Raw genomic sequence first — 57,671 nt, 5'->3', positions numbered from 1 at the left:
TTGACCTGTTAAAGATAATATTCCCCCATTGCCTGCCTGGAATTAAGAGCGATAAGATAACGGTACGTTCATGTTGAAGTCGCATACATACTCGGTAAAGGGTGATGAGAGAACATGTATCGGGTGCTGATTGTAGATGATGAGAAGGAAATCAGAGAGGGACTTCGGCTTCGTTTTCCTTGGATGGATTTTGGCATCGAAATGGATGAAATATATACAGCTGACGACGGTGAAACGGCACTTGAACTGACAGAGCAGTTAAACCCGGACGTTATCGTGACGGATATCAAAATGAGCCGCATGTCGGGTCTCGAATTTATTCAGTCCCTGCATCAGCGGGGCAATTTCTCGGGCAAGTCGATCGTGATCAGCGGCTATGATGATTTTGATCTGGTGAAGCATGCGATGCAGCTTGGCGCCATTGATTATGTACTTAAGCCGATTAATATCGAGGAGCTGTCGCAGGTTGTACATAAGGCTCTTAGTCAAATCCGCGAGGAACGACTCGACAAACAAAATAAGCTGCTGCTCGAGAATCAGGTGCATTTTGCATTGCCGAAGATGCAAGAGGAAGTCGTTCGCGAAGCGGCGGAGAACGAGTACAACCCGTACTGGGAATCGCGCATGATGCACAGACTCGGCAATTTGCAGCTGGAGTGGCTGACGCAGCATAAGCTCGCGCTCATGCTCATTGAAGTGGATGATCTGAAAGCGATCGATCAAGGGAAGCTGTATCGCAAGGAGAAGGAGCTTGTCCTCTTCGGCATCAGCAATGTCGTGAAGCAGACACTACAGGAGGAATACGGGCATCCGGCCTGCATGTACAGCGATGCGAAGTCGCGATTCGTGATCGTTCTCAGCTGCAATCATCAAGAACAGCTATGCGTGATCAAAGATATTGCCGTTACGTGCATCGACCGGATTAACGGCTATGTCAAAGTGAAGGTCAGCATCGGGCTCGCCTCGACGGTCGGCGGCATCAAGCAGCTGCACGATATGCGGCAGGAAGCGGCAGATATTCTGGAGCAGAAGGCGGTCTATGGCGGCAATCGGCTGCTGCTTCGCCAGGATCTCGGCGTCGATGCGGAGTTCTCGGAGCTGTCAATTGGCAACGTTAATGAAATGTTCGATCTCATTCGTTATGGCTCCGATCGGGAGATCCGTTCGGTCATGCAGTCCTTCCCCGAATTTGTTCGGACATGGGGCGCGACCAATATTAAAGATATTCAGCAGAAAATATTCGAGTGGCTGCTCGAACTATTCAAGAAAGCAGCCTCAGGCGGATGGAAAGAACGAGGATGGGAACGCAATCCGATCGCGATTTGGGACCGATTGGAGCAGTACGATACGCTCGATTCGCTGCGAATCCAGGTGGAGAGCTATTTGGTTTCCATTGCCGCAGATTTCAGGAGGAACTTGGTGCCGCAAAGCCAAATTATTTCGGAGGCGGAGAAGGTCATTCAGCGGAATTATGGGGATAATTTGACGCTGCACACCGTTTCGCTGGAGGTTCATGTTACGCCGGTTTGGCTGAGCAAGCTGTTCAAGAAGGAGAAGCAGCAGACCTTCTTGGAATATTTGACTGAGGTGCGGATTGAGAAGGCGAAGGAAATGTTAGGGGATGTCGCCAACAAAATTTATCAGGTCTCTCAGGAGGTAGGCTACCGGGACCCGGTACATTTTACGAAGCTGTTCAAGAAGAACGTTGGCCATACGCCTAAAGAATATCGGAAGCTGAGAGGAATCATCGATGAGTAGCTATACGCTTCAGCAAGCGGCCTCCTTGCGCAATAAAGTGATTGGCATTTTCTTTATCATTATCATCGTGCCGTTTCTGCTCTTTGCTTACTATGCGCACATTAAGTCGGTAGAAGGCATCTCGAATGCCAATGCATCCTTCTCGATGGACTATATGCTCCAATCCAAGCGGAACTTGGATCGCTATCTCAACCAGCTGAACGAGCAGATTAACGGCATTATCGGCAATACGAAGTTTCAGCAGCTGATGGAGAATTCGATGACTCCGACTAAGGATGAGAGTTCTTTTATTTCCGGCATGATGCTGCTGCTCGATCAATCGAAGTCTCAGGTGGATGCTTTTCGAGTGCGCGTATTTCCGATTGATCCGAACGAACACCCCATGTATATCAACACGCTGGATGAACAGAAGGGGTTTCAGACGAGCAACTGGTTCAAGGCGGCTCAGAAGACAATCACGCCGACGTGGCATCTGTTCATGCCTGCGGAAAGCACGTATTTCAGGCCGATGCTCTCCAAAATCAAACGCTTTACAGGACTGCATGATCAAATTCCGCGCGGGATCGTCATTACGGATTTGACCGAGGATCAGCTGAAACGGTATCTCTCTCCTTCGCAGCGGATGAAGGGGCAGCGGATGTTCCTGATGACGCGCAGCGGTTACGTGCTCTATGATACGGCGGACAATGCGCTGGCCGGCAAGCTCATCCCGTCCAAGCCGCTCATCGATTCGATTGCGGCCTCGACGCAGAAAGCGGAGACTTTGACGATCGACGGCGAAAAGCAGCTGGTCACGTATGTGAAGCTGGATACGGAGCAATGGATGCTCGTCAGTACAACGCCGCTGGAGCAGCTGACGCATCCGATTCAGGAAATGGATAAGCTGCTTGTGTTCTTCCTCATTATTTATCTGATCTGCTGCATCGGGGTCATCATCTATATGACGCTGTATTTCACCCATCCGCTGCATAGGCTGGTTCGTTCCATGCGTAAGCTGGAGTCCGGCGAATTCCAATTCATGCTGCCGCCATCGGACCGTAGAGACGAGATCGGCTGGCTGTATCGGGGCTTCAACAACATGACCGGCAAAATCCAGCAGCTGCTCGACCAAACGACACAAGCCGAGCGGACGAAGAAAGAGCTGGAGTTCCAGGTGCTGAGCCATCAGATCAATCCGCATTTTCTGTACAATACGCTGGAGTCGATCCGGTGGAAGGCGGAGTACCATAACATGCCGGATATAAGCGAGATGGTGTCCTCTCTAGGTAATCTGCTGCGCCTGAGTCTCAATCAGGGCAAAGAGATTACGACGGTGTCGAGGGAAATCGAGCAGGTGAAGGCGTATGTCCGCATCGAGCAAGCGCGCCTCGGCAACCAGGTTCGGTTCTTGATCTCGATCGATGAGGAGGTACTGCATGCGCCGTTTCTTCGGTTGCTGCTGCAGCCGCTTGTCGAGAACGCCATTCATCACGGCATTCGGAGCAATCCCGAGAAGGGGAAGATCATGCTGACCGGACGCCGCGAAGGGACGGATATCGTCATTGAGCTGAGCGACAATGGACAAGGCATTCCGGAAGCGGTGCTGCAGGAGCTGACCCATCCGGAGGAGAAGGCAGCCCCAGTCGCCAAGCGCCGCGGCGTCGGCCTGCGCAACGTGAACGACCGGCTGAAGCTTTATTTTGGCGAGGCCTATACGCTGCAGATCGAGGCGAGAGCGGGAAGCGGGACGCGCATCGTGCTGCGCCACCCGATCATGGAGCCGGAGGAGGAGCAGGCCTAGCGCGGCTAAGGGGAAGAGAGGAGGGGCACTATTCCGGGATCGGAATAGGTGCCCCTTGCTGTTGGAGGTTCGATTGGAGATGAGCGTTAACAGTTACCGCACATGTGCGGGAAATGGTTGAAGTAGCGGCGAGAGAGGTACGTGTTACCGCACATGTGCGGGAATTTGGCAAAGTAGCTGTAAGAGTGGTATGTGTTACCGCACATTTGCGGGAAATCGAGACAGAGTAGCTCTCAGAGCAACACATCAGCAATTAGTTGGCGAAATCAGCCCAAGAGTAGCTCTCAGAGCCACACATCAGCAGTTAGTTGGTGAAATCAGCTCAAGAGTAGCTCTCAGAGCCACACATCAGCAATTAGTCAGCGAATTCAGCGCAAGAGTAGCTCCCAGAGCCACACTTGCTACCTAAGCTCACCGCGCGCTCCCCCGCGCTACGTAAGCCAGCCGCGAAGCTGGTCGCACCACGCTGTCCCAACTCGCAGAGGCCAAGTTTACACCACAAAGTTTAATTTTGGCTCATAGTAGGGTTGCGGTCCATCCATTATGATGATTATAGCAACGATAAGCAGCTAACAAACACGAACAAGAAAGGTAAGGACGCCCATGAAACCAAGCAGCGAAGTTGGGAATAAACCGATATCTGCAGCTGTCTATCGCAAGAGGTCGAGCTTCGTCTCCGATCTGATGCGGAACCACTCGCTCTACGTGATGTTCCTCCCCGTGGGCATCCTGCTCCTTGTCTTTAACTATTTGCCGCTCGCGGGTCTCATCATCGCATTCAAGAATTACGACTTCGCCAGAGGAATCTTCGGCAGTCCATGGGCCCAGCCCATTCTCAACAACTTCGATTACCTGCTCTCGTCGGATGCCGCTTCGCGTGCAGTCCGGAACACGATCCTGCTCAATGGGTTGTTCATCGCAGTGGGGCTGATTTTCGAGGTGGGACTCGCGCTGATGCTGAACGAGGTGCGCAACAAATATTTCAAACGAATCACGCAGTCGATCACGTTTCTTCCGTTCTTTATCTCCTGGATCGTCGTCGGTGTCTTTACATACAACCTGCTCAACTACGAGAATGGCGCGATTAATCGAATCGTGGAATGGTTAGGCTTCCAGCCCATCGATTTCTACAGCGAAGCAGGGCTTTGGCCTCTGATCCTGACCATCGCCATCCGCTGGAAAGTAACCGGATATGGCACGATTATCTATTTGGCCGCGCTAACGAGCATTGACAACTCGTATTATGAAGCCGCTTCCATAGACGGCGCATCCCGCTGGCAGCAGATTCGGTACATCAGCATTCCGATGCTGAAGCCGACGATCATCATCCTCACCCTGCTCGCCGTCGGACGAATCATGAATGCGGATTTCGGCATGTTCTACGCCATGGTCGGCGATGCTTCGCTCCTCTATCCGACCACAGATGTTATTGATACGCTGGTTTATCGCAGCTTACGGAAGTCCGGCGATATCGGAATGGCCTCCGCAGCCGGCTTCATCCAATCGGTTGTTGCCTTCGTCCTCGTGCTTGGCAGCAACTATGCGGCAAGAAGGGTCGACAAGGACTCGGCGATTTTCTAACTTTACTGCGTGACGAACATAAGGAGGGGCACCATGCCGGTAAAACGTATATCCATCTCGCAAACGATCATTATCGTCATCATTTCCTTGTTCAGCCTTGCTTGTCTGCTGCCGTTTCTCATGGTCATTACCGGCTCGCTTGCAACGGAGAACGATATTATCAACAACGGCTACTCGCTATTCCCGAGGCATATCACGTTCATGTCGTATGAGATTCTGCTGCTCGGCTCCAATCGAATCGTGGATGCGTACGGCATCAGCTTACTCGTCACGGTTGCAGGTACAGTGTTCTCCGTTTTCCTGACCAGCTTAGGCGGGTACGTGATGGCGAGGCGCTCTTTTAAATACCGCAACATTCTCTCGATCTACGTCATCATCACGATGCTGTTCAGCGGCGGACTAGTACCTTGGTACATCGTATGCGTCAACTACCTGCACCTGAAGGATACGATCTTCGCGATGATTCTGCCACCGCTGGCGAACGCGTTCAATATGTTTCTGATTCGCAATTTCCTGTTCTCCATCCCGGAGGACATTTATGAATCCGCCAAAATGGACGGAGCCAGCGAGTACCGCATCTACTGGCAGCTGATCATGCCTTTATCCAAACCGGTTCTCGCCACGGTCGGCTTGTTCGTCGCACTGGGGTACTGGAACGATTGGTTCCTCGGCCTGATGTTCGTCGATAAGCAAGAGCTGCAGCCGCTGCAGCTGCTCCTTCGCACACTCGTTTCAAACGTGGAGTTCCTCCGAAGCTCCAGCAATGCCGCCGATATGCAGCGTATTTCCGCGCAGCTGCCGTCCGAGTCCATCAAGATGGCGCTCACGGTAGTGACGATCGGGCCGATCATCTTCTTGTATCCGTTCTTGCAGCGGTATTTTGTCCAAGGGTTGATGGTCGGTGCGGTGAAAGGGTAACAGACAGAGGGCTATAACGGCGCTACCGGGGCGCCGGATAGTATAAAAAACAAGCTCAAGGGGAGAGGTACACGATGAAGAAGATGCATGCCAAGCTTCCGCTGCTGCTCACGATTGTGTTTATGCTTAGCCTATTACTCTCAGCATGTAGTTCAAACAACAACAGCAACTCGAAGGATAATTCTTCCGGCACGACGAATACGGCGACCGACAACACCACGAATGCATCTGCAGATGATACGAACAATACAGCAGCAACGACTGACAATACGGCTAAGGAGCAAGAGGAAGTAACGCTGAAGTTTTATTTTGGCGGAGATAAGAAAGCAGCTACGGACGAAGTATGGTCTGCAGTCAGCGATTATGTAAAAACCAAAGGGCTAAACGTGAAATTCGACATCAACTTTATCCCGTTTGGCGACTTTAAGGACAAAATGCTCGTTATGGCTGCTTCCGGCGATAAATGGGATATGAACTTTGACGGCGACTGGCTCTCCTATAAGCAGATGGCTGCCAAAGGCTCCTATATGGCGCTCAATGATCTCCTTCCGAAATTCGCACCAACCTTGTTTGCCAAGTATCAAGAACAAGGTACGCTAACGGCTGCAACCGTCGATGGCAAGATCGTCGGCCTTCCTTGGACAATGAGCATGAACCAACGTAAATATGCGGTTTGGCGGGTGGACCTGACAGATAAAGCAGGCATCACGCCGGCCGTGGATTCCATCAAAACCATCGAAGACCTCGATGCGTTCCTTCATAAGCTGAAAGAAGCGTTCCCGAAAGATAAACTGTCCCGTTCCACGCCGCTTGGCATCTACATGGAGCGCGACGAGTGGGTTGACCTCGGCTTCCACGGCATGGGCTTCTACCTGAACGATCCGGCGGTGAAGATCCAACCGGTTGAACAACAACCGTTCTACAAAGAAGCAGCGCTTATGGCGAAGAAGTGGTACGACGACGGAATCATCAACAGAGATGCGATGATTGACAAAGAAGACGGCGCGGCGCAATGGAGAAACGGCAAAATGTTCTACACCGACTCCTCGCATGAATGGGTGAACGCAAACCCGGGCTTCGCGGATCCTTCCTACAAGCTGTCCAGCTCGCTGCTCTACCCAGACAAGAAATACGTCAACCGTACAGCACTGGCTAACGTTGTAGCCATTAACCGTAACTCCGAGCATGCGGATCGCGTGCTGCAATTCCTGGATATGCTCGAAACCGACAAAACGCTCTATGATCTCGTGCAATACGGTATCGAAGGCAAAACCTATGTGATCGACGGCGAAACAGCGAACTATCCGGAAGGCATGCAAACGACGACGTCCAACTACATGGAGTGGGGCGGCCAATGGGCACTGTGGAAGCCGCAGTTCATGCGTCCAAACCCAGCTTACGGCAAAGACTTCTGGGTGCATGAAGCCGAATTCGCAGCATTGCCGGTTAACGTAAACTCGCCGGTAGACGGTCTGTTCATCTCCGAAGATAACATCAAGAACGAAGTGGCCAAACGCGACCAAGCCGTCGAGGAATTCCACAAGCCGATCGAGTTCGGAAATGCCAAAGACGTCGACAAAGCAGTAGCGGATTACATCGAGAAGCAGAAAGCAAACGGCCTTGATAAAATCATCGCGGAAGCGCAAAAACAAATCGATGCTTACTTGGCTTCGAAGAAATAAGCGAGAAATCCGCGCCTCTCACCGGGCGCGGATTTTTTATCGGGCAAACGGCTAAGGTTGCCCCAGATAACGATTGGATTGACTCATTACAAGGTGCGGCGAGACTCCCTTATACTCTATTTGTAAACGATTACAAATATGGAAGGGTGTAGATCATGAAGAAGAGGTTTTCTCCGCTCATCATGGCTTTCTTACTCGCTGTATCCTGTTTTCCGTTCTTACTACTTGTGGCATCGGCGGATACCGTCCTGTTCACGACAGGCTTGGAATCCGGACAAACCGCACCGAATTTCGTGGATACCATTGATTTTTCATCGAATGTGACCGGTATTACGTCAGGTGTTTCACCGGAGGCTTCGCCGCGTACCGGTGAGCAGGCGCATTCAGGCACCTCGGCGCTTATGTATTCAGGCAACGCGAACGGCGGCTCGACCACGTATGCGTATTTCAAAGTGTTCACGGTGAGTATCCCCGTTACATCGGCTTCCAAGCTGCAATATTTCATCTATCCGCAGCAGGATAACGGCAGGTACATGGCCGTTGATTTCCATTTCACGGATGGATCGACGCTGCGCGACAGCGGTTCGGTGGATCAGAACGGGAATAGCGTTCATCCGGCCGGCGGACATGGCGGCACCATCCCGCTTAACGCTTGGTCGCAGATCGATTCGAACTTCGGCGTGCAGAATGCCGGGAAGACGATCGACCGCATCTGGGTCGCCTACGACCGTGCAGGCAGTACGGGCAACTACCGCGGTTACATCGACGATATTACGATTTCCAATACTACGACGACGAGCTCCTTGCGCAACAGTGTCATCGTCAGCACGGCCTATCCGACGAGCGACATTGTGATCTCGGATTACAATGCAGTCACGGGGTTTGGCGCGGACAACACAGGCGTGAACGATGCGACCACAGCTATTCAGAATGCGATTGACGCCTGCTATAGCGACGGTGGCGGAACGGTGTGGCTGCCTGCTGGGACCTACAAAGTATCCGGTACGATTCAGGTACGAGCCTTCTGCTCCGTTCGCGGCGATTACCGGGATGCGGATAATGGGAGCGGAAGCTACGGTACTGTGATTTCGGCGAATTTGACTTCTGGCGACTCGGGACCGGTGCTGTTCCGCATCGGGGGCAGCGCATCGGTACAGGGCTTAACGGTGTATTATCCGAACCAGAACGCGACAAGTCCGGTTCACTATAACTACACCTTCGAAATTCCGGGCAATGCCTGGATCGGCAGCGAGAATTATATGACAGCGTCCGTCATGAACGTGACCATGCTGAATTCGTACCGCGGAATCGGCATCAGCACAATGGCTTCGGATCACACCGGCGGCTCGCAGGTGCATGAGCAAGCGACGGTGAAGAACGTGAAGGGCACGATTCTTTACCGAGGTGCGGAAGCTTACAATGGCGCAGATGTCGGCACGTGGGAGCATGTGAATTTCAACAGCTCGTATTGGGCCAATGCGGGAGCTGCCTACAATGCGCCGAGTGCGACTACGATCAAGAACTGGACGCGCACGAACGCTACTGCGTTTACGCTTGGCGACTTGGAGTGGGATCAGTTCTATGCGATGGAGGCATCCGACTTCAATATTGGCATCAACATTGTTACGGGCCAGCGGATTCAGTTCTCGGGCGCTTTTATCTGGGCGAATATTCAGAACACGAATATCGCCGTGAAGGTCGACAATATCGATACACGCTGGGGCGTATCGTTCCTGCGCAGTGTGCTTAAGGGCAGCACCGCTTCCGTTCAGAACAACACGGCCGGTTATGTGAAAGTAACGGACTCCGATATGGCCGGCGCCACATCAGGCACGGTAACGATTTCCGGACCCGGAACTTCACCGGTCGTGTCCCCTTCTGCAACGACGCCGAAGGTCAGCCGGGCTGTGCTGTACGATGTTACCAAAGCGCCGTATAATGCGCCGTTTACATCCTCGCGCGGCCCTTCGCTGCCAACGGTGGATGCGACTTCCGCGATTCAATCCGCGCTTAATGCTGCCGGATCAGCGGGCGGCGGTGTCGTCTATGTGCCTGCAGGCTGGTTTAAAGTCAGCACGCACTTGACCGTTCCGGCCAATGTAGAGCTGCGCGGCTCGGCTTCGTCACCGACGAGGGATCAAGGCGGATCGAGTGCTGGCACAGTGCTATTCGCTTATGAAGGCAAAGACACGACAACACCGGATTCCAGCACGGCGTTTATTACGCTGAACGGGAATACAGCCGGATTGCGCGGTTTACGTGTGTTTTATCCGGAGAACAACCCTGCGGCAGGCATTAAAGCATTCCCTTATACGATTAGAGGCAACGGCAGCAGCGTATACATCATCAATGTGGGACTGCCTAACGCGTATAACGCCATCGATTTGATGACAAATCGTAATGATAACCACTATGTCGAGAAGGTACAAGGGACCTTCTTCAAGAATGGTATTACGGTAGGGCTCAGTACATCCGGCTATATAACCGGCATCCTCACAAACGGTAACGCCGTATGCCGAACCGGCTACAACATTCCCGGCTGGGTCGTGGAGAGCAACGTCTTCTCGCAGGTCATCGATGCGTTTACGAGACCGAATGAGACGCTTGTTACCGTGAACGGAGCTTCCGATGAGAAGCTGGTTAATGTGTTTGCCTACGGCTCCAAGAACGGGTTAGTTGTGCAGTCGGGAACGGTAAACGCATTCAACTTAGGAACAGATAATCTCGGCTCAGGCGGATATACCGTGAAGGCGGACAGCGGTACGGTCAAAGTGATGAATCTGATGCGCTATAACGGAACGACATCCTTGGGAACGGTCACAATCTATAACGAAATGCACCTATGAGCAGCTAATTTCCATTCATAGGTCCAAGAATCGGAGGAGCAAACAGTGGCGAAGATCACAGGTGTGAAATGTATCCGAACACGGCATGACGGCAGCTGGACGATTGTAAAAGTAACGACAGATCAAGACGGATTGTATGGCATCGGCTCGGCAACGGATATGTTTAATCCGGAAGCCGTCGTGCAGGTCGTGGAGCAGTTGTTTGCCCCGCTGCTGATCGGCAGAGAGGCTGGCCAGATCGAGGACATTTGGCAAATGATGCATACGAGCGGCTATTGGCGGCACGGATCCATTACCCAAACCGCGATCGGCGGCATCGATATGGCCCTCTGGGACATTAAAGGCAAAGAGGCCAATTTGCCGGTGTATCAGCTGCTCGGCGGCGCCTGCAGATCGGCCGTTCCATGCTACGGCCATGCGGATGGACGCGATCAAGAGGAGCTGACCGAAGCGGTTCACCGCTATAAGGAGGAAGGCTACACGGTCATCCGTTGTCAGCTCGGCTCCTATGGCGGCGGCGGTTTCTTACCGGCAGACCAAGCGAATGTTCCTGTTCCGAGCTGGTCCGCCAGTGTGTTCAACGAAGCCATCTATATGAACGCGATTCCGGCGATGTTCGAGAAGCTGCGCGTTACTTTTGGCAACGATATTCAGTTTACGCATGACGTTCATTCGCATCTGCAGCCGATAGCCGCTGTACAGCTGGCCAAACGCTTGGACCCTTACCAATTGTTCTTCCTAGAGGATATACTGCCGCCGGAGCAGATCGGCTGGTTCCGCCAATTGCGTCAGCAATCTTCAACGCCGCAAGCGGTTGGAGAGCTGTTCACCAGTCCTCATGAATGGACCGACCTTATCACGGAGAGGCTCATCGACTTCATTCGCGTGCGCGTATCTAAGGGCGGGGGCATCAGCGCCTGCCGCAAGCTGGCCGCACTTGGCGAAACCTTCGGCGTTCGGACGGCCTGGCAGGAAGGCGGGGAGAACGACCCTGTCAACCAAGCGGCAGCCGTTCATCTGGATCGTGCGGTATGGAATTTCGGCATTCAAGAAATCAATCATTTCAAAGAGGCGGAGTGCGAAGCATTCCCGGGTCACGTCGAGCGCCGAGGGGGCTATCTCTATCTATCCGAGAAGCCGGGCTTAGGCATCGATATTGATGAGGAGAAAGCTGCACTGCTCGTGGATGATGGCTGGAGCCGATCGGCTTATCATATTCCTTACAAACTGGACCGCAGGCCGGATGGAACGCTTGTCAGGCCATAGGAGGGCGATGAGATGAAAACGATAGCAGTAACCGGAGCAAGCGGCAAGCTTGGCGGATGGGTCGCCGCGGAATTGCTGAATCAAGGCTATACCGTCATTGCGCTGGATAACCGTCGTTCCGACAAGCTGCGCTGCCGGCAGATCACGGTGGATCTGGGTAACCTCGGGCAAGTCATCGGCGGCGTGAACGGTGCCGATGCGATCATCCATCTGGCGGCCATTCCTGCGCCGGGTTCTTTCTCGAATGAGTTTATATTTGCCAACAATGTGCAGTCGACTTATAACGTGCTGGAAGCGGCTTCTGTGCTCGGCATCCGGAAAGTTGTGCATGGCTCAAGTGAATCCTCATACGGCTTCGCCTGGGCGCCGAGGAAATTCGATCCCGATTATTTTCCGGTCGATGAAGTCCATCCGCAGCAGCCGCAGGAATGCTACGGACTATCCAAGATCGTCAATGAACAGACAGGCGAGATGTTCAATCGCCGGACCGGTATGCAAGTTGCTGCCATGCGCTATTCGCTGATCGCTACCCCTGATGAGTTGAAGTCGTTCGGGGAGCGAATCAAGCAGCCGGCGAACTTCCGTAATATTTTGTGGAGCTATGTCGATATAAGGGATGCGGTTTCCGCCACGATCGCGGCCATGACGACGGACGGTTACGGCGCGGTCTCCCTCAATATTACGAGCAGCGATACGCTGAGCGATTGGAATACGGAACGTTTGCTGGATGAATTTTATCCAGAGGTGCGTGACCGTAGAAGAAGCTATGAAGGACGAGAGGCGCTGGTCAGCAATGAGGCGGCCTGCCGGGTATTGAACTGGAAGCCTGTCTATTCGTGGAAGGATCAGGCGGAATGAACAGAAGGAGCTCCTCTGACCAGGGGGGCTCTTTGTTGTATTCGACGAAAACTAGGACATCTGTACATAGACAGCTTACACGGGATGGAACTATACTACTAAGAGAGTTCTAAATTGTCCCAGAGAGAAAGTGTGAGTTTCATGCGGATTAATTCCAGAATCATCTATATTATTTTTGGCATTGCGGTGTTATTGGTCGCAATTAACAATGCATCCTATTATTGGTATACGAAGACTTTATTAAAGGATGACTTGTCCGCGCGTATGGCCTCGACAGCCATTCAAATCCGAACCTCCATTGAGCAATCGAAGGAAGGTTCTTTCTACACGGAGGATCTGATCGGCGAGAAATTGCGCACGGCCGCGATGTTCATCCAAGGACAAATTAACCCAGATGTGGACTTGATTACGAACGAACAGCTTCGTGTACTGGCGAAGCAGGCAGGTGTTGCCGGCATTTCGCTCATGCAGCGTGTTGCAGGCAGTGACGACATCGGAGTTACCAAATCCTCGGAGCCCAAAGAGCTTAAGATTACGAGCACGAAGCCGTTCGGCTATTGGTTCACGGCTTATGATCAGCTGTTAACGAAGCACAATGTAACGATAGCAGAAGGTCAGAGCTTAGCTAACTTCTGGTCCGGCATCGCTGAGGTTCCGGCCTCCGGCGCAAGCGAGGTTAGTAAATTCGGTTTCTATAATGATGGATCGAGGGATTATATTACTGCAGTCTTCGTGAACGCCGATCAGGTTCTGAAATATCAGCAAATGGTCGGCAGTGATACCATTGTGAAGAAGACGGTTGCGGCGAATCACGATATTATCGAAATTTCAGGATTAAACGGCACTACTTTCGGAAAACCTCCTAAAATATATCAAGATAACAACGGGGAATCTTTTATCTCCATCTATGATCGACAGGTTCTATTCGGCAGCTATGCAATCAAACATGCCGATGACATAGACCGGTTTACGGAGGCTGTTCAAACGAACAAGCCGGTGAGCGTTCTTAAGAAATGGAAAGGAAAGACCGTTCTCAAAACATTCGTCTACATACCGGCCAAGACGCGAGTTTCGGACGTGCAAAGGGACGTCCCTTACGTCATTGCAATCGTTTCCGATTACACTTCGATCGAGAATACGCTGGATAGGCAGTTGATTCGGTTAGCCCTGCTCGTTGTATTGTTTACGATATTCAGCCTATTGTGCATGTATCTCGTATTTCGATATATGGGCAAAAGCAAGGAAATCGCCGTTCGATCGACGCAAGAGCTGTACATTCAGAATATGGACGTCATGTTTACGGAGATTCGCAGTCAGCGGCATGATTTCCTGAATCATGTGCAAACGATGTATGCCCTTCTATCCAGAGGGAAGAAGGAAGAACAGCTGCGATATATGGAAGAATTAATTGAAGAAATCAATGAAGTTAATGATATTATTCGCATTGGGCATCCTGCCGTTGCGGCGTTGATTCAGGCGAAGCTGGCGCAGGCGATGCGAACGAAGATTTTGTTTGACCATCATTTTACGGGACTCGAAGGGTTATCGCTTGGCGTGAAATCGGTGGATATTGTGAAAATCATCGGTAATCTCATCGACAATGCATTCGACGAAGTAAGCGGCTTGGTTCCGGAGCTGCGTCATGTCATCGTGAAAGGCTGGTCGGAATCGGGCATGCTGTTTTTCTCCGTTGCTAATCTGGTGCATGAGGATTTCGATCCCGCGCGCGTCAATCAGATGTTCGGGACGGGCTTCAGCACCAAAGTCGGCGGGGACCACAGCGGTCTAGGTTTGGCTGTAGTGAAAGAACGTGTCGAGTATTACAAAGGCACAATCGATGTGAAACTGGTAGAAGGATACATCCACTTCGAGCTGGCTATTCCCGTGCTGTAAGGTTTGACCCTTCAACTGAAGAACCTCTTGCGCTTCATCGAGCGCAGGAGGTTTTTTTTTTGTATTCCGAAACTCGCATCCCACTTCTCACTCCTGCGCATTCCGAAACTCGCATCCAGCTCCCGCCTCCTCGAATCCTCATCTCGCATGACGCAGAAAGCTCTAACGAACCGTACAGCGCTTATTTGCGCGAAAACAGCTCCCAAAAAATTCTAAAGGATCGTACAGGTCCTATTTGATGGTTTCTTGATGCTTGGAGGCCGATTTCCCATGAATAAGACCTGTACGGTTCGTTAGATTCTCGAAGTCCCGAAAATGGACCGAATAAGACCTGTACGGTTCGTTAGATTTTCGGAGTCCTGAAGTAAGGGTTGTGGGATACCGGAATGTGGGGCTTGGGAAGTTTTTCGCGGCTTGTGCGGGAGTCGCGCGTTCTGGAGGGTTAGCGAATCAATCACAACCAAATCCAATATAAACCATCAGAAGAACAATCAGTTTACATGCGAATAATGGCTGCATAACAATTGCGGCTTAGAATAATAGCAGGTACAAACAAGCAAACAAGCAATCAAACAAAGGCTGACTGCGAGCGAAAGGTTCTAAATGGCTACCAAACAATACCATAGAAGAAGACATTACAACCCCCAAACGCAACTAAAAACAACCAATACACAAACAAAAACAATTTCTTAACTTGCATTTAATATTGAAATTACAATTGACCCCTATATTTAGAGTATCGAAGCTTGGTCAACAAACCGAGCTGGACAATTAGGGAGTGGTATCGAATAATGAAAAGGTTTATCGCACTTATCGTTCTAACACTGATGACAATCTCCATTATGGCAGCTTGCGGACAAGCGCAACCGGAAGCAAATACAGATCAAGCATCTGCGGGGGCAAATGAGGGAACAAACAACGGCGTAGATACAGAGAGCAAAGATTTGACGATCTACACGGCGCTTGAAGATGATCAAATCAACGCATACCTGGTAACCTTCAAAGAAAAGTACCCAGACGTAAAATTGAATGTTGTTCGTGATTCAACGGGCGTTATCACAGCGAAGCTGCTGGCTGAGAAAGACAACCCGCAAGCTGACGTTGTCTGGGGCGTAGCGGCAACCAGCTTGCTCGTCTTAGACCAGAACGAAATGCTGGAAGGTTACTCGCCGGCAGGCGTGGAGCGTATCCAACCCGACTTTAAAGACAAGAACGAACCTGCTCACTGGGTAGGTATCGATGCTTGGGAAACAGCGTTTGTAGTGAATAAGATTGAGCTTGAGAAGAAGAACCTGCCCATTCCGCAATCCTACGAGGATCTAATTAAACCGGAGTATAAAGGTCTTATCACGATGCCAAACCCATCTTCTTCCGGTACAGGATTCCTTACCGTATCCGGCCTCCTTCAACTGAAAGGCCAAGACGATGCATGGTCGTACATGGATAAGCTGAACGATAACATCGCGATGTATGTACATTCTGGCTCCAAGCCTGCGAAGATGGCAGGTACAGGCGAGTATCCGATCGGGATTTCCTTCGGCTACCGCGGTATTGAAGAGAAGAAGAAAGGCTCGCCGGTCGAGGTTGTTTTCCCGAAAGAAGGTTCAGGCTGGGATGTGGAAGCCAATGCTTTGATGAAGAAATCAGCCATCAAACAAACAGCGAAGAATTTCCTGGATTGGGCAATTACAGATGATGCAATGAAGGAATACAACAAGAACTTCGCCATTCTCGCAACCAAAGCGGATACGACTGTAATCCCTGAAGGTTATTTGCAGGATCCGGTGAAGCAGCTAATTAAGAATGACCTCTATGAAGCAGCCAAAAACAGAGACAACACGCTAGCAGAGTGGGATAAACGTTATAACGCGAAGAGCGAACCGAAAACGGAATAACGCCTTACATCACCCTATTACTAAGCAAAAGGAAGAAGCTGCGCGGGCATAGTGCCGGGCAGCTTCCGTCCAATAAAGGGAGGCTCTTATGTCACAAGCTTACCTGTCCCTGCGACATATTCATAAACATTTCGGCTCATTTACCGCACTCAAGGATATCAACCTGACGATTCAAAAAGGCGAATTTATTTGTTTGTTAGGCCCAAGCGGATGCGGCAAAACAACCTTATTGCGTATCATCGCAGGCCTTGAAACGCCGACCGAAGGAAGTGTCCTTGCAGGTGGTAAAGAAATCACGAAGCTTCCGCCGGCCAAACGGAATTTCGGCATGGTTTTTCAATCGTACGCCCTGTTTCCGAATTTAACGGCTTATCAGAACGTGGCCTACGGCTTGCAAGGCAAGAAGTTAGCTAAGAAAGAAATTAACGAGAAAGTCAGACATGTGCTGGATCTCGTAGACCTGGCGCATATGGGTGATCGTTACCCGGCTCAGCTGTCAGGCGGACAGCAACAGCGAATCGCGCTTGCTCGGGCAATTGTATTGTCCCCCGATTTTCTGCTATTGGATGAACCGTTATCCGCGCTTGATGCGAAGGTTCGTGAGAAGCTGAGAGAGCAAATCTGCGAGCTGCAAGAGAAGCTCGGCATTACTACGGTCATGGTTACCCATGATCAAGAAGAAGCGTTAACGATGGCAGACCGTATCGTAGTCATGAATAATGCCGAGATCAGGCAGCTTGGAACGCCGCAGGAGGTTTACGATATGCCGGCCAACCCGTTTGTCGCTGATTTTATCGGTGCCATTAATTTCATGGATCATGGGGCAATTCGACCCGAGCATGTTCATATTCACACGATGCCGATTGCTAACGGAATGCCGGCCATTGTACGAAATATTGAATTCCGCGGTTCCTTCTATCGCTTGACCGTCCAAGTCGAGCAGCAGGAAATTGCATCGCAGCAGGGCACAATCGCCGACCAAACGATGATCGTGGACATTTCGTCACAGGCCGCTGCACACATGCAGCTATCCAGAAATGCGAACGTATTCCTTGAACTTCCCACAACGAAACGCATCCACTTTCAGTCCGAGAAGTTGGTGTTCGGATGAGAGACCGTGAGCAATGGATACGGCGTATCATCATCGTAAGTGTCGTATTCATCTTAATGGTGATTGTATTATTTCCACTCTGTACCTTGTTTAGCAAAGCTTTTCTGAATCGGGATGGTCAATTTAACGGACTGGATAATTTCGTTCATTATTTCACGACACCGGCCTTGTCCCAATCCTTAACGAATACGATCTTTATCTCTGTCGTGTCCACGATTATCGCGGGTACGCTTGCTTTCTTCTATGCCTTTGGCATATCGCGAACCGCTGTGCGGGGCAAAGGGTTCTTCAAATACGTGGCTTTGCTTCCGTTATTTGAACCGACTATCATGCACGGCATCGCTTTGACCTATTTGTTTGGGAATCAAGGGTTGATTACAACCGGGTTTTTCGGCCATATCCCAGGGGTCGACATTCAGTTGTACGGCCCGGTCGGCATTATCATCTCTGAAGTCATCTACATCTTCCCGCAAGCGTATATGATATTCCTTACCGCGCTTTCGATTACCGACTTCCGTCTCTACGAAGCGGCGGAGTCGATGGGAGCCGGCAAGCTGAGAAGATTCTTCACGGTTACATTACCATCGGTCAAATATGGATTAATCAGCGCTGTGTTTGTCTGTTTTACAGCCTCTTTTACGGATTTCGGAGCACCGCAGGCGGTTGGCGGATCGTTCAATGTACTGGCAACCGACATCTACAAGCAGGTTATCGGTCAGCAAAATATGTCCATGGGAGCAGCAGTCGGCATCCTGCTTACCGTTCCGGCCGTAATTGCCTTCGTTGTAAACCGCATCGTCGACCGCAAGCAGCGTTCGATGCTGTCAGCCAAATCTACGCCTTACCGCGTGGAGAAGAAACGAACGCGCGACGTCCTGTTTACGGTATTCAGCACTGTCGTGGCATTAGGTATTCTCATTCCACTCGTCACAATGGTTTATGCTTCATGCGTCAAAGTATGGCCTTATGATCTGAGTCTCGGCTTGAAGCATTACGATTTCACGAGAGTTGCGGCAGGCGGACTAGGTCCGTATATGAACAGCTTGAAAGCCGCTTTTTTCACCGCGGTAATCGGTACGATTGTCACGTTCGTTTTTGCTTATTTTATCGAAAAGTCCAAGGAATTGAAGCTCATCCGAGAAGCGGGTTACTTTCTCTCGATCCTGCCTGTTGCGTTACCCGGCATGGTCGTCGGTCTAGCCTATATCTTCTTCTTTAATAATCCGAGCAATCCGCTTGGCGGAATCTACGGCACGTTGGCGATTATCGTACTCGCCAATATCGTTCACTTCTATTCCGTGCCGTTTATCACGGCGACAGCTTCCCTGAAGAAGCTGGATAAAGAGTTCGAGCTTGTCTCGGAATCGATGCGAGTTCCGTTCTACCGCACCTTCCTGCGCGTAACGGTGCCGTTGTCGCTGCCGGTCATTCTCGAGAATGCGATCTACTATTTCGTGAATGCCATGGTTACTGTATCTGCCGTGATTTTCTTACGGTCGGCCGATACGAACTTGGCTTCCGTTTCCATCGTTAGCATGGATGATGCCGGAGACGTCGCGGCTGCAGCCGCAATGTCCACGTTGATCGTTCTCACGAACATTGTTGTCCGCTCGCTCTATGAACTGGCGGTCAAACGCATTAGAAGACAATCCGAAGCATGGCAGGTTCACAAATAAAGGAGGTCATTTAGATGACGATTAAAGGCGTAATTTTGGACTGGGCAGGGACTACGGTTGATTATGGTTGTTTTGCACCGGTTGCGGTGTTTATAGAGGTATTCGCGAATAAGGGCATCGAGATTACTATGGATGAAGCGCGCAAGCCAATGGGGATGCTCAAAATCGATCATTTGCGAACATTGTGCGAGATGGAGCGTATCGCGGGGCTGTGGGAAGCCAAATACGGCAGAATCCCGAATGATGCCGATGTGAATGAGATGTATACGGATTTCGAACGAATACTCTTCTCCATTCTGGCTAACTATGCAGAGCCTATTCCAGGCGTGATCGAGCTCATGGAACGATTGCGCAAACAAGGAATCAAGATCGGATCCACGACAGGCTACACATTCGAAATGATGAAAGTTGTAGCGACAGAAGCGAATAAGAGAGGGTATGCCCCGGATTTACTCATTACTCCTGATGATGTTCCGGCAGGACGTCCATATCCGTGGATGATCTATGAGAATGCCATTCGTTTGGATCTTTATCCGATGAAGCATATGGTCAAAGCAGGCGATACGATCAGCGATATACAAGAAGGCGTCAATGCAGGCGTTTGGACGGTTGGAGTCTTGAAAGGCAGCAGCGAGCTTGGCATGACGGAAGCAGAAGTGGCTGCGTGTCCTCCTCAAGAATTAAGCGAGAAGCTTCTTGCTGTTGAACTGAAATATCGGGCGGCAGGCGCACATTACGTCATCGATTCCATCGGCGAACTGGACACCATTATTGGATTAATCAATGCTCGTTTGGAGCAGGGGGACAAACCATGACCTACACGAACATTCCCGAGAACCCGTATTTGCTCCTGACACCAGGTCCGCTCAGCACGACGAAACGAGTCAAAGCGGCAATGCTGCGGGACTGGTGTACATGGGACAAGGAATATAATGATCTGGTCCAAGACATTCGGGCAAAGCTTGTGCATCTGGCCACCCAACAACCAGAAGCCTATACGAGTGTGTTGTTGCAAGGAAGCGGTACGTATTGCGTAGAATCGGTCATTGGATCTGTTATTCCACAGGCTGGCAAGCTGGCTGTATTAGTGAATGGTGCATACGGACAGCGGATTGTTCAGATGGCCAATACCTTGGGCATTGAAACGGTCGTGCTTGATTCTGGTGAAACAGAGCCTGCAGATCCTCATCACCTCGATGAAGTGCTTACTGCCGACGCGTCTATCACGCATGTGGCCATGGTGCATGGCGAGACGACGACCGGCATGTTAAATCCACTCGCAGACATTGCGGGCACGGTGAAGCGTCACGGGAAAGTATTGATCGTCGATGCAATGAGTACGTTTGGCGGCATCCAAATGGATGTTCAGAAGCTCGGCATCGATTTCTTGATCAGCAGCTGCAACAAGTGCATCCAAGGGGTGCCCGGATTTGGTTTTGTCATCGCAGTCAAGGAGCAGCTTGAGCAGTGTAAAGGGATTGCCCGGTCGTTGTCGCTCGATCTGTTTGATCAATGGGATTCCATGGAGCGGTACAGCGGCAAGTGGCGTTTCACTTCCCCGACGCATGTCGTGCATGCTTTCCATGAAGCGCTGCTGGAGCTTGAGGATGAAGGCGGCGTGAAGGCGCGTCAGCTGCGTTATGAAACGAATCAGCGGATGCTCGTTCAAGGTATGGAGCGTTTGGGATTCCAAACCCTGCTGCCTGCTCGCCATCATTCGCCTATCATTACGTCCTTCTATTTTCCGGATTCGCCGTCGTTCACGTTCGAACGATTCTATCAAGAGATGAAGGAAGAAGGCTTCGTGCTGTACCCCGGGAAGATCACAGCCGCGGATACGTTCCGAATCGGTAATATCGGGGATGTACATGCTGCGGATATGGAACGTTTAATCGAAGCTGTGGAGCGGAGACGCTTCTGGCTGTGAGGAGGCTGCGTACACATGTCGTTGATCGGCGAAGAACGTAAGGACTATATCTTAAATGCACTGAACCTGAAGGGGACAATACGAACTTCAGATTTAGTCGATCAGTTAAAAGTATCCTCTGAAACGATTCGCCGCTATATGGAGGAATTAGAGGAGCAGAATAAGCTGAAGCGTGTGTACGGCGGTGCGGTGAAGATCAATCTAACCCGCGAAGAGCCTACTCATCTCAAACGCGAGGTCATTCGAGCTGAAGAGAAGAGGCGAATCGGTCGCGCTGCTGCTTTGCTCGTGGAAGATAACGATATTATTTTTATTGAGGACGGTTCAACGACGCTGCAGATGGTTCATTATTTGCTCAATCGTAAAAATATTACGGTGATTACCCTCTCAGCCCCAATCATGTATCTGCTTATCGATTACCAGAATAAAGGTTTCTTCTCCGGCGAAATCTATTTTCTCGGCGGCAAAGTGAATGCCAAACATTCCAGAGTGAGCGGGTCTTTAACGGAGCGGATGGTAGAGCAGTTCTACGCGGATAAAGCCTTTATCTCGATAGACGGGATTATGATCGAGAAAGGGATATCGAGCTTCGATGCCGAGCGCGGTCAATTGGCTAAGCAGCTGATGAGCCATGCGAAGCAAAGCATTATCTTGTCGGATCACTCCAAGTTCGGTGCCATGCAGTTCTACAAAATCGCCGATGTCAAAGATGTCGATATCATCGTGAGCGACGTGGAAGCGCCGAAGGAATGGCATGCCTATTTGACAGATAAAGATGTAAGCTGGATTAATGCCGACTAATAGTGAGAATGCTATAATAGATGTAAATCTATGGATGAGGTGATTGATCTTGCTAGGTCGCAGCGGCAATCCAACTTTGAATGACAAGTCTTTCGAGAAATCAGGCCATTATCTTGGTGCTGATCGGATGACGATCGAAGGTACAGTAAACAAAGCATTTATTACACTAGCGATTCTGCTTGGGGCCGCGTTCGCCACATGGTCCATGTATTTCAATGGCCAGAATGTGACGGGGCTTGCGATTGGCGGAGCAATAGGCGGCCTGATCCTGGCACTCGTAATTAGCTTCAAGCCGACAACAGCGCGATATCTCGTGCCGGTCTATGCCGCGCTGGAAGGTGCGTTCCTCGGAGCGCTTTCGGCCAGCTATGAAGGAAGGTTTAACGGCATTACGCTGCAAGCCGCGTTAATTACGATGTGTGTGTTCATCGCCTTGCTGCTCGCGTACAAAACAAGATTGATCAAAGCTACGGAGAACTTCAAGCTTGGCGTATTCGCGGCGACGGCCGGTATTGCGCTCGTTTACCTGGTCAGCATCGTGCTCGGGATGTTCGGTGTAACGGTTCCGTATTTGCATGACAACAGCTTGATCGGAATCGGTATTTCGCTCGTGATCGTCATAGTCGCTGCTCTGAATCTTGTCCTCGACTTCGATTTCATCGAGCAAGGGGCGCAGCGCGGAGCGCCGAAGTACATGGAATGGTACGGGGCGTTCGGCTTGATCGTGACGTTGGTATGGCTTTATATCGAAATTCTGCGTCTGCTCTCGAAGCTTCGCAGTCGCTAGATTTCGCAGATTAAAGGGGCTGCCCGAGATAATCCGGGCAGCCCCTTTGTTGTCTTATTAATCTTTTTTTTGGTTATTTCTAAACACAGCGATTACTATTCCGACTGCCGCTCCAAATGCAGCTCCAAGACCTATATTACCGAATACTACTCCAAATGCGGCACCTAAAGCAATGCTAACGCCTAAAAAAGAACCATTTCCGTTATTTTTCATTTCAAATATCACTCGCTTCTTAATTTCATGTACGACTCTATACGTTGCCAACTACTTAATGTTTCGCTTAGCCATTGTCTATTTAACATGAATATAGCGCTAACGGTTGTCAGAGTGGCTATTTCATGAGAAATAGCCATCATTGAATTGTAACGGTTGTGACAGAGCTTATTTGCAGCCAATTGGTCGGTTTCCATTGGAAAACGTTCAAATAAGCTCGCTGGCAACCGTTAGATTAGAAAAAGGGGCAATTGCCCCAAATAGCCACTGTCACAACCGTTAAAGTTCGAATGCGTCTCTTCGGGGATGTACACCTCAATGAATACAAGAGAACCCCAACGTTTAGGAACGGAACGTTGGGGTTCTCGACCATTCTGATCGTTTATGCGCTTAGCCTCGGAACACCGAAGGGCTGGTTCCGGTTACTTTCTTGAACACGTTGCAGAAGTAGTTCTGATCTTCATAGCCGACAAGCTGCGAGATTCGGGCGATCTTGAGCGTTGTCGTCCGAAGCAGCTCCTTGGAGCGTTCAATGCGCACTTTGGTTAAATAGTCATTGAAGCTGATACCGGCGACCGTCTTGAAACGTTTGGAGAAATAGTTAGGATGGATGAAGTACGTCTCGCCGACCCACTGCAAGGACAGCTCCTCCGAATAATGAACCTCGATGTATTGCTTGACGCTCTCGATAATTTCGTCGCAGGATTGATCGGTTCCCCGGTTCAGCATGCCGCTCAGACGCTGCAACTGCTGCTCGATGATGTCGATGATATCTTTCCAGCTTCGGAGATTGTCTAAGCTGGCGATTGGCGTGCCCAGGTTCCAATTGGGCAGATCGGTTGCGGTCTTGGCCGCATACTTGCGCAGCATGTGAATGATATCCGTATAAAGGTATTCCACTTGTTCATATCTGGCACCGGACGTTTCAGCGAGCGTGCGGAACAGCTGGCCCGCATAATCGAGAAACTCTTGGTGGCGCCCTTCCTCGAGCATCGCGCTGAGTCCGCGCTCGGCCTGTACGAAGATGCGCGGATAGGCGGCTGCGGCGGAGGAAGTCGTCTCGATATCGGTATATACGTTGCCATTGCCGAAGAGTAAGCGATTCTGCAGCACCTTGCGCGCTTCCATGCAGGAGAGTCGAAGCTGCGTCATCTCCGGCTTGATGCCGCCGAGGCCGATCGAGATCACGAGACCCAGATGCTGCTTGATCCACTCTACCGTTTGATTGAAGGTTTCAGGCAGTCTTTGCAGGTCAAGCTGGCTCTGTGAGCCGAGGAAAACAACGATCTCCTCGGAGTGGTAGGCGTGCTTGAATACTAAGAACTGGATGCCGGCCTCGGCCGCTAATGTATTCTCTATAATGTTCTGAATCGCAAATCTCGCGAGCGGCTCGTCATTCTCTTGAAAACGAGAGGATTCGTTGCGGTACACGATCTTGACGGATGCTCCGGCGAAGGAGGTACACTGCATAAGGCTAGTTGGAATGCCGTCCCATCGCAGTTCCTGTTCGGAAATGAGATGCGTCAACTGAAAATCCAGCGGCTGCAAATTGCTCTGTCGAATCATATCGCTTAGTTCGCTTAGTTCGCTGAGCTTGCTGCGATCGGCAGCTTCCTGCTGCTCCTTCCGCAGCTCCTCGCAAATACCCTCGAGCAGCACATGCAGCTTCTCTTTGTCGATCGGCTTCAGCAGGTAATCCCTTACGTTGTAGAGAAGCGCTTCACGTACATATTCGAATTCATCGAATCCGCTGATGATCACGAATTTGGTCCGCGGAAAATTGACCCGTGCGGAATTTATAAATTGCAGCCCGTCCATCCCCGGCATACGAACGTCGGTCAGGACGATGTCCGGCTGACAATTTGCCAGCTGAAACATGGCCTCGAAGCCGTCTCCGGCCTCCCCGGCAAGCTGCAGGCCGAGCGTCTCCCAGGCGATTTTACGAATTAACCCTTCTCGAAGCAACGGCTCATCATCCACGATTAACACTTTCATCGGTACCGCCCCCTGCCGTTTGCTTTGGTAATACAAAGTAAATCCGCGTCCCCGCCCCCGGCTTGCTGTCAATCACGACCTGAGGATCGCTGCCGTAATACATCTGAATGCGTTTAAACACATTGGAAAGTCCAATCATCGTTCGAGTGGAAATCTGACGGGACATCATGTCGTTTGGATCGCTCAGCTTGCGGTGAAACAGCTCAATCATGGCGGGTTCCATGCCGACTCCGTTATCCTCAACAATAATCTGAAGCGAATGCTCATCAAGGCTGACGAGTGTCACACGGACGAATTTATAGCCCACCTTCTGCTCAAGCCCATGAATGATGGCATTCTCCACAAGCGGCTGAATGAGAAACTTCGGTAGAATGTAAGAGCCGATCTGCTCATCCGTATGGATTTCGTAATCAAACTTCTCGGGAAATCGGATTTTATAAATCGAGAGATATTGGTGCAAGTGATCCAGTTCTTCCCGAATCGTGGCAATGCTGCCGCCATTGAGGTTGTACCTTAGCATCTTGCCAAGCGCCAGGCAAATATAAGAGATCCGCTCATCGCCATGAATGGAAGAGATGCTGTCGATCGTACTGAGCGTATTGTAGAGGAAATGAGGATTGATCTGCGTTTGCAGTGCTTTAATCTCCGCTTCTTTCTTTAAGAGCTCGGTTTCATACACCTTGGAAATAAGCGTGCTGATTTCGGATGTCATCTTATTGAAGCTATGCTGTATGGTGGACAGCTCATCGGAGCCTTTCACTTCAATGAATGCTTGGAAGTCGCCCATCTCTACGAGCTTCATCTTCTTATTTAATTCCTTGAGTGGTCGCGTAACCCCGGCGGCAATGAGGGAGCCGAGCAGCATGGCGATCAAGAAACTGATGGCTGCGATAAGAATCAGCGTATTCCGGAACGTATTGACTTTCTCCAGAATACGGTCGAGCGGCACGCTGCCGAGGACGATCCAATCGCTGACCCCAAGCTTGTGATAGAAGCCGATATTGGTATTCTCGTCATCGTCCTGAAAGCGGAAATCCACATATTTCGTATTCGTCCGTGCTTCCTTATAGCCGTTAAATAAAGGGCTGCCGGCGATGGACTTGCCGATCTCCTCTTCATTGCGGGAGTACACAATATGTCCGCTTGTATCCGCGATATAATACATACTGCCGTCATCGTTCTGTAAGCCCAGCAAGGTTTTCTCCAGCACGCGGGGGTCAATATCGATCTTGATGTAGCCAATGGGATGCTGGGCATTCATCGTGATTCGTTTCAGCAGCTGGATGTAGCTGACGGTCTTGACTGGCGTAACCGTTGTGCTGATCGTAGTATAGGACACGCTCCAGAAAGGGAAGCCATCCAGTGCGAGCGCCTTCTTGTAAAGAATAGCTTGCTCCTGATCGAGAAGTTTCCTTACACTGGCATTGTAGTAGTAGTAACTGCTGATCTGCTCCCCTTTAAGGTCCGTGATCGCTATGAATGAAATGAGTGGATTTTGTACTTTCTGGGAGGCGAGCTTGTTTCGATAATACTGCTGGGTATCAAAGTTGAGAGGGGCATCCAGAAACTTCTGCAGCGATGTATCGCTGAAATAACTATATCCGGTATTACCGATTGTCTTGAAATGGAGGTCAAGGGTATCCACCGTTTGTTCCGTCAGCTTCTCAAGTCCTTGCAAGGTAGAGGCTTCGAGCTCATGGCTCATAATGCGATAGTAAGAATAACCCATGATAAAAGCCGTAAGGCTGATGACAATAAAGAAGGATAATATCATTTTGTTGCGGAATTGATTGTTAAGACCCTGAAAGTAAGTCCACATCCTCTTCAAATAAACCCCTCCAGCCACCGACAGCGCTTACTCCGAGTATTCGACAACTTCCGAAGTTTTCCTTTAATGTCGATTCTGATTTTAGAATGAAAAGTTAAAATATTGCTAATAGGATGTTAGGATATTACATAGAAAGCGCTCTCAATAAGGAACTATACTACAGGTGTAGAAGAAATCATTTAAGGGGAGGCAGTCAAGTGAACAACGCAAAACGACTTAAAAAATGGACTGTATTAGCATGTGTCATGGTCTTGATGCTTGTTGTGTCAGCTTGTGGGGGCGGCAATAACAACAACACAGCTAACAACACAACGACGAATGAAAGCACGGACACGGCGACTACAGAAACGACCGACAACACGAACAATGCTGCAACAAATGAAGCAGCTACAACAGATACACCGGCGGCAAACGTCGAAATTACGGTTTGGGATCAACCAACACCGGAAGATACGCAGAAAGAGCTGAAAGAAGAAATTTACGCGGAGTTCGAAACCCAAAACCCTGGCATTAAAGTTAAACATGAATTGATGCCGCAAGGTACCAATGACCGTGAAGTATTCGTTACAGCAATGGCTGGCGGCAACGGACCGGATGCTTACCACGCAGCTCACTTCCCGATCATCGCGGACTGGGTTGGCCAAGGACTTGCGCTTGACCTGACTCCGTACTGGGATCAATATGCGGACAAAGATCAATTTATCGCATCCTCGATGCAAGCCGGCACAATCGACGGCAAAGTCTACGGCGTGCCTCACGATATGTACGTAACAGGTTTGTTCTGGAACAAGAAGATGTTCGAAGCAGCAGGACTTGATCGCGATACGCCTCCTGCAAACTGGGATCAACTGGTTGAGTTCGGTAAGAAGCTGACCAACGTAGACAAGAAGCAATACGGAATCACGCTTCTCGGAATGGAATGGGCTGACTGGTGGTTCGAGTACTACGTATGGCAAGCCGGCGGCGACTTGACGCACCTGCAGCCTGACGGCACTGTACAATTGGCCTTCACAGAAGATCCTTCCGTTAAAGCACTTCAATTCTATAAAGACTTGAAATGGACGCACAAAATCGTTCAAAACAACGTGCTTCAAAGCTACCAAGACAATATGAATGATATCTTCCAAGGCCGTGCAGCGATGTCGAATGCGGCTTCCGGCGGATTCGGCGACTATGTTGCGCAAGGTATGGATTTGAATGACGTAGGTTTTGCTCCATATCCGGTAGGTCCCGGCGGTAAAGGTCCAGGCCAAATCGGCGGCGCGTACTGGATCATCAATCCGAAGACTTCCAAAGAAAAACAAGATGCAGCTTGGAAATACATCACGTACATGAACTCCAAAGAAGTCATGGAGAAAGTACTGACATTCCAACAAGACAACGGCATGTTCCCGAACCTGTTGTCCGTACGCAGTGACGTGGATCCTTCCCAGTTCGCCAAAGATATCTCCCCTGAGCTAGTTGCTGCTGTAAACAAAGCGGCTTCCGATACTCACCTGGAGTACTTCTTGAAAGAACGTCTTACTCCTTATGTAGTTAAAGCGGTACAAAAAGCGTTGACGGATGAGAAATCCGATCCGAAACAGCTGCTTCAAGAAGCGCAGGATGCAGCACAGAAAGAAGTTATCGATGCGTATAACGCATCCGTGAAGAAATAATAGGACGCAGGCGGAGGCAGCGAGCGGGCTAAACATGCCGCGAGCTGCTCCGCCTGTCATTCCGAAAGGAAGCGGAAGCGATGAAAACAGCCACGAGGCAGCAGCCGCAAGTGCAATTAAAAACACCTTACCGATTTAAGATATCGTGGACGCCTATCTTCTTTTTGACGCCGGCTATCGTGTGTTTCTTGGTATTTAAATATTACCCGCTGCTGCAAGCCGTCTATATGGGTTTCTTTGATTACAAGGTCATTAACCCGCCCGGCAAGTTTGTCTGGCTGGATAATTATAAGTATTTATGGCATTCGACGGAGTTCTGGAACGCGCTCCGCAACACCTTCGCTTTCTTTTTTATTTATTTTATCCTTACGTTCTGGGTGCCGATCGTGCAGGCCGTCCTGTTGAACGAAGTTAAATTCGCCAGCAAGACGATGCGTTCGTTGTACCTGCTCCCTACAGCCGTTCCGTCCGTAGCGGGCTACCTGCTGTGGAAGTGGCTCTACAACCCGGATTACGGCTTATTGAACTATTTGCTCAGCTTCATCGGCCTTGGTCCATACGGCTGGCTCAACGATCCCGCCATGTCCAAATGGTCGATCGTATTGCCTGGCGTGTTTGCAACCGGAATGGGGATGCTCATTTACTATTCGGCTCTTCAAGGCATTCCGAGCGAGAACGTAGAGGCAGCCAAGATTGATGGTGCAGGACCTTGGCGCAGAATGACTGCCATTGTGTTCCCAAGCTTAAAGTTCGTTATCGGGATTCAGTTTATATCGTTTATAAGCGGTGTATTCCTGACCTTTGACCCGATGTACATTATGACCGGCGGCGGACCGGCGAACAGCACGCGGACGCTGGCCATGCTCGTGTTCAACAGCTCCTTCAAGGAGTTCCGATTTGGGGTAGCAGGATCGATCTCACTCGTTATGTTCGTCATCATCGCGCTGATCACTTACTTGCAGCTCAAATTGTCCAACAAGGATTAAGATGATGGGTCGGGGAGACTTCCAATCGACTCGGCATTCATCTCATTTAGAGGATCCAGGAAGGAGCATCACATGGCTGGACGCGGACGCATTAAGGAGAAGGGCGGATTATCCGTCAAAATCGTCTCCTATTCAGTTGCCATTTTCTTTATTCTATCGTCGATCGTGCCGTTAGTCTGGATGATCAGCTCATCCATGAAAGATAACATTTCCATTTACAGCTTTCCGCCCAAATGGGTTCCTGAGGTACCCAAAACCGTAAGCGTAACGCTCAATTACGATGACGCGGACATTTCGAAGCCTGAAGAATATGAACTGGATGCCATGGAGGCCATTTGGTTCACCTGGAAAAGAATGCAGAATGAAGCTGTCGGCGCGATGAAGGTAACCGGCGTTAAGGATGGCGTCATCGTGTATACAGCTTCGATGCCCGCTTATAACTTCACGGTTGGACGGCCCCAGATCGTTCCGACCATGGTAGCCACGCATGCGGTCATGAAGAACAAGCTGGCCAAGATCCGCGCTGGGAAATATACCACTTTCGATTTCAAAGGTGACGGCGGCGAATACAACGGCTCTACTGAGATTGCCGCAGAGTTGCCGATGCACGCGACAAACGCGTTGAAATGGCTTACGGAATCGAAAGTCGTGAAAGGTAAAGTGCTCACCATCTCCGAGGTGAAGGACTGGAAAAGGCTGTTCGACAATTACATCGTGCTCTGGAAAAAGTCCGGCGACGAAAGCAAAGGCGCTAATTTCGGCTTCCCGCATTTCTTATTGAACAGCGTGATCGTAACCGGGTCCACGATTATTCTTCAACTGCTGATCGGCGGCACGGCAGGTTATGCACTTGCGCATCTTGTTCGCAGCAAAGTCGGTACGTGGCTCACGTTGTTCTTCGTAGCGACGATTATGATTCCGGAAATCGCTATCCTCGTTCCGCTCTATTTAACGATGGATAAACTCCATCTGGTCAACTCGTTGTGGGGGATTATTTTACCGCATACGGCGTGGGGCATCGTTATCTTCTTGTTCAAAGGATTCTTCGAACAGCTGCCGGGCGAGCTGCTTCAGGCGGGACGCATCGACGGTGCTTCCGAGTTTAAGATTTTCTGGAGAATCATCGTACCGATGTCGGCACCGATCTTTACGGTTGTCGCGGTTATGACGTTTATTGCGGTGTGGAATGAATTCCTCTGGCCGCTTGTCGTTGCTCGAACGCAAGACGTATGGACGTTTACCGTTGCGCTTAATGACTTCCAGCAGCGGCAAAGCATGGGGTCCAACGTCATTATGTCCAGCTTAGTTATCGCTACTATTCCGCTCATGATTATCATCACTTCCTGTCAGAAACTCATCGAGAAGGGTGTTTCTTTCACAGGCTTGAAAGGGTAGGGGACTTACGTGGAACGCAAAGTTGCATTAGTAACAGGCTCAGGTCGCGGGATCGGCAGAGGCATCGCGCTTGCTTTTGCAAGGTCAGGATATGATGTGTGCGTCAATTACAACACCAGTGCGGAGATGGCGCAGGAAGTAGTGCGTGAGATTAACGCTCTTGGCGTGAAGGCGGAGGCCGTACAAGCCAATATCTCAACGTTAGAGGGAGTCGAGTCGCTGTTCGAACAATTTAATAGTCGATTCGATAGACTGGATGTACATGTCAACAATTCGGGCATTACACGGATGAAGCCATTCCTTGAAACGCCGCCGGAGCTGTTCGACGAGGTGTTCAATACCGATTTGAAGGGACTCTACTTCTGCTCGCAGCAGGCGGCACGGCTTATGGTCAAGAGCGACACACGCGGGGTTATTATTCACATTAGCTCCAACCATGCGGAAGGAACATGGGCGAATTCCACTGTGTATGCCGCGGCGAAGGCAGCTGTGAACAAGCTGACGAAGAACATGGCACTGGACCTTTCTCCTCATGGCATTCGGGTTGTCGGCATCGCGCCGGGTTACACGAAGAACGGTTGGGGCGATGGCAATGAGCGCGTTCAGAAGATCATCGAATCGATCTCAACACGTATTCCGATGGGACGATTCTGTACGCCGACGGAAGTCGGCGAAGCGGCTGTATTTCTGGCTTCCGATAGTGCGGGTTATATGACAGGAACGACTTTGTTTATGGATGGCGGCGCATTGCTCCCGGTATGGGCAGAGAAGGGGAACGGGTAACGGAGAGTTGCTCGATACTCGATTCTCGATGCTCGATGAAACCAGTACAGGACGTAAAGGAGATCGAAAGCTGTGAAAATCACCGATTTGAAGCTCTATCATGTGAAACCTCGCTGGTTGTTTCTGAAGATTGAGACCGATGAAGGCATAGTAGGCTGGGGAGAACCAATCGTCGAAGGTCGTGCTCTTACCGTGGCGACAGCCATTGAAGAGTTGAAGCGATACTTGATCGGCGAAGATCCGCTTCGTATTGAGCATCACTGGCAAATCATGTACCGGGGCACGTTCTATCGCGGCGGTCCTGTCCTCGTAAGCGCGATAAGCGGAATTGAGCAGGCGCTGTGGGATATTAAAGGCAAGTTCTACAACATGCCTGTCTATGAAATGCTCGGCGGCCGAGTGCGCGATAAGATTCGCATGTACTGCCATTGCGGCGGCGAGACGCCGGAGGCATTCGCTGCTAATGCGAAGCGCAGAGTAGAAGCAGGCTTCAATGCGATCAAAACAGGCGTAGACGCGCCGGTACGGCATGTGGATTCGCTGGCTTTCGTGGAGAGTCAAGTGAACAAGTTCATTGCAGCCCGCGAAGCTGTCGGAAGCGGTGTCGACATTGCAATCGACTTCCACGGCCGAGTCAGCCCGGCTATGGCGATTCGCCTTGCCGCGGCGTTGGAACCTTATTATCCGATGTTCATCGAAGAGCCTTGCTTGCCTGAGAATGTGGATTCGCTTCTGCGCGTTGCACAATCGACAAGCATCCCGATTGCAACGGGCGAGCGGTTGTTTACACGCTGGGGCTTCCGCGAAGCGCTGGAGAAAGGCGCAGTAGCGATCGTGCAGCCGGACCTATGCCATGCAGGCGGAATCTTCGAAGGACGCAAGATCGCCGCCATGGCGGAAACGTACTACGCTTCCATCGCGCCGCACAACCCGCTTGGACCGATCTCGCTCGCGTCCTGCTTGCAGCTGGATGCCTGCACGCCGAACTTCTTGATCCAAGAGCATCCGTCGATGGCGGAGAAGTGGGACCTTGGAGAAGGCTACTTGAAGAAGCCGTTTGAAGTTATTGACGGCCATGTCGCGATCCCACAGGGGCCGGGCCTCGGTATCGAAATTAATGAAGAAGCGCTCATTGAACGCGGCTACGCGGGCGACTGGGATACACCTCGTCTGTCATACGACGACGGCTCGTTTGCAGAGTGGTAGAAGGATAGGCCGCTCTCTCCGGAAGGTCCGGAGAGAGCGGCTTTTTTGCACTCCCTTTGACAAGCATACTCTCGCCCGCTAACATGAAGGCAACTAGGGCTAAGATGTACAAGGCAGCTGCAAAAACGAGGGAGTGTGGGTCGATGCAAGCAAATCTGGAGCTAATCGTCCGTTCAACGGAAATTGATGTGAATGGGCATGTGAACAATGCCAAGTACTTGGAATACCTCGAATGGGGACGGGAAGCGTGGTATGAGCAGGCGGGCTTGCACTATGATGTTTTACTTGCGATGGGTGTTCAGACGGTAACAGTCAATATCAATATCAACTATCGCAAGGAATGCAGGCAAGGTGATCGGTTGACGGTTACAACAACGCCGGAGCGGGCTGGGCGGAGCAGCTATGTGCTCAAACAAGAGATCGTAAACGAGAAAGGCGAGCTATGCGGGGACGCAATCGTTACTTGTGTGACGATGGATGCAGATACGCGTAAGAGCCGAGAGCTGCCTCCTGAGCTAAGAAGTCAGTTTTAATGTTGCGATTTCATGCAGTTGTGAGCTTTCAGACAGAAGCCGTATTACAAGCAGGCAAATAGGTAATCATGGGAAAGAGGCGATGCATGCTCGTAGATGCATCGCCTCTTTCATAGGGTATATAGAGAGTAAGCCGTAACAGTAACAATTCGCATATATGAGGAGGTAGTCGCGATGAGCGATTTTCGCATGGAGAAGGATTCTATGGGTGAGATACAAGTTGAGGCGCACCGGCTGTGGGGAGCGCAAACGGAGCGAAGTCTGCATAATTTTCGAATCGGTACGGAGAAGATGCCGCACGAGTTAATTACGGCATTCGCATATCTGAAGAAAGCAGCGGCAACCGTGAACGGTAGCTTAGGAAAGCTGGATGCCCTTAAATCAGAAGCGATTGCGGTTGCAGCAGATGAGGTTATTGAAGGAACATGGCAGGATGAGTTTCCGCTTGCTGTATGGCAGACCGGGAGCGGCACGCAGTCCAATATGAACGTCAATGAAGTGATCGCAAGGCGCGCAGGCCAACTGCTGGAGGCGAAAGGGCAAGCGGCCGCCGTTCATCCCAACGATGACGTCAACCGCTCTCAGAGCTCCAACGACACATTCCCTACCGCGATGCATATCGCCGCGTTGATTGCGGTAGAGGACGTCGTCCTGCCGGCGATTGCGCAGCTGAAATCTACACTCGAGCAGAAGAGTGCAAGCTTCATGGATGTCATCAAAATCGGACGCACCCATCTGCAGGATGCCACGCCGCTTACGCTAGGCCAGGAAATCAGCGGCTGGGTTCGGATGCTGGAGAAAGGGGAGCGTAATATTCGAGCAAGCCGCGAAGAGCTGCGTGAACTTGCCATCGGAGGCACAGCCGTGGGAACGGGGCTGAATGCCCCACAGGGTTTTAGCGAGAAAGTGTCGGCGGAGATCAGTCGCCTCACAGGCAAGAATTTCATCAGCGCGCCGAACAAATTTCACGCGCTGACGAGCCACGACGAGATCGTCTTCGTACACGGCGCAATTAAAGCGCTCGCCGCGGATCTAATGAAGATTGCGAACGACGTACGCTGGCTCGCGAGCGGCCCGCGCTGCGGCATTGGCGAGATTCGCATCCCGGAGAACGAGCCGGGCAGCTCCATCATGCCGGGGAAGGTCAACCCAACGCAGTGCGAGGCGCTGACGATGGTCGTCTGCCAGATCATGGGCAATGACGCGGCAATCGGCTTCGCGGCGAGCCAGGGAAACTTCGAGCTGAATGTATTCAAGCCTGTCATCATTCACAACTTCCTGCAGTCGACCCGAATTCTCAGCGATGCGATTCGCTCCTTCGATGAGCATTGCGCGGTCGGCATTGAGCCGAATCGGGAAGCTATCGCTCGGCATTTAAACGAGTCGTTGATGCTTGTCACGGCGCTGAATCCTCATATCGGCTATGAGAATGCGGCTTCCATTGCCAAGTCCGCTCATAAGGAGGGCCTGACGCTTCGCGAGGCTGCCATTCGCAGTGGACTTATTACGGCAGCCAAGTTCGACGAGGTGGTGAGAGCAGAAGAGATGATCTGACGAATTCGACAAAACCTTACAAATTACGCTATGTACAAGTAGGGCTTTCCTCTCCTATAATTAACCATGTTAACCGTACCATGACCATAGTTATCCAACTACTTCTTCATATGATAATGGCAAACCAACGGAAACGCTGGGACGCAAAGCCTAGGCCTAAAGCATCGCATTGCAGATGCCATGGTGGACAGGTTACCGAGTGAAAAGGAGTCCATCCTTAAACACGGGTGGACTCTTTTTATATGTATACATATATGGGGAGGTAGGCAAGTTGTATGCTTAGAGAGAAAAACCGTGTCATGTTATTCATTTCTACAATCATTGTGCTATTATCGCTTCTGGTACACGCATTCGATTGGCTCGGTTTCTCCATGCATCATGATCATCAAACGGACATGAATGGTTCTACGTTCCACACGTTCCTTAAGCAAACGTTCTTCGCATTACCGATTATGTTCGTACTGCTTGCCGGGATTTGTATGCGGTTGCAGAAGGAGCAGCAGTCCGTTCCGCTTCTATTGACACTGTCGCTTACCTTCAGCAGCATATCGATCATTGCAGGCGGTAACGGCATGGTGGAATATCATTTCTCCATCTTTATGGTACTCGCTATTATTTTGTACTACGACCTCATCGCAATGCTTCTCATCAGCACCGTTATCTTCGCACTTCAGCATGTACTTGGCTTCTTACTCTTCCCAGCCCTTGTCTATGGAACCCGTGATTACTCACTTGCCATGGTCTCCATTCACATCGTATTTGTCGTCTTGTTTATCGGCGCGGTTACCTATCAAATTGTGACGCGCAGAGCATTCATCCACGCCTTGGAATCGGCCCAACAGCAGAAAATTCAAGCAGCGGTCAAACAAATTATCGAGAATGTGACCGAAACGTCGGACCAGGTGCTCATGAATTCCAAGGAGTTAAGCTGCAATGCGGCAACGCTGAATCTCTTGGCAGGTGATATTGTACAAACGATGCATCAGGTTGATGCCACGGCACATTTGCAGGAACATGGCGCACAGACAGGCAAGAAGGTCATCGGAGAGATGCTCCGTGAAATCCATACGATTGCCGAAACATCAGCTACGGTGTCTACTTTCTCCAGTGAAGTCGCGACGGAGGCCGATAATGGGAATGAGGCCATTCAGAAGGCTGTCAGGCAGATGACATCGATGAGCAATGCCGTTCAAGAGTCCGCAACCAAAGTAAAGCTGCTCGGTCAGCGTTCGCAAGAAATAGATGACATCACTAGCTTAATTACAGATATCGCTTCACAGACCAGTCTGCTGGCATTGAATGCGGCGATAGAAGCGGCACGGGCCGGCGAGCATGGTCGTGGGTTTACCGTCGTATCTAATGAAGTTCGCAAGCTGTCTGAACAAACAACGGCCTCTGCCCAGAGAATCGCTGAGCTTGTTCAAGACATTCAGTCGAATAACCGAGCTTCGATTCAATCCATGGATCAAGTCATCTCAGAAGTAGCCTCAGGCAATCAAGCCGTATGTGACGCGGGTGCAGCATTCGAACGCATTATGCGGTCTATTAGAACCGTCGCAGAGCAAATTCATTACATTTCCGGCGCTTCTCAGCAAATGTCTGCAAGCACGCAGCTGTTCAGCGTCAACATCGAGGAAATCTCCCGAATGTCCGTTGAATTAACAGGCAGTGTCAAGACCGTTACGGGCAGCTCGAATGAGCAGCATCAGCTTATTTCCAGATCTTCGGAACTGGCGACAATGCTGGAGAAATTAAGCGATAAATTGGATCAAACGATGGTCAACACGAGGAAATCGTTCCACGCCATATAATCCGAAGAGTCCTGCAATTCTGACAAAAATGACTTTGCGTTCATAGCCAATATCAAGTATTATGAGTAGAAAAGACAAGATCTGGCTAAAAGGAGACACAATGCTATGAATGCTTCGAAAAAAAGTCAATGTAAAATCGTCGACTGCACGATCCGCGACGGCGGGCTCGTCAATAACTGGGATTTCAGCGTTGAGTTCGTTCAGCATCTATACAACTCGCTGAATGAAGCTGGCGTCGAGTATATGGAAATCGGGTACAAAAACTCTCCGAAGCTGCTTAAAGGCGCTGAAGATGCGGGTCCATGGCGCTTCCTGGACGACGACTTCCTTCGTAAAGTCATCCCGCAGAAGCTGAACACGAAGCTCTCTGCACTTGTCGATATCGGACGGGTAGACGAGAACGATATTCTTCCACGCGAAGAGAGCATGCTCGACTTGATCCGCGTTGCCTGCTACATTCAAGACGTGCCGAAGGCGCTGGAGCTGGTTAACGTATTCAACTCGCGCGGGTACGAAACAACGTTGAACATTATGGCACTCTCCAATGTAATGGAGAACCAACTGCTTGAAGCATTCGAATTGATCGAAGCAAGTGTGGTCGACGTCGTGTACGTCGTTGACTCCTATGGCAGCTTGGCGCCGAATGACTTCAATTATTTGGTCAGCAAATTCCAGAAGTACCTGCCAAGCAAACGTCTTGGTGTGCATACGCACAACAATATGCAGCTGGCTTTCGCCAATACGCTTATTTCGGTTGAGAAAGGCGTCGAGTTCCTGGATGCTTCCGTATACGGTATGGGCCGCGCCGCTGGCAACTGCCCAACGGAACTGCTTGTCGCACATCTGAAGAACACGAAGTACAATGTGCGTCCGGTTCTGGATATGATCGAGAAGTACATGATTCCGCTTCGTGAAAAAGAAGAGTGGGGCTATATTATTCCTTATATGATTACAGGCATGTTCGATGAGCATCCGCGTTCCGCAATGGCGCTTCGCAATTCCGAAGACAAAGACAAGTCGGTTGATTTCTACGATAAGCTGACTACGCCGGAAGTACTGCACAGCAAATAAGTTCTTCGATAATGAACGAGCTCCCAAACCTTAAGCGGTTCGGGAGCTTGTTTGCTAAGGAGGATCGCCGCGGGGTTTCATCCGCGCGGATTGTAAGGATAAATAGGCATATTCTCATTGAATTTTCGAAGGGCATCTATTACAATAGAGTCCACTCATGCAAGTGATTGGCGTTACGAACTGTTGAAGGAGTGGATGCGGCTTGAAGAAATCATTAGCGCTAATCATCGAACAATTGGAATCGCGTCAGACCATGCAAGCCCTGTCTCCGAAAGGGGTATGGGATGCTGCACTCGATCAAGAAATTGCCGCCTTGCCTCTAATTACTGTAGGAACTCCGAAATCCGCACAACCCGCGCTCATTGCGCTCAAGGCCGGATTGCATTTGCTTAACGAAAGCTTGGACGCTTCGCATGAACAATCCCAAGAGATCGAAGACGACCCTACTGGCTGCTATTGGCATGGTATCATGCACCGGATGGAAGGTGATTTCTCCAATGCGAACTATTGGTTCAGCAATGCAGGCGCCCATCCGGCGATGGAGAGCTTGCAGACACGAGTAGCGGATTGGCTGCAGAACAGCGTCGTATTAGGCGATTTGCAGGAAGGCACCATTCGCGATTCACTGCAGGTAATGAAACGCCAAGTGCGCTGGCAAGCTTCGGCACTCACAGGCATGATTGCGCTTCAAGAGAGCGGGACGATCTCGGAAGAAGCCAGGAGCGCGATTGAATATGTGCAGCATATGGAGCTGATGGAGCTGTTTGCGTATACGCATCAAGCAGCCAAACGCGCTGTAGCCGAATCTTCGATATAAATAATGAAAAAGCTGTATCCGCCACCTTCCAAAGGAGCGGATACAGCTTTTTTTATCGGAAGCCCTATTATTCAGAGGTTTGTTCTTTGTACCTTGGGCTGGTTCCTTCTTCCGGTGCTTTCGCCGCTTCGGAATGAGTTGTTGTTCTTTGGCGGAAAGGCCACCAGTTGGCTTCGCCGAAGAGATTTGCCAAGGCAGGAATGACAAGGCCCATAAAGACAGTCGCATACAGGATCAGACCAATGACGATGCCTGCACCGATCTGCAGGAGCGTATTCACGCCGGACATCATCAGTGCAGCGAACGTGCCGCCCATGATGACTGCTGCGGAGATGATAACGCCGCCTGTCGTCGACATCGCTTTGGTCATTGCATACGTAATGCCTCGCGGTCGATATTCTTCCTTGAACCTAGCCATGAGGAAGATGCTGTAATCCACGCCAAGCGCTACGATAATGAGGAAGACGAAGAATGAAGCGCTCCATGACAAGCCTTCCTTGCCGAGCAATTGAACGAATATGAATTCAACAATGCCCATGGTGACCAGGAAGTTAAAGCCAAGGGAAAGCAATACATAGAGCGGCGCCAGAATGGAACGCAGCAGAATCATCAGTACGATGAAAATCCCGATCAAGACAAACGCACCTGTTCGCGTAAAGTCATTCTTCGAAATATCCTTCAGCTCGGAAATTTGTGCCGATGTGCCGGATACATACACGTGCGCCCCTTCGATGGCACTTCCTTCGAAGCTATGCTTCAGCGCTTCTCGAATCTGATCAACCGTTGTCAGCGCTTCGGGAGAATACGGGTTGACAGAGAGGACAATGTCCATCTTGGCGGTTTCCCCGTCGGTGGAAATATAGTAATCGAGCGCTTGCTTCATCTCGGGACTATCCAGCGCTTCTTGAGGAAGATTCCAGCCAGGGATCTGACTGTCCCCAATCGTGCTCTGTGCATCCTTCACCGAAGTGAGGCCCTTCGAGATGTCGCCAAGACCTGCAGCTCCATCCTTCAAGCCGCCTGTAAGCTCTTGAAGTCCGCTTCCGAGCTTCGCTGTACCGTCGGCAGCCTGAGTTTGCCCGTTAGCCAGCTGGCCAAGTCCATCGGCAACTTTGCTTACGCCGGGGTTTAGCTTAGTGAAGCTTGCCGACAGCTTCGCTGCCCCGGAATAGAGTTCATTTAATCCCCCTGAGAGTCCTTGCTGTTTGCCTAGCAATTGCTGCATGGCAGGCTCGTTCTTCAGCTCAGGATATTTCTTCAGCAGCGCCTGCAAATCCTGGCTCATGGATCCGGATACTTCGGCGCTCTGCTTGAGTCCGCCGGATAGCTGGCCGGCGCCTTGAGACGCTTGCTGCATGCCTCCGTAGATTTGCTTCAGCCCGCTCTGCGCTTCAGAGGTGCGGGAAGCCATCGTCCGCAAGCCATCTGTCAGCTTCTGAATATCGGCCTGCCCGCTCGCAATGGAGCTGCCGGCAGTAGTTAAGCCATCTGCTACTTGATCGACGCCATTCTTCATCTGATCAAGCGCATCGGAGGTTCGCGTCAGCTGATTCGAAACCGTTAGGTCCGCCAGCTGTTCGCCGAGCGGTCTTACGGCGCTTCGCACTTCTTTGACGCCGTCTAGCTTCGCTACATTGGCGCTTGCCGTTTCGAGTGCGGCCAGTGCGGCAGGGTTACGCATCGACTCATCCGATCGCAGCGCTACGGAGAGCGGGAATACTTCACCGGCACCGAAGGCATGCTCCACCTGTCTGAAGCCTTGCACGGAGCCAAGCTGCGGATTGATTTCGGCTAAGTCGTCAAATGAACGCTTGCCATGGTACAGGAATGTAATTGGCGTAAGCAGCAGAACCGTGACAACCAGAATGGCTACAGGTCTGCGCGCGGCAAGAGCTGCCATCGCTCCCCACAGCTTAGACTCGCCGTGGCCTTGACCGCTTGCAGCCTTGCTCGGCCAGAAGGTAGCTTTACCGAAGATCATCAACAAGGCAGGCGTTAGGGTAAGTCCTGCGAGGAGCGTCACGGCGACACCGATGGATACGCCAACGGCGGATTGATAGAGGCCGAACTGGGCGAAGCCGATGAGGAAGAACGCAACGAATACCGTACTGGCAGAGAAGGCAACGGTCTTGCCGACGGTCCGCATCGTCCTTACGAGTGCTTCCACTTTGTCGCCGTCATGGCTGAGCTCCTCGCGGAAACGCTGGATAAGAAGGATACAATAATCGGTTCCCGCACCGAACAAGACGGCAATCAGAAAAGATTCAGTAAAGGACGAAACCGGCATCCCGTAATCCGTGGCCAGTGCAACGAGACCGCGTGTGATGACTAAGGATATGCCAATCGTAATAAGCGGAATGAACGGTGCGACAGGGGAACGGAACACAAGGAGAAGTATAACGAGCACGAGCGCTACGGTGAGCAGCTCCGTTTTCTTCAAGCCTTCCTCAGAGCTCTGTTGAAAATCTTTGCCGATAGGAGCACTCCCCGTAAGCTCCACCTTGCTGCCGCTCGGCGCATCTTTCACTTTAGCGGCGAGGATATCAACCGCTTCTTGGGTGAGCGTATCGTTATCCGCGCGAGTGAATCCGACGATAAGCAGCTCGGTTGAGCCATCCTTGCTGCGGAATTTCTCCGCCAGCTCCGGCGTTTCATAAGCCGACTGCACCGACTTGAAGCCATCCTTGCCGCTAAGCAGCGCAAGCTCGGCAGCTTTGGCCTTGAGCCAATCGCGGTCCTGCGCGGTCATGCCTCCTTCGCGGGAGTAAACAAGGATTGCGCTGGATTTGGTGGTGGTCTCCGGATTAATCCGTTCCATGAGCTGCTTGGCAACGACGGATTCGGAATCGGCCGGAATAAATTTCTGCTCGGTTTGACGGACAATAGCCGCAAGATCAGGCAGTGCAAACATAGAGGCCACGGTAATAACCAGCCAGCCGATTAGGACTGCCCACTTGGCGCGGGCAATCCCACGAACGATACGTTCAGACATTCCAATACCTCCTCGAAACTAAACTAACAGGTTCTCTATGAATAGTTATAGCGCAAGACAAAACCATTCGTCAATAATTTTGAACTAACGGTCATAATTATTTCAAAGGTCAGAATTGAGTATGTCAATTGGATTCGGTTTCTGTGCGACAAATTGATTTCTATGCATAAAGCTGAATTTTATACCGATGGTCAACTCGTGTTTACGGAGCGTATGGGCTATGCTACAATTAGCATTGACTGAACGCGAACAACTTAGATGGAGGATATAGCGATGAACCGCGAGCTCAAGAAAGAACAGACCCGCACTCGAATCAAAGAAGCTGCGCTCTCTTTATTTGCCGAGCTGGGTTACGAGCAGACATCCGTTGAAAGTATTGCCAAGCAAGCCGGCGTGGCAAAAGGCACTTTTTTCAATTATTTCTCTTGCAAGGATGAACTGATCTGCGATTTGCAAGCGTTCTTCGCGTTAAACGAGGTGGCGAAGCTCAAAGACAAGCCCGGTCCGCTGGTGCCCCGACTACAGTTGCTGATATTCCAAATCGTGAAACAATTTGAACTTAGCAAACCGCTCATGCGCGCATTATTTCAAGCCATACTAGGCAGTGCCAAGGCGCTTGATACCCATAACTCGATGCTCACCTCACTTAAAGAAGCCTTGCTGCCGCTTATAGCCGAGGGGCAGGAGAACGGCGAGTTTCGCAGAGATATGCCCGCTGAGATGATGGCTCAGCAAGCCTTTCAAGCATACTTCGGCACACTCTTCGTCTGGTCGATGGAAGAGAATGAGGATTCACTCGATAACCGAATGGCGATTACTTTTGAGCTTTTCTTCAAAGGTATTGCCGTGCAGTAACGCACTTATAACACAAAAGCAGCTCCGGTTCATTCCTTCCATCGCGGAATGAGAACCGGAGCTGCTTTTATATGTGCGTATGTACTTGTCGTTTCTAGAAACCGTGCAGCTCGCCGTCACCTCGAATAGCCGCAGCGTGATGTTGGACGTTCGGATGGAAATATCCGCCCGCTTGGAACGGTTTGCCGCCGGCCGTTATGCCGAATAAGGAAATCCCAATGTCCTCGGATTCATGGAACATATGAAGGAGCGAGGTTTGAGTCATGCCGTCGATCTCGATGTACCATAGCTTATAACCGGAGTCCGTGACCACAACCAAATGTGCAGACTTATAAACTAATTTCGTAGTGATATCGTTATAGGTAATGCTCAGCTCTGCTAGTGAGTAAGTTTCCATAAGGCAGCAGCGCTCCTTTCTTCCCCCAGAAAATATACTTCTCCCGATTGTACTGTCGTGCCAGCGAGATTGCAACAATTCGGGGAGCGATTCCGTCGATGGTAGTAAGCTGAATTTTACATATACTGGTTCGGCTACCAACGGAATCGAGGGGGAATTCGGATGCAACAACGTAAACGAATAAACAGAGAACATGCACCGGGTAAAGAGAATGAAAAAGGACAAGGAAAGATGAAGACGTCGCTTCTACTGCTCGCGGCACTGACGTTCCTGCTTGCAGGGTGCTCCTCGGCTGACAATCAGAACGATTCCGCGGCGAACAAGGCTTCCTCAAGTAACAGTTCGAACACGGAAGCAAGGAACAACAGCAGCGCAAGCAACCGAGGTGAAGCTACGACCAACTCAAGCAGCAATGACAGAGCAGATTCGTCCGTTTCCGAAGAACCTGCTCACGATACGGATGACTCCCCAATCGATAAGGATGAGACCACTCCGCCGGGCAGCCAGTACGACGACTCACAAGCGGGTCAACTGACAGCCGGGGAGTCGGACGATCTTACCTCCTGGAAGGAGTGGGTCCGGCTGCTCAACAGCGGCGAGGGCAGAGAGCTGCAATCCTATTGGTCTGTTTTTCCGCAAAATCGATTGGAAGTTGTTGTGACCGGAGGCGGTAAGCCGGTATCCGATGCAGAAGTCAGCCTCGTTGATGACGATGGCGATACGGTGTGGGAGTCACGTACCAATATTGATGGAGAAGCGTCAGCCTACGCGGGATTATTCGATGAGCAGCAGAATCAGGAGAGATATGGGGTTATCATTCGTTCGGGGAATCAAGAGAAGCAATATGAGAATGTGCAGATTCCAAGAGGTTCCGCACTGCGCGTTGATCTGAACGAACAGGTGAAGCCGTCGCTTGGCGTTGATCTGATGCTCGTTGTGGATACAACAGGTTCCATGCAGGATGAGCTGGATTTTCTGAAGTCGGAGCTGAAAGACGTCGTCGCCCGAGTCCTCAAGAATAACGGCCAGCAGCTTGATATTCAAGTCAGCACCAATTTCTACCGCGATCGGAGCGATAAATACCTGGTCAAAGATTATCCGTTCACGAAGGATATCGATACGGCCGTCAAGCAGATTTCGCAGCAAGAGGCTGCGGGCGGAGGCGATTTCCCGGAAGCGGTCGATGAAGCGCTGGAGAATGCCATCGATGATCACAAATGGAGCGGTGATGCGAGGGCTAGACTGTTGTTTCTCGTGCTTGACGCTCCGCCGCATCATGAACGTAAGGTGACGAAACGCATTCATGAGCTGATGGAATCCGCGGCAGCAGAAGGCATTCGGATCATTCCGATTGCTTCAAGCGGTGTTGATGTACAGACCGAATACTTGATGCGTTTCATGGCGACTGCTACAGGCGGGACTTATTTATTTCTAACGGATCACAGCGGTATCGGCAATGATCACATGGAACCGGCTGTCGGGGAATATGAGGTGAAACGTCTCAATGATTTGCTCGTGGAGGTCATTAGTCGGTACACGTCTGAATAGCACTTTTTATGTCGGAAAATGTTTTAGGAAAGCTTAGTAAAGATGCTGGACAAAAAGGCCCGTAATGGTACAAACTAGAGGAGATTATCCTTTATCGGAATTACCTTCCAATTCGGAATTGCAATGTTGAAAATATGAGAAAATTGGTGAATTTTGTGGGTGAGGCTGCGGAGCGAACATTCAGTATCAGACCGCTTGGAGACCGGGCTCTTGTCGTTATTTTGGATAACGAGGGGCAAGAAGGAGAGCGCTGGCTGCTCGCTGCCGGAATGGCGGAATTACTGCGTGAGGCAGGGCGGACCTGGCTCGTCGATGCGGTTCCTGCCTACGATACGGTAACCGTTGTTTATGGGGGGTTCGACTATGAAGGAACGGCTGCCGATGTAGAGCGGATTTTGCTGGGTACGCGGCATTCGTACGCCGCTGAACCCAGGCTTATCGAAATTCCGGTCTGTTACGGCGGTCGTTATGGACCTGATCTGGCAGCTTGCGCCTCACGCGCGGGTATGACGGAAGCGAGCTTCGTTTCCTGTCATGCCTCTGCGGAGTACCGCGTTGCCATGATCGGCTTCATGCCGGGCTTTCCTTATTTAACTGGCTTACCGGATGAGCTCCGCCAACCGCGCCTTTCCGTGCCGCGAAGCAGCGTGCCCGCAGGGGCTGTCGGCATTGCCGGCGGGCAGACCGGCATCTATCCGCTATCGACGCCGGGAGGATGGCAGTTGATCGGACTGACGCCGCTCCGGTTGTTTGATCCGAAGCGATCCGAGCCTTTTCTGCTGCGCATGGGCGATGCGCTGCGTTTTGTTCCGATTTCCGAGAAGGACCTGAAGGAGCAAGGTGAAGCGCCATGAGTCTGCGAATAATGAAACCGGGCTTACATACAACGGTACAAGATTTGGGCCGACCGGGCTGGCGGCGCTTCGGTATTCCCGAAGGCGGCGCGATGGACAGCATCGCGCTGCGGACGGCGAATTTGCTCGTCGGCAATGCGCCGGGAGCTGCGGGGCTTGAGCTAACGCTGAGCGGCCCGCAGCTGCTTGCGGAAGAAGCGATGCTGATCGCCGTGTGCGGCGCCGACCTGACACCGTCGATCGACGGTGAGGCGCTCCCGCTGCAGCGGCCGGTTTGGCTTGACGCCGGAACGGTCGTCAGCTTCGGTTCCGCGGCTAGCGGGTGCCGCGCTTACGTTGCGGCAGCCGGCGGCATCGCCGCCGAGGCGGTGCTCGGCAGCCGCAGCACGGACGCGCGTGCCGGCATCGGCGGCATCGCCGGGCGCAAGCTGCGCAGCGGCGACGTGCTGCCGCTCGGCAGCGCCGCGCCTTGGGCGGCCGCGTGGCACGCCGCGCTAGCCGCGCGCGCCGCGGCCGTGCCGCAGGGCCGCCGCCGCAGCTGGGCGGCCCCGCGCTGGTTCGCGCCGCCGCCGGCGCAGGCGCTGCTGCGCGGCAGCGCAAACCCCGCCGGCATCCGGCTGCGCGTGATGCCGGGCGCCGAGTACGGGCAATTCCGCGAAGCGGCCCGTACGGCGTTCATGCGGGAGCGCTATCGCGTAGCTCCCGCATCAGACCGGATGGGGGTCCGCCTAGATGGACCCCCGCTGCAGATGGAGGACAGCGAAGAACTGCTGTCCCACGGCGTCATCGCCGGCACGATACAGGTGCCGCGCGGCGGGGCGCCGATCATTCTTGGCGTGGACTGCCAGACGACCGGCGGCTATCCGAAGCTTGCGCATGTCATCACGGCCGACTTGCCGCTGCTCGCGCAGTGCAAGCCCGGCGATTACATCACCTTCGAAGAAGTGACGCTGGCTGAAGCCCAGCACCTCGATAGAGAGCAAGAACGGGGCATGCAGCAGCTCGCTGCCATTCTCTCGATTTGCAAGAAAGCTATGCATTTTTAATTTGAATTTGTGATCATGAAAGGAACGCCAAAAGCCGATATGACTACTATCCACGATTTATCACAGACCCAACAGGTGATCGATCTGAACTGTGATTTTGGCGAAAGCTATGGCATCTATACGTTTGGCCAAGATTGTGAACTGCTCGCACATGTCACTTCAGTGAATATTGCTTGCGGTTTTCATGCCGGAGACCCTCATGCGATGCGTGAAGCCGTATATCGAGCAGCAGACGCAGGCGTGGCCATTGGCGCGCATCCGGGCTTGCCGGATCGGATCGGCTTCGGGCGACGCGAGATGGCGGTCAGCGCGCAGGAAATCTATGATATGACGCTCTACCAGATCGGCGCTCTAGATGCATTCGTTCGTGCTGCCGGCGCTAGCTTGCGCCACGTGAAGCCGCACGGCGCGCTCTATCATATGGCAGGTAGCAGCGAAGAGCTTGCAGAAGCCTTCGTGCGCGCGGTGCGCGTGTACGATGCATCCCTGATCATTTACGGACAATGGGGGAGCAAGCTCCTCGCAGCAGCGCATAAGCAACACATGCAATCAGCATCCGAGATCTTCGCAGACCGTTCTTATCAAGAGGACGGAACACTTACTCCCCGAAATCAGCAAGGGGCGACGCTGGCCACCGCTGATGAAGCGCTGCTCCAAACGCTAAGTATCGTTACAAGGGGAACAGCAAGGACAATCGAAGGCAAAGAGATCGTTATTCATGGAGACACGGTTTGTCTCCATGGCGACGGGCAGCGTGCAGCAGAATTTGCCGCTGCACTGCGTAAAGGCTTGGAAGCAGCGGGAATCGCGCTCCAGCCGCCGACTCCGCGTAGGTAGCTTGCCGCTTTCGAGAAGATACGGCTCTGCTCATCACATTCAAACATCATCACGTCACATGGGCATGCAGGGCAGCATCGGCTTTCTTTGTTGAAGGAGGACATCAAGACAATATGTCTATTAATAGGGCGGAAAAAATTACGATGTGGACGGCCTTTGCCGCCATCATCAGCTTTATCCTTATGCGGGTATTTCATAGCGAACTCTATCGGCCGATTACGGGGCGAGCGTATTTGTTCGTGCACTCCGGCATCGAATTTAATACTTATGCAGTAAGCTTCACCATGTTGGTGTTAGGTTGGCTGTTTTTCGTCAAATCGTTGTCGAAGCATCGGCTCTATACGGCGGCATTATTCGGTGCAGTCGGCGTATTCGACATGCTTCACGGACTGACAGCGGAAGGAATGCCGTTCTTCCATGCCGTTGGGGAAACCAACTTATCCGCCCTGTTCTCCATGTCTGCCCAGTTCATCGGTTCTGTCGGGTTGTTTCTCATCTTCCGCAAGAATGATGCACCGGTTTCGGCAAGGAAGCGGCTTCCGGCTGTTTTACTTTCACTTGGTTTTGCAACAGTGGTCGCGCTTGCCTTCTTTGCATTGGCTAATCGGGCCCATGTTCCAGTGCTTACGGGCGAAACGCTCGAATTGCTGCGAGTTCTTGTTTATTTCGTCATTATCTTCTCCTACTTGAGCACGATCAGCATGTTGCTTTACTTAAATCGCAATGAGCGGCCTCAAGCGCTGCTAACCATTATCCAATCGCTTGTGTTCTTCTTATTTGCCAATCTGCAGTTCATCTTAAGCTCCGGTGGCGTTGACACCGATATGCTCCTCGGGCATGTGTATAAGCTGGCCGGCTTCTACTTCCTGATGAAAGGGATCTATTACGTCACGTTGGAAGAGCCGTTCAAACAATACAAACGGACGGAATCACGCATGAATTTCTTGGCTTACCACGATGAGCTAACCGGCTTGTCCAATCGGCGGCAGCTGCAAGAACAGCTGAGTGCGGAGCTGGTGCGCGCGCAGCAGAGCAACCATAAACTCGCAGTATTTCTACTGGATATTGATAGGTTCAAAACCTTTAATGATGCGCTTGGCCATTCCTTTGGCGATCAAATGCTGCAGGCTGTTTCCCAGCGGCTGCGGCTGGCAGCCGGCCCGTCGAATCATGTGTTCCGCATGGGAGGGGACGAGTTTGTCGTCTTAATGCCGGACATTAAGGATGCGGAGACCGAACAGGTAGAAACAAAAGCCAAAGCGCTCATGGGGCTCTTCGATGCACCGTTTGTTCTGGGCGAAGCGGAATATCATATTACGATCAGTCTCGGGATTTCCTTCTATCCGCAAGACGGAGAGAGCGTTGAGGTGCTGCTCAAGAACGCAGATACGGCCATGTACAGCGCCAAAGCACACCGCAATGAATTCTCCAGCTACGATCCGGAGATGAACTGCAAATCGCATGATCGTTTGCGACTGGAGAGCGATCTGCGCCGTGCAATCGAGCAGGAGCAGTTCACGCTGGCTTATCAGCCGCTCGTTAATTTAAGCACGGGCAAAGTTATTGGAGTCGAAGCGTTGGTGCGCTGGAATCATCCACAGCGGGGATTGCTGCCGCCGGGTGATTTTATTCCGCTCACGGAAGAGAATGGACTCATTCTGCAGCTTGGCGAATGGGTGCTCAAGGCCGCCTGCAAACAGAACGTCGCTTGGCAGGAAGCCGGCTTGCCGCCAATGATGATGTCCGTGAACCTGTCGATGCGGCAATTCAGACAGCATCAGCTGGCTGAACGCATTAAGGACATATTGGATGCAACGGGAATGCCCCCGAAATATCTGGAGCTGGAGATTACGGAGAGTATGACCAGCGACGTGGAATTCGCCAGTGACACGTTAACCAGCTTGAAGGAGATTGGCGTGCAGATCAGTATCGATGATTTCGGTACGGGCTACAGCTCGCTGATCTCGCTTAAACGGTTCCCGATTGATAAGCTGAAGATTGACCGCTCTTTCGTCAGCGATTTGGCGAAAGGCGGCAGCGATGCGGCGATCGTCTCTACGATTACAACGATGGCTAGAAACTTGAAGCTTAAAGTAACGGCCGAAGGCGTAGAGAACGATGAACAGATTAAGTTTCTGCGTGAACGTAACTGCGAGGAAGCGCAAGGCTTCTACTTCACCAAGCCGATTCCGGCGAATTTGTTCGAGAACTGGTACAGGCATCGCAATAGTCAATTGGCTTAGGCTCTTAGAGGCTTAAGAGGAGTGTTTACATATGCAGCAACAACTGACAACCGTGTTTATCTATGGCTCGCTCTTGCCGGGCCATAGCAATCATCATGTCTGTGCCGGATTCATTCAATCTGCTGCACCAGGTGTCATTCATGGAAGGCTGGTTGATTACGGACCTTACCCGGCGATGCTGCGGGATGCCGCAGCTTACGCAAGTGGTGCCCGTGTTCGTGGAATGTGGATTGTCGTGAATGAGCAAGGTTTGAAACGCATGGATGAACTGGAGCAATTCGTGGGGATCGAAGAGGAGAACGATTACGATCGAATCTGGGTAACCGACATCCATCAGCCGGACCAGAGCGGTTGGGTTTATGTCTGGGATACGCAGAGAGGCTGCCCGCCTATCGCGGAAGATTATTGGCCTGACTTCTACGCCCGCAAGCGGGGCTGACATGCAGATGCGATTACTCGTTCGTTGTGGGAATTGACATCGATATACGTAGGGATAAATTACGCTCAGTCGCCTTGCTGAGCGTTTTTGCGTTGTTGAACGTATGGATAATACCGAAGGCGAGCAGCAAGCAGGCCATCGTAAAGACGATAACGCGTTTTACTTTGTGAATGACAGCCGTTCCGTCATCACGGTGAATCCGTCTGCGTCTGATCGATTGGCGCCAGATAAGCAGTAATGGTGCAGCAAGGATAATGAGTCCTACGGTAATCATCTGCTTCCGGTAAGCCATGCCAAGCGGGAATACGTTTATGGAGGCATACAGGAACGCTTCGATGACCAGCACTTGAATAGGGACGACTAGAGCGACTTCAGACGCCGCACGGCGCTTTGTACGGCTCACGACATCATTCGGTTGCTTCACGGTCAGTCGAGCCAGATGAAGCAGTCTAGATACGGAATAGAAAGCGATGGCTCCGGTTGGCAGCATAATGAGTGCGAAGAACATGAGTGCATTATCGAGCACAAACCAGTTGCGGTAAGAATACGTCGCGATCAGCATGATCATTTTGGCTAAAGCCAGAAGTGTCATTGAGCCGAGCAGTGCAAGCGTTAAGATGGCAGTGCGTCGCAGACTGTGTGTCGTACGCCGAAAGGCCATGCTGCCTGTTGTGAGTCCCGCGAAGAGTGACAATAAGAGTAATAGCACAGCCATCGCAGCATTGATGACGTAAACTTGTGTGGACATATTCGGTTTCCCCCATTTCCACGGAATGAACTAGTATTAGTTTACTTGGAACCCCTATGGTTCAAGAACGGGCGCAAGTCCAGTGCTGAAACTGGACTTAAGTCGTAGATTTAAGTTTTAGGTGTATCTCCTCTAAGCATTACATTTTGCGTTTGCGATATTGGGAAGGAGATACGCCAAAGTAGGCGGTAAACTGTTTCGTAAAATGATGGATAGAGGCATATCCCAAATCCTCTGCGATCGCTGTTATGGATCGATTGCTCTCCCAAAGGGCAGCTGCTGCTTGTTTCATGACAGCACGGCTCCAATAGGCTTTCGGAGAGAGGCCGGCAGTTTGCTTGAAGAGCGAATGGAATCTTGTTTTCTGAAGCCCGCTTTGTGCCAGCCAGCTCGTATAATTCGAACCTGCATGCGCCTCTTTGTCGATGCGGTGCATAATCGCTTTCATTCGGTAGTCGCTGTGCCAGCTTTCTCCGGCAATCTGGATGAACTCCAGCATAAACGCTTTGAGCAGGCTATGCGCGATCGTATCGCCGTGGACGCGCTGCTGTTGATGCTGCTTTACGATATGGGGAAACAAATCCATCAAGATGGTATGGTGCTGCAAATGGAAGAGATGAGGCATCGAATCCAGCACGGTGTTTTCCTGCAAAGCGGTTAACAACTCCGGCAGCAGGTCATCCGGATGCCAATACAAATGATGCTCGGTTGACCGGGGCTTCTCATTCCATAGCTCGAAATAAAGATTATAGGTTGCTAATCGATGATCATGATCCGTGTAGAAGGAATGCATCAGCTGAGGCGGCAAGAAGATCAAATCGCCCCTCTGCAGCGGATAGACCTGCCCGTTAATCGTTATACTTCCTTTGCCTCCATCAACGAGATGAAAGGCATAGCAGTAACCGAAGCGGCCATACTCGAACTCGTTACGCTCATAAGGGAACTGATAATGATGCCCGACGCGGATGAATGGCTTTATCTCGCTCATTTGCTGCTGAGTTGCTGCATCCACCCTCGATTCACTCCCCGCCGCATGTCCCGCCTTATTCCTATTGTATCATGAAGCGTGCATATCCTAAACTCTGCCGAGCATGAAAAAAAAGCCCAAGCCTCTCGAGTGGAGAGGGCTTGAGCCTTTGTGAAACAGAAGGCGATTCACTTATATCAAACTTACAGGTCGCCCCAGTTAAGGTTGGACGATTTGCTGTAGTTGGTTACTTTCTGCTCGAAGAAATCGGTTTTCATCCCGTTCATGTTGCTGAAGCTTTCCACCCATTTCATTGGATGCTCGACGATTTCCGGATACAGAATATCGAGATTCAGCTTGCGCAGACGCTCATTGGATAGGAATTTAATGTACTTCTCGATGATTTCGTCTGTGAGGCCTGGAATGGTGTTGTTCGTAATGTATTGACCCCATTCAATTTCATGCTCAACAGCTGTACGCATCATTTGGCGAAGCTCTTCGATGAGAACCGGCGTGAACAGCTCCGGATTTTCTTTGCGCACTTCACGGAAAATACCTTGGAACAACGCTAAGTGAGTCAATTCATCACGCTGGATATATTTGATCTCAGAGACGGTACCGAGCATTTTGCCTTGGCGGCCAAGCGCGTAGAAGAAGCTAAATCCGCTGTAGAAGTATATCCCTTCCAGGATGTAGTTCGCCATAATGGTCTTGATCAGATTTTGCGACGATGGATTTGCAATGAAATTCTCGTACAGGTCGGTGATGAACCGATTCCGCTTCAAGAGGTTCTTGTCCTCGCGCCACAGGTTATAAATTTGATCGCGTACTTCCGGAGAAACGACGCTGTCTAGAATATAGGAATAGGATTGGCTGTGAACGGCTTCCTGGAACGTATGAACCGTTAAGCACAGGTTTACCTCAGGTGCGGTAATATATTCGTTGACGTTCGGCAGGTTTGCCGTTTGAAGCGAATCCAAGAAGATGAGGAAGCTGATAATTTTATCGTAGCTGTTACGCTCGGAGAGCGACAGGTTTCTGTAATCTTTGGCATCCTGAGCAAGAGGAATCTCTTCCGGAATCCAGAAGTTATTCATCATCGTACGGTACATCTTCGTTGCCCAGTCATATTTCACGTTGTTAAGCTCAATCAGATTGGTCGTATTACCGCCAATCATGCGACGCATGCCCCAATCGCGGTCGCCTTCTTCGTTAAATAATTTCTTCTTCTGCAGATCCATTAAATGGGCTGCCTCCTTCTGTTCGTCCCTAAAATAAGCTGCAAAGTTTTAAGAATCCGTGTTGAAAAAGTGCCCGGAGGGCAGTATGGAGTCGGAAAAGCGTTAGCGGTCGCCTTTGTAGTCGGATTACAACCAATTATGGTTTATACATTCAAAGTAATCCGAACTACAACAGCGATTGGAGACCCATACTGACCGCAGGGCACATCATTCAACATAAAGGCTTCTTAAGCGCTGCAGCTTACACAATCTTCTACTTCCAAGCTCTTGTTACGGCAATAGTAAACGGTTTTGAGGCCGTTCTCCCAAGCTGCCATGTACAGTTCCATAAATTCCTTCGCCGTGTATTCCGGCGTGATGTACAAGTTAAACGATTGCGCTTGATCGATATGGCGCTGACGGCGGCCCGCTGCGCGGATGCTCCAGTGCTGATCGATGTGATGCGCTTCTTTGTAGAACCAGAACGTCTCTTCGTTCAGGTTAGGCGCCGTTTGCGGAATGACCGCATTCTTCTTCTCTTCGACGAAGAATTTGTTGAAGATCGGGTCAATACCTGCAGTGGAGCCGGCGATCAAGGAAGTGGAGGCTGTAGGCGCAATCGCGAACATCCATGCGTTGCGGACGCCGTTCTCAGCTACATCCTTCTTCAGTTTCTGCCAGTGCGGCGCATCATAACCGCGGGAATCGAAAAATTCTCCCGTATGCCATTCGCTGCCTTCAAACACGCGGTAAGCGCCTTTTTCTTTGGCGATTTCCATCGATGCTTTGACTGCGCAGTAGTTGATCCACTCATAGAGCTCATCGGCACGATCCAAATGCTCTTCGGATTCCCATGCAATACCGTTAAGAGCAAGCCATTGATGGTAACCGCTCGTACCAAGACCTACCGCACGATACTTCTGATTCGTAATTTCCGCTTGCGGGATCGGGTAGTGGTTCAGGTCGATAACATTATCCATCATCCGCATTTGGCAGGTGACAACCTCTTCGATTTCCTCTTTCGTTCTGGAACGGCCAAGGTTAAGGGAAGAGAGGTTACACACGACATAGTCGCCGCTTTTCACTTGCGTTGTAATAACGCCGTCTTCATGAGTTGTCGTGATATATTCAGTCGGGCTCATGTTCTGGCAAATTTCCGTACAAAGGTTAGAACAATAGATGATGCCTTTATGTTTATTCGGGTTCGCACGGTTTACCGTGTCGCGGTAGAACACGAAAGGTGTGCCTGTTTCAAAGGAGCTAGCAAGAATTTTCTTCATGATATCGATAGCCGGTACTTCGTCACGGGAAAGTGCAGGGTTGTTCACGCACTCTTCATAACGGCGTTCCCACTCTTCGCCCCATGAATCCTCAAGTGCCCAGCCCATATAGCTGCGTACTTCGTGCGGATCGAATAGGTACCAGGAGTCACGCTCTTGTACTTTGCGCATGAACAAGTCAGGAATGCAGACACCAGGGAAGATGTCATGTGCTTTCATCCGGTCATCGCCGTTGTTTGTTTTAAGATTAAGGAAGTCGAAAATATCTTTATGCCATACGTCAAGGTAAACCGCAACTGCGCCGGAACGAACGCCGAGCTGGTCAACGGCAACCGCCGTGTTGTTGTAGTTCTTGATCCAAGGGACTACGCCGCCGGCAACGCCTTTGTATCCGCGGATGTTGGAGCCGCGGCTGCGCACTTTACCGATGTAGATACCCATGCCGCCGCCAAATTTGGACACTTGCGCGAAGCTGGAGTCTACGTTGTAAATGCCCCACAAGTTATCAGGCACAGTATCGATGAAGCAGCTGGAAAGCTGGTGGAACGGTTTACGAGCATTGGCAAGCGTAGGTGTGGCAACTGTCATTTGAAGACGGCTGAGGACATCGTAGAACTTGCGTGCCCAAGCGAGCTTGTCATCTTCTTTCATAGCCAGGTGCATCGCTACGCCCATGAACAATTCTTGCGGAAGCTCAAGCACGTCGCCGCTGAAGCTCTTAATTAAGTAGCGGTCTGCAAGTGTTTTGAGACCGATGTAGTTGAACAAGTAGTCGCGTTCAGGCACGATGTAATTGCCGAGCTCACGGATTTCATCACGGGTGTAATACTCTAATATGTAGCTCCCGTAAAGCCCTTTGTCTGTCAAATACGTAATCAGCGAGTAGAAGTCTCCGTAGCCGAAATAGCCGTATTTGCGATTGATTGCAGATTCTTTATAAAGATCGTACACAAGAAGTTTGGCTGCAACGTACTGCCAGTTCGGCTGTTCGATGCTTGTTTTTTCTACCGCAACCTGTGTGAGTGTACGCTGAATTTCTTTGGTTGTAATGTTGTTGCGGAAATAAGGAAGCAAAGCAGTTTCCAGCTCAAGCGGATCGCAGTCGTTATAGCCGACACACGAGAAATCAATAACCTTCTTAAGCTTTGAAAAGATCAATTCTTCTTTCTGACCGTTCCTCTTAATAATATCCACGAGCAGAGCCACTCCTTGTCGAAGGATGTCGTCTGACAACCTCTAATACACAATATGTTGTTAGTACTTCCCTAAATTACACCAATATATAGTGGCTGTCAAGTTATACTATTCGACATCAGACCATACCGTTACACCTGTTTTGAGGGGGTGAAAAGCCCATGAAAACGTACAGCTGCGGCATTTGTAATCGATCGGGACAGCTAGTTCTATAAACGTATCTAATATAAAAAAGTGAGTACTATATCAATTGCGGAAACTAATTATAGCACTAACTCTAGTAGTCGTGTGGTGACAATAATAGGGATAAAGGAGAGCTGCTTCTTGCCGTGAAAGATGTTCAAACAACGTTTGGATTTATCGTTGGTGTTCGACCATCAGCTTTAGTACACTTATTCTGAGTTTATTGATCGATTATAAGGAGAGGACGTGACTACACAACATCATGAACCGTCGCATTCGATATAAATCCCATTCCGCCATACAAGCCGTAGTCTTGTGCATCTGGATGTGCCTCGTACTGATCAGCATCCCTGGGTTGGCATCCGCGCACGCCGAGCTTGAACGCTCCGAACCGGAAGCTAACGTCAAATACGAGCAAAGCCCGCAATCGGTCGAGCTGAGTTTTAACGAATCCATCGAGGCGAAGGTCGGCTCCATAGAAGTACTTGATTCCAAATCTCGACCCGTTACGAGCGCAACCGCGCAAGCCAGCAAAGATCATCGTTCGTTGATCCTGCCGCTTCCTTCGCTTGGCGAAGGCGTGTACACCGTGTCTTATTCAATCATTTCTGAGGACGGCCACCCGGTTAGCGGATCTTACGTCTTTATTGTAGGAAATCCTCAGGAAGGCGTGGATGCGGCCACATTTGATCCCCATAAGGAGCTAGGTCACGAGGGACACAGCGCTACTACCCAACTGACAACAGGACAATTTATCATTTACGCTGCCCGCATCGTTTATTATGGGGCGCTGCTGTGGGCTGCAGGACTAATGCTGTGGCCATTACTGACCCGGGGACGCGGCAAACTGCTTCCGGACATCCAGCGAAAATGGGAACAGATTGCCTTGCGGACACTGCTTGTTGGCTCTCTTGTGTATATTTTCGTCCATGCACGCGAGATATTGACCGGTTATCCACGGGATGAATACAGCAAGCTCTTTTTGCAGACGAACATCGGGCGTGAATGGATTGCGCTGCTGGTGCTGGTGCTGCTCGGATTTATTATCGTCCGTTTCCATGCCGTTCTGAAGACGATCTGGGCGCTGCTCATTCTTGCGCTTGAGAGCTGGAGCGGTCATGCAGCGGTATTTGCTCCGAAATCAGCGTCAATCATGTTTGATTTCGTGCATCTGGCAGCTGCAGCCATCTGGGTTGGCGGATTGATTCTGCTTGGTTTGCTCTGGCAGTCCGATCGCAAGGAAGCAGGCAGGTTCGCCGTATTATTCTCCAGGGCTGCCTTGCTGTCGCTAGCCCTTCTTATCCTGTCAGGCATAGGCATGACGTTGCTGTTCTTGCCTTCTCTTCACTATTTGTTCTACACAGCATGGGGAACGATTCTACTGATTAAGACAGGTTTCGTCCTGCTGGTCCTCGTCGTTGGCGGTATTCTTCATCTGCGCATACGCAGAGGCAATCTGCCGACAACCGTGCTGCTTCGCATCGATGCTGCGCTGATGGTCCTCATCCTTGTATCGGCAGCGCTCTTTACCTATATAAGTCCATTGCCGGCGAATGAGCCGGTTGTTTATCACAAAATGGGCGAAACCATGCATCTGTCGCTTCGAGTAACGCCGAACAAGCCGGGCGATAACCAGTTTATCGTGAAGGTGTGGCTGCCTGAAGCGGTAGGCGCTCCGAAATCCGTGACCATGCGCTTGTATGCGCTGGATCAGAAGGAGCTCGGTCCGATTCAAGTGCCGATCAAGCTTTTCGAAGATACTGAAATCACCAACTTTGACGGCTATGTGAAGGCAGCTTACAAAGCAGAGGGACCGTTCGTACCGTTCGCAGGGCGTTGGCAGGCTGAAATCCGCGTGTTGGATAAGGACGATAACGAGCAAGTGCAGAAGGTTGAGTTCCGAAATTATTAATAGAGGCGGCAGGTGGCAAAATGACATATAACCGCATAAAATGGTTCATTTTGTGGACGCCGACTTTAACGATAGCGTTGTGGGAATATTTGCGACATACGTTTCTGCTCCCCTATGTTTCGATGGATCTTGGCAATGCGCTCGCGCCTGTTATTGTCATGACCGTAACGGCGACGCTTCTTATCAAGCTGTTTCGCATGCTGGAGTCCACTAACGATTCGTTGCAGCAGGCGAAAGCGGCGGAGGCAGCGTTCATGGAACGAGAGCAGCTTGCCCGGGAACTGCATGACGGCATCTCGCAGTCGCTGTTCCTGTTGTCCGTGAAGC

At 51.0% G+C, this 57,671-nt stretch carries 44 protein-coding genes and 1 riboswitch (1 of these 45 only partly in view); of the genes, 35 read left to right on the top strand and 9 right to left on the bottom strand.

Annotated features, from left to right (window positions below):
• Positions 1-114 precede the first annotated feature (114 nt).
• From BLW29_RS06200 to BLW29_RS06125, 16 genes are all read left to right on the top strand, one after another.
• Complete coding sequence (locus BLW29_RS06200) at positions 115-1,758, top strand: response regulator (protein WP_090977364.1); 1,644 nt, start codon at positions 115-117, stop codon at positions 1,756-1,758.
• Complete coding sequence (locus BLW29_RS06195; RefSeq protein ID WP_090977362.1) at positions 1,751-3,538, top strand: cache domain-containing sensor histidine kinase; 1,788 nt, start codon at positions 1,751-1,753, stop codon at positions 3,536-3,538. Before BLW29_RS06200 ends, BLW29_RS06195 begins: the two co-directional genes overlap by 8 nt.
• 603 nt (positions 3,539-4,141) lie before the next feature.
• Positions 4,142-5,119, top strand: coding sequence for an ABC transporter permease (locus BLW29_RS06190; protein ID WP_090977361.1), 978 nt, complete (start codon positions 4,142-4,144; stop codon positions 5,117-5,119).
• Positions 5,120-5,152: 33 nt separating this feature from the next.
• Positions 5,153-6,037 (top strand): carbohydrate ABC transporter permease, encoded by an 885-nt coding sequence (locus BLW29_RS06185; protein WP_090977358.1) that lies wholly within the window; start codon positions 5,153-5,155, stop codon positions 6,035-6,037.
• 74 nt (positions 6,038-6,111) lie between these two features.
• On the top strand, positions 6,112-7,719 hold the full coding sequence (locus tag BLW29_RS06180) for a DUF3502 domain-containing protein (protein ID WP_090977356.1): 1,608 nt from the start codon (positions 6,112-6,114) through the stop codon (positions 7,717-7,719).
• 155 nt (positions 7,720-7,874) lie between these two features.
• The gene (locus BLW29_RS06175) at positions 7,875-10,565 is read left to right on the top strand and encodes a glycosyl hydrolase family 28-related protein (protein ID WP_090977354.1); all 2,691 of its coding nucleotides are present in this window, start codon (positions 7,875-7,877) and stop codon (positions 10,563-10,565) included.
• Positions 10,566-10,610: 45 nt separating this feature from the next.
• On the top strand, positions 10,611-11,831 hold the full coding sequence (locus tag BLW29_RS06170; protein ID WP_090977352.1) for an enolase C-terminal domain-like protein: 1,221 nt from the start codon (positions 10,611-10,613) through the stop codon (positions 11,829-11,831).
• A 12-nt stretch (positions 11,832-11,843) separates the two neighbouring features.
• Complete coding sequence (locus tag BLW29_RS06165; RefSeq protein ID WP_090977350.1) at positions 11,844-12,689, top strand: NAD-dependent epimerase/dehydratase family protein; 846 nt, start codon at positions 11,844-11,846, stop codon at positions 12,687-12,689.
• 141 nt (positions 12,690-12,830) lie between these two features.
• On the top strand, positions 12,831-14,582 hold the full coding sequence (locus BLW29_RS06160) for a sensor histidine kinase (RefSeq protein ID WP_090977348.1): 1,752 nt from the start codon (positions 12,831-12,833) through the stop codon (positions 14,580-14,582).
• 791 nt (positions 14,583-15,373) lie between these two features.
• A complete protein-coding gene (locus BLW29_RS06155; protein ID WP_090977346.1) occupies positions 15,374-16,477 on the top strand; it encodes a putative 2-aminoethylphosphonate ABC transporter substrate-binding protein in 1,104 nt (367 codons plus the stop codon).
• A gap of 88 nt (positions 16,478-16,565) precedes the next feature.
• On the top strand, positions 16,566-17,588 hold the full coding sequence (locus BLW29_RS06150; protein WP_090977344.1) for an ABC transporter ATP-binding protein: 1,023 nt from the start codon (positions 16,566-16,568) through the stop codon (positions 17,586-17,588).
• Positions 17,585-19,264: a putative 2-aminoethylphosphonate ABC transporter permease subunit gene (locus BLW29_RS06145; protein WP_090977342.1), complete on the top strand. Its 1,680-nt coding sequence runs from the start codon at positions 17,585-17,587 to the stop codon at positions 19,262-19,264. The genes BLW29_RS06150 and BLW29_RS06145 overlap by 4 nt, the downstream gene beginning before the upstream one ends.
• 14 nt (positions 19,265-19,278) lie before the next feature.
• Positions 19,279-20,079, top strand: a complete 801-nt coding sequence (phnX, locus tag BLW29_RS06140) for a phosphonoacetaldehyde hydrolase (protein ID WP_090977340.1) — start codon at positions 19,279-19,281, stop codon at positions 20,077-20,079.
• Positions 20,080-20,090: 11 nt separating this feature from the next.
• Positions 20,091-21,191, top strand: coding sequence for a 2-aminoethylphosphonate--pyruvate transaminase (gene phnW, locus BLW29_RS06135; protein WP_177186522.1), 1,101 nt, complete (start codon positions 20,091-20,093; stop codon positions 21,189-21,191).
• A gap of 15 nt (positions 21,192-21,206) precedes the next feature.
• Positions 21,207-21,992 carry a DeoR/GlpR family DNA-binding transcription regulator gene (locus tag BLW29_RS06130; RefSeq protein ID WP_090977336.1) on the top strand — a complete coding sequence of 262 codons (786 nt, stop codon included), beginning with the start codon at positions 21,207-21,209 and terminating at the stop codon, positions 21,990-21,992.
• 49 nt (positions 21,993-22,041) lie between these two features.
• The gene (locus BLW29_RS06125; RefSeq protein WP_090977334.1) at positions 22,042-22,779 is read left to right on the top strand and encodes a Bax inhibitor-1/YccA family protein; all 738 of its coding nucleotides are present in this window, start codon (positions 22,042-22,044) and stop codon (positions 22,777-22,779) included.
• A gap of 57 nt (positions 22,780-22,836) precedes the next feature.
• On the opposite strand, the gene BLW29_RS31340 is transcribed toward BLW29_RS06125, so the two are convergent.
• The 3 genes from BLW29_RS31340 to BLW29_RS06115 all read right to left on the bottom strand — a co-directional run bounded on the left by BLW29_RS31340 (position 22,837) and on the right by BLW29_RS06115 (position 26,806).
• Positions 22,837-22,992, bottom strand: coding sequence for a glycine zipper domain-containing protein (locus BLW29_RS31340; protein WP_177186504.1), 156 nt, complete (start codon positions 22,990-22,992; stop codon positions 22,837-22,839).
• Positions 22,993-23,382: 390 nt separating this feature from the next.
• The gene (locus BLW29_RS06120) at positions 23,383-24,987 is read right to left on the bottom strand and encodes a response regulator transcription factor (RefSeq protein ID WP_090977332.1); all 1,605 of its coding nucleotides are present in this window, start codon (positions 24,985-24,987) and stop codon (positions 23,383-23,385) included.
• Positions 24,965-26,806, bottom strand: a complete 1,842-nt coding sequence (locus tag BLW29_RS06115) for a cache domain-containing sensor histidine kinase (protein WP_090977330.1) — start codon at positions 26,804-26,806, stop codon at positions 24,965-24,967. Before BLW29_RS06115 ends, BLW29_RS06120 begins: the two co-directional genes overlap by 23 nt.
• A gap of 206 nt (positions 26,807-27,012) precedes the next feature.
• Between BLW29_RS06115 and BLW29_RS06110 the strand changes: the two genes are divergently transcribed.
• The 10 genes from BLW29_RS06110 to BLW29_RS06065 all read left to right on the top strand — a co-directional run bounded on the left by BLW29_RS06110 (position 27,013) and on the right by BLW29_RS06065 (position 38,629).
• Positions 27,013-28,473, top strand: a complete 1,461-nt coding sequence (locus BLW29_RS06110) for an extracellular solute-binding protein (RefSeq protein WP_090977328.1) — start codon at positions 27,013-27,015, stop codon at positions 28,471-28,473.
• 80 nt (positions 28,474-28,553) lie between these two features.
• A complete protein-coding gene (locus BLW29_RS06105; protein WP_090977327.1) occupies positions 28,554-29,459 on the top strand; it encodes a carbohydrate ABC transporter permease in 906 nt (301 codons plus the stop codon).
• Positions 29,460-29,531: 72 nt separating this feature from the next.
• Positions 29,532-30,854, top strand: a complete 1,323-nt coding sequence (locus BLW29_RS06100) for a carbohydrate ABC transporter permease (protein ID WP_090977325.1) — start codon at positions 29,532-29,534, stop codon at positions 30,852-30,854.
• A gap of 9 nt (positions 30,855-30,863) precedes the next feature.
• Complete coding sequence (locus BLW29_RS06095; protein WP_090977323.1) at positions 30,864-31,637, top strand: SDR family NAD(P)-dependent oxidoreductase; 774 nt, start codon at positions 30,864-30,866, stop codon at positions 31,635-31,637.
• Positions 31,638-31,709: 72 nt separating this feature from the next.
• A complete protein-coding gene (dgoD, locus tag BLW29_RS06090) occupies positions 31,710-32,843 on the top strand; it encodes a galactonate dehydratase (protein WP_090977321.1) in 1,134 nt (377 codons plus the stop codon).
• 143 nt (positions 32,844-32,986) lie between these two features.
• Positions 32,987-33,376, top strand: coding sequence for an acyl-CoA thioesterase (locus tag BLW29_RS06085; RefSeq protein WP_090977319.1), 390 nt, complete (start codon positions 32,987-32,989; stop codon positions 33,374-33,376).
• A 174-nt stretch (positions 33,377-33,550) separates the two neighbouring features.
• Entirely contained in the window at positions 33,551-34,930 is a 1,380-nt protein-coding gene (gene fumC / locus BLW29_RS06080; protein WP_090977317.1) for a class II fumarate hydratase, read from the top strand.
• 108 nt (positions 34,931-35,038) lie between these two features.
• Positions 35,039-35,130: riboswitch (cyclic di-GMP riboswitch) on the top strand.
• Between the two features lie 75 nt (positions 35,131-35,205).
• Positions 35,206-36,741 carry a methyl-accepting chemotaxis protein gene (locus tag BLW29_RS06075; RefSeq protein ID WP_090977315.1) on the top strand — a complete coding sequence of 512 codons (1,536 nt, stop codon included), beginning with the start codon at positions 35,206-35,208 and terminating at the stop codon, positions 36,739-36,741.
• A gap of 105 nt (positions 36,742-36,846) precedes the next feature.
• The gene (locus tag BLW29_RS06070) at positions 36,847-37,812 is read left to right on the top strand and encodes an aldolase catalytic domain-containing protein (RefSeq protein ID WP_090977313.1); all 966 of its coding nucleotides are present in this window, start codon (positions 36,847-36,849) and stop codon (positions 37,810-37,812) included.
• Between the two features lie 202 nt (positions 37,813-38,014).
• The gene (locus BLW29_RS06065) at positions 38,015-38,629 is read left to right on the top strand and encodes a hypothetical protein (protein WP_090977311.1); all 615 of its coding nucleotides are present in this window, start codon (positions 38,015-38,017) and stop codon (positions 38,627-38,629) included.
• A 67-nt stretch (positions 38,630-38,696) separates the two neighbouring features.
• Here BLW29_RS06065 and BLW29_RS06060 read toward each other — a convergent pair whose 3' ends face one another.
• Entirely contained in the window at positions 38,697-41,621 is a 2,925-nt protein-coding gene (locus tag BLW29_RS06060) for an efflux RND transporter permease subunit (RefSeq protein WP_090977309.1), read from the bottom strand.
• Between the two features lie 273 nt (positions 41,622-41,894).
• Here BLW29_RS06060 and BLW29_RS06055 point away from each other — a divergent pair, with 273 nt between their 5' ends.
• A complete protein-coding gene (locus BLW29_RS06055) occupies positions 41,895-42,476 on the top strand; it encodes a TetR/AcrR family transcriptional regulator (RefSeq protein ID WP_177186502.1) in 582 nt (193 codons plus the stop codon).
• Between the two features lie 94 nt (positions 42,477-42,570).
• On the opposite strand, the gene BLW29_RS06050 is transcribed toward BLW29_RS06055, so the two are convergent.
• Positions 42,571-42,873: a hypothetical protein gene (locus tag BLW29_RS06050; protein ID WP_090977305.1), complete on the bottom strand. Its 303-nt coding sequence runs from the start codon at positions 42,871-42,873 to the stop codon at positions 42,571-42,573.
• 162 nt (positions 42,874-43,035) lie between these two features.
• Between BLW29_RS06050 and BLW29_RS06045 the strand changes: the two genes are divergently transcribed.
• The 6 genes from BLW29_RS06045 to BLW29_RS06020 all read left to right on the top strand — a co-directional run bounded on the left by BLW29_RS06045 (position 43,036) and on the right by BLW29_RS06020 (position 49,840).
• Positions 43,036-44,421, top strand: a complete 1,386-nt coding sequence (locus tag BLW29_RS06045; RefSeq protein WP_090977303.1) for a VWA domain-containing protein — start codon at positions 43,036-43,038, stop codon at positions 44,419-44,421.
• A 146-nt stretch (positions 44,422-44,567) separates the two neighbouring features.
• Entirely contained in the window at positions 44,568-45,275 is a 708-nt protein-coding gene (pxpB, locus tag BLW29_RS06040) for a 5-oxoprolinase subunit PxpB (RefSeq protein WP_177186501.1), read from the top strand.
• Positions 45,272-46,321: a 5-oxoprolinase subunit C family protein gene (locus BLW29_RS06035; RefSeq protein ID WP_090977298.1), complete on the top strand. Its 1,050-nt coding sequence runs from the start codon at positions 45,272-45,274 to the stop codon at positions 46,319-46,321. The genes pxpB and BLW29_RS06035 overlap by 4 nt, the downstream gene beginning before the upstream one ends.
• A 39-nt stretch (positions 46,322-46,360) precedes the next feature.
• A complete protein-coding gene (locus BLW29_RS06030) occupies positions 46,361-47,158 on the top strand; it encodes a LamB/YcsF family protein (RefSeq protein ID WP_090977789.1) in 798 nt (265 codons plus the stop codon).
• Between the two features lie 113 nt (positions 47,159-47,271).
• Entirely contained in the window at positions 47,272-49,401 is a 2,130-nt protein-coding gene (locus tag BLW29_RS06025; protein WP_090977296.1) for a putative bifunctional diguanylate cyclase/phosphodiesterase, read from the top strand.
• A 31-nt stretch (positions 49,402-49,432) separates the two neighbouring features.
• A complete protein-coding gene (locus BLW29_RS06020; RefSeq protein ID WP_090977295.1) occupies positions 49,433-49,840 on the top strand; it encodes a gamma-glutamylcyclotransferase family protein in 408 nt (135 codons plus the stop codon).
• A gap of 13 nt (positions 49,841-49,853) precedes the next feature.
• Here BLW29_RS06020 and BLW29_RS06015 read toward each other — a convergent pair whose 3' ends face one another.
• The 4 genes from BLW29_RS06015 to BLW29_RS06000 form a co-directional block, all read right to left on the bottom strand.
• Positions 49,854-50,588, bottom strand: coding sequence for a hypothetical protein (locus tag BLW29_RS06015; RefSeq protein WP_090977293.1), 735 nt, complete (start codon positions 50,586-50,588; stop codon positions 49,854-49,856).
• A 139-nt stretch (positions 50,589-50,727) separates the two neighbouring features.
• On the bottom strand, positions 50,728-51,600 hold the full coding sequence (locus BLW29_RS06010) for an AraC family transcriptional regulator (RefSeq protein WP_090977291.1): 873 nt from the start codon (positions 51,598-51,600) through the stop codon (positions 50,728-50,730).
• 158 nt (positions 51,601-51,758) lie between these two features.
• Positions 51,759-52,796, bottom strand: a complete 1,038-nt coding sequence (locus tag BLW29_RS06005) for a ribonucleotide-diphosphate reductase subunit beta (RefSeq protein ID WP_090977289.1) — start codon at positions 52,794-52,796, stop codon at positions 51,759-51,761.
• 227 nt (positions 52,797-53,023) lie between these two features.
• A complete protein-coding gene (locus BLW29_RS06000) occupies positions 53,024-55,249 on the bottom strand; it encodes a ribonucleoside-diphosphate reductase subunit alpha (protein WP_090977287.1) in 2,226 nt (741 codons plus the stop codon).
• 445 nt (positions 55,250-55,694) lie between these two features.
• On the opposite strand from BLW29_RS06000, the gene BLW29_RS05995 reads away from it, so the two are divergent.
• Entirely contained in the window at positions 55,695-57,344 is a 1,650-nt protein-coding gene (locus BLW29_RS05995; protein ID WP_090977286.1) for a copper resistance CopC/CopD family protein, read from the top strand.
• A 20-nt stretch (positions 57,345-57,364) separates the two neighbouring features.
• On the top strand, positions 57,365-57,671 hold the 5' end (the start) of the coding sequence (locus BLW29_RS05990) for a sensor histidine kinase (RefSeq protein WP_090977284.1). 584 nt of this gene lie beyond the right edge of the window; the window shows 307 of its 891 coding nt (coding positions 1-307); the start codon lies at positions 57,365-57,367; its stop codon lies beyond the right edge, outside the window.

Origin of the sequence: Paenibacillus sp. CF384 (assembly GCF_900106745.1) — a bacterium.
In the GTDB taxonomy this organism is placed as follows: domain Bacteria; phylum Bacillota; class Bacilli; order Paenibacillales; family Paenibacillaceae; genus Paenibacillus_Z.
The sequence above is the reverse complement of the archived record's forward strand: the minus strand, read 5'-3'. Positions and strand labels throughout refer to the sequence as shown.

Bases quoted from the DNA above. Each gene is read 5' to 3' on its own strand.
- BLW29_RS06200 (WP_090977364.1), top strand. From the start codon at position 115: ATGTATCGGGTGCTGATTGTAGATGATGAGAAGGAAATCAGAGAGGGA.
- BLW29_RS06195 (WP_090977362.1), top strand. From the start codon at position 1,751: ATGAGTAGCTATACGCTTCAGCAAGCGGCCTCCTTGCGCAATAAAGTG.
- BLW29_RS06035 (WP_090977298.1), top strand. From the start codon at position 45,272: ATGAGTCTGCGAATAATGAAACCGGGCTTACATACAACGGTACAAGAT.
- BLW29_RS06020 (WP_090977295.1), top strand. From the start codon at position 49,433: ATGCAGCAACAACTGACAACCGTGTTTATCTATGGCTCGCTCTTGCCG.
- BLW29_RS06045 (WP_090977303.1), top strand. From the start codon at position 43,036: ATGCAACAACGTAAACGAATAAACAGAGAACATGCACCGGGTAAAGAG.
- BLW29_RS06130 (WP_090977336.1), top strand. From the start codon at position 21,207: ATGTCGTTGATCGGCGAAGAACGTAAGGACTATATCTTAAATGCACTG.
- BLW29_RS06180 (WP_090977356.1), top strand. From the start codon at position 6,112: ATGAAGAAGATGCATGCCAAGCTTCCGCTGCTGCTCACGATTGTGTTT.
- fumC (WP_090977317.1), top strand. From the start codon at position 33,551: ATGAGCGATTTTCGCATGGAGAAGGATTCTATGGGTGAGATACAAGTT.
- BLW29_RS06025 (WP_090977296.1), top strand. From the start codon at position 47,272: ATGTCTATTAATAGGGCGGAAAAAATTACGATGTGGACGGCCTTTGCC.
- phnX (WP_090977340.1), top strand. From the start codon at position 19,279: ATGACGATTAAAGGCGTAATTTTGGACTGGGCAGGGACTACGGTTGAT.
- BLW29_RS06160 (WP_090977348.1), top strand. From the start codon at position 12,831: ATGCGGATTAATTCCAGAATCATCTATATTATTTTTGGCATTGCGGTG.
- BLW29_RS06085 (WP_090977319.1), top strand. From the start codon at position 32,987: ATGCAAGCAAATCTGGAGCTAATCGTCCGTTCAACGGAAATTGATGTG.
- BLW29_RS31340 (WP_177186504.1), bottom strand. From the start codon at position 22,992: ATGAAAAATAACGGAAATGGTTCTTTTTTAGGCGTTAGCATTGCTTTA.
- BLW29_RS06165 (WP_090977350.1), top strand. From the start codon at position 11,844: ATGAAAACGATAGCAGTAACCGGAGCAAGCGGCAAGCTTGGCGGATGG.
- BLW29_RS06060 (WP_090977309.1), bottom strand. From the start codon at position 41,621: ATGTCTGAACGTATCGTTCGTGGGATTGCCCGCGCCAAGTGGGCAGTC.
- BLW29_RS06115 (WP_090977330.1), bottom strand. From the start codon at position 26,806: ATGTGGACTTACTTTCAGGGTCTTAACAATCAATTCCGCAACAAAATG.
- BLW29_RS06100 (WP_090977325.1), top strand. From the start codon at position 29,532: ATGGCTGGACGCGGACGCATTAAGGAGAAGGGCGGATTATCCGTCAAA.
- BLW29_RS06120 (WP_090977332.1), bottom strand. From the start codon at position 24,987: ATGAAAGTGTTAATCGTGGATGATGAGCCGTTGCTTCGAGAAGGGTTA.
- BLW29_RS06030 (WP_090977789.1), top strand. From the start codon at position 46,361: ATGACTACTATCCACGATTTATCACAGACCCAACAGGTGATCGATCTG.
- BLW29_RS05995 (WP_090977286.1), top strand. From the start codon at position 55,695: ATGAACCGTCGCATTCGATATAAATCCCATTCCGCCATACAAGCCGTA.
- BLW29_RS06015 (WP_090977293.1), bottom strand. From the start codon at position 50,588: ATGTCCACACAAGTTTACGTCATCAATGCTGCGATGGCTGTGCTATTA.
- BLW29_RS06055 (WP_177186502.1), top strand. From the start codon at position 41,895: ATGAACCGCGAGCTCAAGAAAGAACAGACCCGCACTCGAATCAAAGAA.
- BLW29_RS06145 (WP_090977342.1), top strand. From the start codon at position 17,585: ATGAGAGACCGTGAGCAATGGATACGGCGTATCATCATCGTAAGTGTC.
- BLW29_RS06190 (WP_090977361.1), top strand. From the start codon at position 4,142: ATGAAACCAAGCAGCGAAGTTGGGAATAAACCGATATCTGCAGCTGTC.
- BLW29_RS06175 (WP_090977354.1), top strand. From the start codon at position 7,875: ATGAAGAAGAGGTTTTCTCCGCTCATCATGGCTTTCTTACTCGCTGTA.
- BLW29_RS06105 (WP_090977327.1), top strand. From the start codon at position 28,554: ATGAAAACAGCCACGAGGCAGCAGCCGCAAGTGCAATTAAAAACACCT.
- BLW29_RS06075 (WP_090977315.1), top strand. From the start codon at position 35,206: ATGCTTAGAGAGAAAAACCGTGTCATGTTATTCATTTCTACAATCATT.
- BLW29_RS06150 (WP_090977344.1), top strand. From the start codon at position 16,566: ATGTCACAAGCTTACCTGTCCCTGCGACATATTCATAAACATTTCGGC.
- BLW29_RS06155 (WP_090977346.1), top strand. From the start codon at position 15,374: ATGAAAAGGTTTATCGCACTTATCGTTCTAACACTGATGACAATCTCC.
- BLW29_RS06070 (WP_090977313.1), top strand. From the start codon at position 36,847: ATGAATGCTTCGAAAAAAAGTCAATGTAAAATCGTCGACTGCACGATC.
- BLW29_RS06185 (WP_090977358.1), top strand. From the start codon at position 5,153: ATGCCGGTAAAACGTATATCCATCTCGCAAACGATCATTATCGTCATC.
- BLW29_RS06050 (WP_090977305.1), bottom strand. From the start codon at position 42,873: ATGGAAACTTACTCACTAGCAGAGCTGAGCATTACCTATAACGATATC.
- BLW29_RS06005 (WP_090977289.1), bottom strand. From the start codon at position 52,796: ATGGATCTGCAGAAGAAGAAATTATTTAACGAAGAAGGCGACCGCGAT.